45 protein-coding genes and 1 pseudogene (2 of these 46 cut by a window edge) are annotated in these 57,671 nt (G+C 69.4%); 21 read left to right on the forward strand and 25 right to left on the reverse strand.

The window, feature by feature from the left end:
• The 4 genes in view from OEB96_RS13840 to OEB96_RS13855 are tightly spaced (at most 53 nt apart) and all read right to left on the reverse strand, a layout consistent with a single transcriptional unit that may run on beyond the window.
• Positions 1 to 131 carry the start of an RNA ligase family protein gene (locus OEB96_RS13840; RefSeq protein ID WP_266216116.1) on the reverse strand. The gene continues 820 nt to the left of window position 1, outside the view, so only the first 131 of its 951 coding nucleotides appear in the window; its start codon is at positions 129 to 131; its stop codon lies off the left edge, out of view.
• Positions 128 to 1,678 carry a M14 family metallopeptidase gene (locus OEB96_RS13845; RefSeq protein WP_266216118.1) on the reverse strand — a complete coding sequence of 517 codons (1,551 nt, stop codon included), beginning with the start codon at positions 1,676 to 1,678 and terminating at the stop codon, positions 128 to 130. Before OEB96_RS13845 ends, OEB96_RS13840 begins: the two co-directional genes overlap by 4 nt.
• A 53-nt stretch (positions 1,679 to 1,731) precedes the next feature.
• Positions 1,732 to 2,676 (reverse strand): pseudouridine synthase, encoded by a 945-nt coding sequence (locus OEB96_RS13850; RefSeq protein WP_266216120.1) that lies wholly within the window; start codon positions 2,674 to 2,676, stop codon positions 1,732 to 1,734.
• A complete protein-coding gene (locus tag OEB96_RS13855) occupies positions 2,676 to 3,566 on the reverse strand; it encodes an Hsp33 family molecular chaperone HslO (protein WP_266216121.1) in 891 nt (296 codons plus the stop codon). The genes OEB96_RS13850 and OEB96_RS13855 overlap by 1 nt, the downstream gene beginning before the upstream one ends.
• 105 nt (positions 3,567 to 3,671) lie before the next feature.
• On the opposite strand from OEB96_RS13855, the gene OEB96_RS13860 reads away from it, so the two are divergent.
• Positions 3,672 to 4,658 carry a hypothetical protein gene (locus OEB96_RS13860; protein ID WP_266216122.1) on the forward strand — a complete coding sequence of 329 codons (987 nt, stop codon included), beginning with the start codon at positions 3,672 to 3,674 and terminating at the stop codon, positions 4,656 to 4,658.
• On the opposite strand, the gene OEB96_RS13865 is transcribed toward OEB96_RS13860, so the two are convergent.
• Positions 4,628 to 5,044 carry a hypothetical protein gene (locus OEB96_RS13865; protein ID WP_266216123.1) on the reverse strand — a complete coding sequence of 139 codons (417 nt, stop codon included), beginning with the start codon at positions 5,042 to 5,044 and terminating at the stop codon, positions 4,628 to 4,630. The genes OEB96_RS13860 and OEB96_RS13865 overlap by 31 nt on opposite strands.
• On the opposite strand from OEB96_RS13865, the gene OEB96_RS13870 reads away from it, so the two are divergent.
• Positions 5,043 to 5,690 carry a hypothetical protein gene (locus OEB96_RS13870; RefSeq protein WP_266216125.1) on the forward strand — a complete coding sequence of 216 codons (648 nt, stop codon included), beginning with the start codon at positions 5,043 to 5,045 and terminating at the stop codon, positions 5,688 to 5,690. The two genes, OEB96_RS13865 and OEB96_RS13870, sit on opposite strands and share 2 nt — an antisense overlap.
• 89 nt (positions 5,691 to 5,779) lie before the next feature.
• Complete coding sequence (locus OEB96_RS13875) at positions 5,780 to 7,837, forward strand: hypothetical protein (protein WP_266216127.1); 2,058 nt, start codon at positions 5,780 to 5,782, stop codon at positions 7,835 to 7,837.
• Between the two features lie 35 nt (positions 7,838 to 7,872).
• On the opposite strand, the gene OEB96_RS13880 is transcribed toward OEB96_RS13875, so the two are convergent.
• The 3 genes from OEB96_RS13880 to OEB96_RS13890 form a co-directional block, all read right to left on the reverse strand.
• Complete coding sequence (locus OEB96_RS13880; protein ID WP_266216128.1) at positions 7,873 to 9,474, reverse strand: ATP-binding protein; 1,602 nt, start codon at positions 9,472 to 9,474, stop codon at positions 7,873 to 7,875.
• Positions 9,475 to 9,514: 40 nt separating this feature from the next.
• Positions 9,515 to 10,204 carry a hypothetical protein gene (locus OEB96_RS13885; RefSeq protein WP_266216130.1) on the reverse strand — a complete coding sequence of 230 codons (690 nt, stop codon included), beginning with the start codon at positions 10,202 to 10,204 and terminating at the stop codon, positions 9,515 to 9,517.
• A gap of 185 nt (positions 10,205 to 10,389) precedes the next feature.
• The gene (locus OEB96_RS13890) at positions 10,390 to 11,715 is read right to left on the reverse strand and encodes a S1C family serine protease (RefSeq protein ID WP_266216132.1); all 1,326 of its coding nucleotides are present in this window, start codon (positions 11,713 to 11,715) and stop codon (positions 10,390 to 10,392) included.
• Between the two features lie 196 nt (positions 11,716 to 11,911).
• On the opposite strand from OEB96_RS13890, the gene OEB96_RS13895 reads away from it, so the two are divergent.
• The 4 genes from OEB96_RS13895 to OEB96_RS13910 are packed head-to-tail and all read left to right on the forward strand — an operon-like array spanning position 11,912 to position 18,938.
• Positions 11,912 to 14,038, forward strand: a complete 2,127-nt coding sequence (locus OEB96_RS13895) for a serine/threonine protein kinase (RefSeq protein WP_266216134.1) — start codon at positions 11,912 to 11,914, stop codon at positions 14,036 to 14,038.
• A gap of 54 nt (positions 14,039 to 14,092) precedes the next feature.
• A complete protein-coding gene (locus OEB96_RS13900; RefSeq protein ID WP_266216136.1) occupies positions 14,093 to 15,562 on the forward strand; it encodes a PQQ-dependent sugar dehydrogenase in 1,470 nt (489 codons plus the stop codon).
• 31 nt (positions 15,563 to 15,593) lie between these two features.
• The gene (locus OEB96_RS13905; protein ID WP_266216138.1) at positions 15,594 to 16,595 is read left to right on the forward strand and encodes a hypothetical protein; all 1,002 of its coding nucleotides are present in this window, start codon (positions 15,594 to 15,596) and stop codon (positions 16,593 to 16,595) included.
• Positions 16,596 to 16,652: 57 nt separating this feature from the next.
• Entirely contained in the window at positions 16,653 to 18,938 is a 2,286-nt protein-coding gene (locus tag OEB96_RS13910; RefSeq protein WP_266216140.1) for a DUF3160 domain-containing protein, read from the forward strand.
• Here OEB96_RS13910 and OEB96_RS13915 read toward each other — a convergent pair.
• Positions 18,923 to 20,857: a multiheme c-type cytochrome gene (locus OEB96_RS13915; RefSeq protein ID WP_266216142.1), complete on the reverse strand. Its 1,935-nt coding sequence runs from the start codon at positions 20,855 to 20,857 to the stop codon at positions 18,923 to 18,925. The genes OEB96_RS13910 and OEB96_RS13915 overlap by 16 nt on opposite strands.
• A gap of 20 nt (positions 20,858 to 20,877) precedes the next feature.
• Here OEB96_RS13915 and OEB96_RS13920 point away from each other — a divergent pair, with 20 nt between their 5' ends.
• Positions 20,878 to 21,468 carry a hypothetical protein gene (locus OEB96_RS13920; RefSeq protein ID WP_266216144.1) on the forward strand — a complete coding sequence of 197 codons (591 nt, stop codon included), beginning with the start codon at positions 20,878 to 20,880 and terminating at the stop codon, positions 21,466 to 21,468.
• 236 nt (positions 21,469 to 21,704) lie between these two features.
• A pseudogene (locus tag OEB96_RS13925) lies at positions 21,705 to 22,418 on the forward strand (CapA family protein); the annotation flags it as partial.
• A 163-nt stretch (positions 22,419 to 22,581) separates the two neighbouring features.
• On the opposite strand, the gene OEB96_RS13930 reads toward OEB96_RS13925, so the two are convergent.
• Positions 22,582 to 23,694: a tRNA dihydrouridine synthase gene (locus OEB96_RS13930; RefSeq protein ID WP_266216146.1), complete on the reverse strand. Its 1,113-nt coding sequence runs from the start codon at positions 23,692 to 23,694 to the stop codon at positions 22,582 to 22,584.
• Positions 23,691 to 23,999: a hypothetical protein gene (locus tag OEB96_RS13935; protein ID WP_266216148.1), complete on the reverse strand. Its 309-nt coding sequence runs from the start codon at positions 23,997 to 23,999 to the stop codon at positions 23,691 to 23,693. Before OEB96_RS13935 ends, OEB96_RS13930 begins: the two co-directional genes overlap by 4 nt.
• A gap of 131 nt (positions 24,000 to 24,130) precedes the next feature.
• On the opposite strand from OEB96_RS13935, the gene OEB96_RS13940 reads away from it, so the two are divergent.
• The 6 genes from OEB96_RS13940 (at position 24,131) to OEB96_RS13965 (ending at position 32,818) form a co-directional block, all read left to right on the forward strand.
• Positions 24,131 to 25,516: an NHL repeat-containing protein gene (locus OEB96_RS13940; protein ID WP_266216150.1), complete on the forward strand. Its 1,386-nt coding sequence runs from the start codon at positions 24,131 to 24,133 to the stop codon at positions 25,514 to 25,516.
• 65 nt (positions 25,517 to 25,581) lie between these two features.
• Positions 25,582 to 26,847, forward strand: coding sequence for a hypothetical protein (locus tag OEB96_RS13945; RefSeq protein ID WP_266216152.1), 1,266 nt, complete (start codon positions 25,582 to 25,584; stop codon positions 26,845 to 26,847).
• An 82-nt stretch (positions 26,848 to 26,929) separates the two neighbouring features.
• Positions 26,930 to 28,327, forward strand: coding sequence for a hypothetical protein (locus OEB96_RS13950; protein ID WP_266216154.1), 1,398 nt, complete (start codon positions 26,930 to 26,932; stop codon positions 28,325 to 28,327).
• Positions 28,318 to 29,742: a hypothetical protein gene (locus tag OEB96_RS13955; protein WP_266216156.1), complete on the forward strand. Its 1,425-nt coding sequence runs from the start codon at positions 28,318 to 28,320 to the stop codon at positions 29,740 to 29,742. The genes OEB96_RS13950 and OEB96_RS13955 overlap by 10 nt, the downstream gene beginning before the upstream one ends.
• A 54-nt stretch (positions 29,743 to 29,796) precedes the next feature.
• Complete coding sequence (locus OEB96_RS13960; RefSeq protein ID WP_266216158.1) at positions 29,797 to 32,043, forward strand: PEP/pyruvate-binding domain-containing protein; 2,247 nt, start codon at positions 29,797 to 29,799, stop codon at positions 32,041 to 32,043.
• Positions 32,044 to 32,227: 184 nt separating this feature from the next.
• On the forward strand, positions 32,228 to 32,818 hold the full coding sequence (locus OEB96_RS13965) for a hypothetical protein (protein ID WP_266216159.1): 591 nt from the start codon (positions 32,228 to 32,230) through the stop codon (positions 32,816 to 32,818).
• Between the two features lie 2 nt (positions 32,819 to 32,820).
• Here OEB96_RS13965 and OEB96_RS13970 read toward each other — a convergent pair whose 3' ends face one another.
• The 3 genes from OEB96_RS13970 to OEB96_RS13980 all read right to left on the reverse strand — a co-directional run bounded on the left by OEB96_RS13970 (position 32,821) and on the right by OEB96_RS13980 (position 36,597).
• Positions 32,821 to 34,620, reverse strand: a complete 1,800-nt coding sequence (locus OEB96_RS13970) for an alkaline phosphatase family protein (protein WP_266216161.1) — start codon at positions 34,618 to 34,620, stop codon at positions 32,821 to 32,823.
• A gap of 71 nt (positions 34,621 to 34,691) precedes the next feature.
• Positions 34,692 to 35,756 (reverse strand): WD40 repeat domain-containing protein, encoded by a 1,065-nt coding sequence (locus OEB96_RS13975; RefSeq protein ID WP_266216163.1) that lies wholly within the window; start codon positions 35,754 to 35,756, stop codon positions 34,692 to 34,694.
• 16 nt (positions 35,757 to 35,772) lie between these two features.
• Positions 35,773 to 36,597 carry an endonuclease/exonuclease/phosphatase family protein gene (locus OEB96_RS13980; RefSeq protein ID WP_266216165.1) on the reverse strand — a complete coding sequence of 275 codons (825 nt, stop codon included), beginning with the start codon at positions 36,595 to 36,597 and terminating at the stop codon, positions 35,773 to 35,775.
• 218 nt (positions 36,598 to 36,815) lie between these two features.
• Here OEB96_RS13980 and OEB96_RS13985 point away from each other — a divergent pair, with 218 nt between their 5' ends.
• Both OEB96_RS13985 and OEB96_RS13990 read left to right on the forward strand, forming a co-directional pair.
• Positions 36,816 to 37,763 (forward strand): RibD family protein, encoded by a 948-nt coding sequence (locus OEB96_RS13985; protein WP_266216167.1) that lies wholly within the window; start codon positions 36,816 to 36,818, stop codon positions 37,761 to 37,763.
• Positions 37,764 to 37,771: 8 nt separating this feature from the next.
• Complete coding sequence (locus tag OEB96_RS13990) at positions 37,772 to 38,785, forward strand: glycosyltransferase family 4 protein (protein ID WP_266216169.1); 1,014 nt, start codon at positions 37,772 to 37,774, stop codon at positions 38,783 to 38,785.
• On the opposite strand, the gene OEB96_RS13995 is transcribed toward OEB96_RS13990, so the two are convergent.
• From OEB96_RS13995 to OEB96_RS14010, 4 genes are read right to left on the reverse strand one after another with little or no spacing between them, the layout of a single operon-like run.
• Positions 38,744 to 39,379: a CDP-alcohol phosphatidyltransferase family protein gene (locus OEB96_RS13995; RefSeq protein WP_266216170.1), complete on the reverse strand. Its 636-nt coding sequence runs from the start codon at positions 39,377 to 39,379 to the stop codon at positions 38,744 to 38,746. The two genes, OEB96_RS13990 and OEB96_RS13995, sit on opposite strands and share 42 nt — an antisense overlap.
• A 37-nt stretch (positions 39,380 to 39,416) precedes the next feature.
• Positions 39,417 to 40,295: a lysylphosphatidylglycerol synthase transmembrane domain-containing protein gene (locus OEB96_RS14000; RefSeq protein WP_266216171.1), complete on the reverse strand. Its 879-nt coding sequence runs from the start codon at positions 40,293 to 40,295 to the stop codon at positions 39,417 to 39,419.
• 41 nt (positions 40,296 to 40,336) lie between these two features.
• Positions 40,337 to 40,747 (reverse strand): 6-pyruvoyl trahydropterin synthase family protein, encoded by a 411-nt coding sequence (locus tag OEB96_RS14005; RefSeq protein ID WP_266216172.1) that lies wholly within the window; start codon positions 40,745 to 40,747, stop codon positions 40,337 to 40,339.
• Between the two features lie 3 nt (positions 40,748 to 40,750).
• Positions 40,751 to 41,728, reverse strand: coding sequence for a zinc-dependent alcohol dehydrogenase (locus tag OEB96_RS14010; RefSeq protein ID WP_266216173.1), 978 nt, complete (start codon positions 41,726 to 41,728; stop codon positions 40,751 to 40,753).
• A gap of 56 nt (positions 41,729 to 41,784) precedes the next feature.
• On the opposite strand from OEB96_RS14010, the gene OEB96_RS14015 reads away from it, so the two are divergent.
• Entirely contained in the window at positions 41,785 to 43,494 is a 1,710-nt protein-coding gene (locus tag OEB96_RS14015) for a hypothetical protein (RefSeq protein ID WP_266216174.1), read from the forward strand.
• Between the two features lie 25 nt (positions 43,495 to 43,519).
• On the opposite strand, the gene OEB96_RS14020 is transcribed toward OEB96_RS14015, so the two are convergent.
• Together OEB96_RS14020 and OEB96_RS14025 are read right to left on the reverse strand one after the other, a co-directional pair.
• Positions 43,520 to 45,409: a serine/threonine-protein kinase gene (locus OEB96_RS14020; protein WP_266216175.1), complete on the reverse strand. Its 1,890-nt coding sequence runs from the start codon at positions 45,407 to 45,409 to the stop codon at positions 43,520 to 43,522.
• Positions 45,410 to 45,458: 49 nt separating this feature from the next.
• The gene (locus OEB96_RS14025; RefSeq protein WP_266216176.1) at positions 45,459 to 46,421 is read right to left on the reverse strand and encodes a hypothetical protein; all 963 of its coding nucleotides are present in this window, start codon (positions 46,419 to 46,421) and stop codon (positions 45,459 to 45,461) included.
• A gap of 162 nt (positions 46,422 to 46,583) precedes the next feature.
• Between OEB96_RS14025 and OEB96_RS14030 the strand changes: the two genes are divergently transcribed.
• The 3 genes from OEB96_RS14030 to OEB96_RS14040 all read left to right on the forward strand — a co-directional run bounded on the left by OEB96_RS14030 (position 46,584) and on the right by OEB96_RS14040 (position 52,540).
• Complete coding sequence (locus OEB96_RS14030) at positions 46,584 to 48,863, forward strand: FG-GAP repeat protein (protein ID WP_266216177.1); 2,280 nt, start codon at positions 46,584 to 46,586, stop codon at positions 48,861 to 48,863.
• 840 nt (positions 48,864 to 49,703) lie between these two features.
• Entirely contained in the window at positions 49,704 to 51,908 is a 2,205-nt protein-coding gene (locus OEB96_RS14035; RefSeq protein WP_266216178.1) for a hypothetical protein, read from the forward strand.
• A gap of 335 nt (positions 51,909 to 52,243) precedes the next feature.
• Positions 52,244 to 52,540 carry an Rpn family recombination-promoting nuclease/putative transposase gene (locus tag OEB96_RS14040; RefSeq protein ID WP_266216179.1) on the forward strand — a complete coding sequence of 99 codons (297 nt, stop codon included), beginning with the start codon at positions 52,244 to 52,246 and terminating at the stop codon, positions 52,538 to 52,540.
• Positions 52,541 to 52,575: 35 nt separating this feature from the next.
• Here OEB96_RS14040 and OEB96_RS46650 read toward each other — a convergent pair whose 3' ends face one another.
• The 5 genes from OEB96_RS46650 to OEB96_RS14060 form a co-directional block, all read right to left on the reverse strand.
• Complete coding sequence (locus tag OEB96_RS46650; RefSeq protein WP_407674625.1) at positions 52,576 to 52,845, reverse strand: IS66 family transposase; 270 nt, start codon at positions 52,843 to 52,845, stop codon at positions 52,576 to 52,578.
• A gap of 18 nt (positions 52,846 to 52,863) precedes the next feature.
• Positions 52,864 to 55,614, reverse strand: coding sequence for an N-acetylmuramoyl-L-alanine amidase (locus tag OEB96_RS14045; protein ID WP_266216180.1), 2,751 nt, complete (start codon positions 55,612 to 55,614; stop codon positions 52,864 to 52,866).
• A 38-nt stretch (positions 55,615 to 55,652) separates the two neighbouring features.
• On the reverse strand, positions 55,653 to 56,030 hold the full coding sequence (locus OEB96_RS14050) for a peptidoglycan-binding domain-containing protein (protein ID WP_266216181.1): 378 nt from the start codon (positions 56,028 to 56,030) through the stop codon (positions 55,653 to 55,655).
• 498 nt (positions 56,031 to 56,528) lie between these two features.
• Positions 56,529 to 57,086 (reverse strand): hypothetical protein, encoded by a 558-nt coding sequence (locus tag OEB96_RS14055; protein ID WP_266216182.1) that lies wholly within the window; start codon positions 57,084 to 57,086, stop codon positions 56,529 to 56,531.
• 3 nt (positions 57,087 to 57,089) lie between these two features.
• A protein-coding gene (locus OEB96_RS14060) for a serine/threonine protein kinase (protein ID WP_266216183.1) crosses the window boundary here: on the reverse strand, positions 57,090 to 57,671 show its end. 1,611 nt of this gene lie beyond the right edge of the window; 582 of the gene's 2,193 nt are visible here — the last part of the coding sequence; its start codon lies beyond the right edge, outside the window; the stop codon is at positions 57,090 to 57,092.

The raw sequence follows: 57,671 nt of genomic DNA on the forward strand, positions 1-57,671 counted from the left end.
TCGGTTGCCACCACCAGCTGCGCGCCGTGGATCTTCTCGGTCGCCACCCAGCGCGCGCCCCCGGACATGCCATCGTCGAGGGTCGTGGGGATCTTGGGAAAGGGGCGGTGCTCCATCACTCGCTCGCTCACCGCCGGCCTCGACGCCGACGACGACGGAGCCCGAGGCTCACCGCCGCCACGGCCCACCATGCCCTGCCCTCGCCCTCACCCTCGCCCTTGGAGCGACAACCACAGCCCCCGCCCGTGCCTTCGTCGACGGCCTCACCCCCGGTCCCCCCCGGCTCGACGCCATCGTCGGACGACGAAGCCACCGCACCGCTGGACCCTTCGCCACCCGTGCCATCGAGCCCCTCCCCGGTCGTCGTCCCCGTGGTATCGTCGCTCGGTGGAGGAGGCTCGGCGTTGCCGTCGTCCCCGGGCGAGCCCGGCCCCAGCTCGATGGAGGTCTCGGCCAGCACGAGGATCCCCGCCAGCAGCTCCTCCCCCGTGGGCACGATGTGCGCCTCGGAGAGCATGAAGCCCGCCTCCTCGTCGCCCCCGGGCCGCAGCTCCACCCCGAGCGCATGAAGCCCGTGCACGCCATAGGCCCAGTCGACCGAGTTGCCCGCGGCCGGATAGAAGTCGGACGACTGCATCGGCTCGTAGAACCGATCGTAGGGGTCCATCATGGAATCGGCGATGCCCACGGCGAGATCCTCGAATCGAGCATCGTCGTCGGCCACGACTCCCTCGGCAAAGCCCCACGGCCACAGCACCAGCTGCCCGTAGCTGTGCACGTCGAGGAATCCCAGCAGGCGGATCTCGGTCGCCACGAAGTCCCGGACGGCCACCGTCTCCGGCTCGGAGAACGGCGCCTCTCCGCGGAAGTTGCCGTCCTCCGGATCGTCGCTCGAGCCCTCGCCTCCCCACGCCACCGACCAATTGCGGTTGAGATCCACGCCATGCTCGTCGCGCCGGTTCTTGCGCCACAGCCGATCGTCCGTCCACGTGAACACGTAGCCGTCGGGGTTGGCCACGGGCACCATCACCACCGCCACCTCGTCGAGCAAGAGGTCGATCGCGCTGCCCTCGGCCGCGGTGGCGAGCTGCTCGGCGGCAAAGGTGATGGCGGCCGGCGAGATCCACTCGCGCGCGTGCTGTCCCCCCAGCACCAGGATCGACGGGTGGACGGCGCGACTGGGGTTGGTGATGCGCACGCCCCGGATCGGCCGGCCCTCGAGCGAGACGCCGAGCTCCACGATGCTCACCCGCGCGGGCTCGGCCGTGGCGAGGGCATCGAGCCACGCGAGCACCTCCGGCAGCTCGTGGTAGCCGTCGTGGTACGCGGGGTCGAGCCCTCCTCCGTACGCGGAGGCCACGGCGAGCCGGCGCATTCGCTCCTCCGACAGCCGCGACCCGAGATCGGGCTCGATCACCTCGTAGGCGTACCCCGAGGCCTCGAGCGCCGCGCGTAGCGACGGAACCACGCGCGCCACCACACGCGGCACCTTCGCGCGGTGGGTCCATACATCGAGACCCAGTGCCTCCACCTCGTGCGGCCATGCATGCACCCGGACCAGGATCTCGCCATGGTGCTCGACGGGGGCCGCCATCGCGGCGGTGCTGCTTCCCGCGAGCACGAGGCCCATCAGCCACCCCACCACCCAGCCGGAGCATCCGGTTCCGCGACGCGACACGACGCACGCACCGTAGCACGCCCATCGAGCCCTCACGTCCACCCGCTCGGCGTCTACTCGTCCTCGCGGGCGCGCGCCCAGTCGGGCAGCGGCGCGCGCAGGTCGACGCGCTCGCCGGTCGTGGGATGCGCGAACCCCAGGCGGTACGCGTGCAGGAACAGGCGCGAGGGCTCCGACCCTCCCTCGCCTCGATCGTCGGGCTCGCTCGCGGGCGGCCGCTCGCCGTACTTGCGATCGCCCAGCACGGCAAAGCCCTCGCTTTGGCAGTGCACGCGGATCTGATGGGTGCGCCCGGTCTCCAGGCTCGCGTCGAGCAGCGCCGCGGCGCGTCCCTCCACCTCGCCGAGCACCGGCTCCACCCGCCGCAGCTCGGTCACGGCCGGCCGCGCCCGGGGCTCGCCCGACTGCGCCACGCGAACGCGCCCGTGGGGCAGCTCGCACAGCGGAGCCTCGCAGCGCAAGACCGCCGGAGGCTCGCCCACCACCCGCACCCGGTAGCGCCGCTCGATGCGATGCTCGGCGAACTGGCGATGCACGCTCTTGTTGGCCACGCTGCGCACGGTGAACATCACGAGCCCCGAGGCCCCCTGGTCCAGGCGATGCACCACCCCCACGTAGGGCCGCACCACGCCCTCGTCCACGAGCGTGCGGCGTAGGGCCTCCGCGAGCGTTCCACGCGCCGTCTGGCGAGTCTGCGCCACGGGCACCCCGGGAGGCTTGTCGAGCACCACGAAGTCGGGATCGCGATGCACGAAGCGCACGAGCTCGGACGACAAGGGCCTGGCCTCGAGCCCCTCGAGGTGCACCGTCACGCGCTCGCCCGAGGCCACCCGCATGGTGGGCAGCCGCACCCGCAGGTGCCCCAGGTACACGGCGCCCCCCCGAACCAGCTCCTTGGCGTCGGTCAGCGACAGCTCCGGCACCCGTCGTGCGAGCAGCTGGGGCAGCAGGGAGCCGTCCTCGGAATCGACGACGCGAAAGCGCAGCGGACGGCCCATCAGCTGCGCTGCTCCCGAAGCTCGGCGGCGAGCGCTCGCAGATCGGCCTCGCTCAGCTCGTAGGTGTCTCCACAGTAGCTGCAGCGCACCTCGGTGCCCCCTTGCTCGTCGGCGAGGGCGTCGATGTCCTCGGCCCCGAGGGTCGACACCACCGAACGCGCGCGCTCTCGCCCGCAACCGCACGAGAACCGCAGCGCGGTGGGCTCGGCTGCGTGGAACCCCTCGCCGCCGAGGGCAAAGCCCATGAGCGCGTCGACCTCGCGATCCTGTCGCAGCACGTCGGCCAGGCCATCGCCCTCGAGGACGCCGCGGATGCGATCGAGGCGCTCGGGATCCGCGCCAGGAAAGGTCTGGGCCAGCACCCCCGCCGCGCGCACCACCTCGCCGTCCGCCCCCACCATCACGTGGCAGCGCATGACCGAGGGCAGCTGCTCGCTCCCGGTCAGGTAGCGCTCGAGGTCCTCGTCGAGCTCGCCCGTGCGCAGCTCCACCACGCCTTGATAGGTGTTCTCGAGCCCGAGATCGCGCGTCACCGTGATCTGCCCGTTGCCCACCAGCGGCCCGAGCACCGCGCGACCCGCCCCGAGCGGTACGTGGAGTTCCGTCGTGCGCTCGTTGACGAAGCACCCGCGAACCCGGCCATCGCCGTGCGCATCCACGAGCACCCGGCCCAGCGGGCCATCGCCGCGCATCGCGATGCGCACCCGCTCGTCGTCGCGCTTGGTGAGAGTGGCCAGCAAGCAGCCTGCGGTGAGCCCTCGCCCCAGCAGCACCGCCGCCGCGCCACGCAGGCGATGGCGCGTCGCGGCCTCGCGCACCAGCGACGTGGTGACGGCAGCGACCACGCGGACGGCCTTGGCGGAGTCGAGACCTCTCGAGAGGAGATCCATGTGACGGACGATACCGCCGACGCAGGAACGGGAGCCAGGGCGGCGATGGCTGCCGATCGGTCTCCGTCCTTTTCGGTGAGCCGCAGGCGCTCTAAAGTTGGCATCATGCGCTGCTGGACTCGTCTTGCCCTTCCCCTGGTCGTGCTCGCGCTCGGCGCGTGCTCCACCCCGCCCTCGACGATCGCCTCGGGGGACGGGCCGGACGACTCGAGCACGACCGACGAGGCGACCACCACGCCGGGCATGACCACGCCGGGGCAGGACACCACCAACGGGAGCCATAGCGGCTCGGGCACGAACGGCACCACGACCGTCGACCCACCGGTCAGCACCGGCGACACCACGATGGACGATCCCTCGACCAGCGGCGACACGACCGTGGGCGTCGACCCGACGACCAGCGGAAGCAGCGGTCCGATGCCCGAGTGCACCGACCCGGAGGACTGTGGATCCAACCAGACCTGCATCGCGGGCATGTGCGTGGCCGCGTGCAACCCGTGGGGCGATGGTCACTACGGCTACTGCCTCACTCCGCTGGGCACGTTCGACAGCACGGTGCTATGCGGCGAAGCACTGTCCTGCATCAACAGCGGCGACCCCATCGAGGTGGTCGTGTGCGGCCGAACCTGTGCCACCCAGTGCGACTGCCCCGAGCCCCCACCGACCGGAACGGCAACGGTGACCTGCGGCGACCTCGCGGGTACCGATCGTTGCTACCTGAGCTGTGAGAACGGCGAGGCGTGCCCAGACGACATGGTCTGCCGCTTCGGTATGTACTGTGCTCACCCCGTGCAGGATCTGGACATGTACGGCAACTGTGGCGCCGTGGCTTCGGGCTGTGCCAACGGTGGGGTCTGCGCAACGGCCTCCGGCATGAACGACTGGGCGGTCTGCGTCAGCTCCTGCGGTGCGGTCGGCGACTGCGATCCAGCCCCGGCCGGTGCGTCGCAAGGACAAGGCTGCGGACAGGTCTACACCAGCGCTGGCGACGAGTGTCACCTCGACTGCAACAACAACGGCGACTGCCCGGCCGGCATGGGCTGCGTCGACATCGGCGTTGGCTACGGCAACTTCTGCATGTGGCAACAGTAGGCCGCCATGTCCATTCGAAGATACGTGCTGCCGATTGCCCTCGCGCTCGCCTCGAGCGCGTGCTCCACCCCTCCACAAACGGTCAGCTCCGGCTCGGGGGACGAGGTCTCGAGCAGCTCCGGCCCGAGCTCGACGACCTCACCCATCCCGACCACTTCGAGCGAGACCACCATGGGCTCGGAGATGGACACCACGCACGGCGCGGTGGATACGACCGCGAGCAGCGGCATCACCACGGGCTCGTCATCGACCACCGAGGACACGACCGAGGGCACGACCATGGGGGTCGAGCCGACCAGCGGTAGCAGCGGTAGCAGCAGCAGTGGGATGCAGCCCCAGTGTGCAGAACCGAGCGACTGCGGCAGCAACGAGACGTGCGACGACATGGGCCAGTGCGTGGACGTCTGTGGCCGCGTGTGGGGCATGGGCAACTACGACTACTGCCTGGATCAATACGGTCGATTCGCAACCATGAGCCTGTGCGGAGCTGCAAGCGACCTCTGCATCTGGGGCGGAACTCCCATCGAGGTCGCCACGTGCTCGGCCCAGAGCTGCGCCGGTCCATGCGACTGCCCGCCTCCGCCGGGTACGGGCGACGCGGTGGTGAGCTGCGGACCCATCACGGGTGACGCGGTCGACGATTGCTACCTGTCGTGCGGCAACGGAGAGACGTGCCCGGACGGCATGATCTGCCGGCCGAGCCTCGCCGATTCCTACTGTGCCTGGCCCGCGCAGCCGCTGGCGATGTACGGCGACTGTGGGGCCGTAGCGGCTCCCTGTGACGGCGGCACGTGTGCAACGGCCACCAACGGCATGAGCACGTGGTCGGTCTGCGTCGACGCTTGTCCCGGCGGCATCGGAGACTGCGACCCGGCGCCCGCGGGAGCCACCCTGGGTGAGAGCTGCGCCGACGTGATCGATCCGCCCATGGGATCCGAGTGCAACATCGCATGCAACGTCATGGGAGACTGCCCCAGCGGGATGATCTGCATCACCATCATGGACGGCGGAACGTTCTGCATGTGGCCCTAGCGCGCACGAGGTTGCTCGACCGGCCGTCCAACCCGCGCCCTCGTCGACGGACACTACCGCCGTCCTTGGCCCGTGCTAGCATGCGCCTGATGCGTTGGCTTGGCTCGTGCTCGTACGGTTCCTTGCTCCTGCTCTCCGTCCTCACTGCCTGTCGCGACGATCCGCCGACCTCGGCCGACGGTACCGACACCGACGTGGGCACGGGTCCCGGCACGGCCACCGACACCGAGGGCGTGGACGAGACCGCCGACCCCGACACCACCGCGGGCACCGGCGAGCCCACGGGCGAGCCACCGCCCGAGCCCTGCATCCGCAACGACGACTGCGAGGACGGCAACGCCTGCACCGAGGACGTGTGCAACTCGGGGGTCTGCGAGGTGGGCGACGCGGTGATCTCCAACGAGTGCCGCCCCACCATCGACGTCGACTTCCCGCCGCGCGCCGCCACCCTGCAGGACGATTCGCCGGTGGTCACCGTCACCGGCACCGTCCACAGCGGAGCCGGCCCCATCGCCTCGCTCACGCTCAATGGCGAGGACGTGGAGGTCGCAGCCGACGGCAGCTTCAGCCACGACGTCACGGCCCAGGTTGGCGGCAACACCCTCGTGTTCGAGACGCTCGACACCTTCGACCAGCCCCGCAAGCGCGTGCAGTCGTTCCTGTGGTCGCCCAGCTACCGGCTGCCCACCGTGCCCGAGAACGGCATCACCGACGAGGGTCTGGCGATCTACCTCGACCAGCCGACACTCGACGACGGCAACCACAACCCGCCTCCCAACGACGTGGCCACCCTGCTCGGCCTGGCGCTCGAGACCGTCGACCTCCAGCAGTTCATCAACCCCGGGGTGCCGATCACCTCGAGCGCGGGCTACAACGTCTACCTCACCACGATCCAGCACACCGACACCGACGTCGCGCTCGAGGCGATCGACGGCGGCATCGAGCTGCAGGGCTTCGTCTACGGCATCAGCGGCGACCTCGTGTTCGACTGCACGATCCCGGCCTGCCAGCTCGCGGGGGGTGACGGCACCGGCGACATGACGATCGACTCGATCCGCGTCACCTCCGATCTGCTGCTCTCGGTGAACGCCAACAACCAGGTCGTCGTCACCTCGGCCAACACTCAGACCAACGTGGTGAACCTCGACATCACGTCGAACAACGCCTGGACCAACTTCCTCATCACCGTGATCGAGCCGTTCATCATCGGCGGCGTGGTGGCCGACATCGAGGCCGAGCTCACCATGCAGGTCGACTCGCTGCTCGGCCCCGCGCTGTCGCAGGCGTTCAACGGCCTGGCCCCCAACTCGGTGCTGCAGTTCCCCAACCTCGCCGACCCCATGCAGCCCATCGAGGTCGAGCTGGTCACCGACTTCTTCGCGACCGACTTCCACGACGGCGCGTCGCCCCCGGCCGGCTCACCGCCGCAGGGCGGGGTGATCGTGCTGCGCGGAGGCGGCTACGCGGTGGCCCCGGTGGCGCCCTACGAGAACCTGGGCATCCCCGACCGCTACGGCTGTGGCGACGGCAGCACGCTGCAGATGCCACGCGACGGCCTGCTCGAGATCGGCCTGACCGACGATCTGCTGAACCAGCTGCTGCACGGCGCGTGGGAGGGCGGTCTGCTCGAGTTCGACATGCCGCCGGAGCTGCTGCCCGCCAACGGCCTCATCAGCGACGTGGAGATCCACGTCAGCGGCATGCTCGCCCCCACCGCCTCCGATTGCAGCCCCGACGCCCAGGTGCGGGCCCACCTCGGCGACGTGCGCATCGAAGGCAGCCTGATGCTGGGGATGGCCCCGATCACGTTCACCGCCTACTCGACTCTCTTGGCGGGCCTCGAGTTCACGCCCACCAGCAGCGGCGTGGCCATCACCATCAGCGAGGTCGAGCAGGTCGACACCGAGCTGACCGTCAACGAGGACGACTCGATCGAGACCGAGCCGCTGCTCGCCTCCACGCTCGAGACCCAGCTGGTCGACGGGGTGCTGGGAGCCATCGCCAGCGGGGGGCTGGGGGCCATCGATCTGCCGCAGATCGATCTGAGCCCGACCCTGGGACTGCCGCCGGGCACGGCGCAGCTGACCATCACGACGACGCAGGCCACGCGAGCACCGGGGGTGACGGTGATCGTGGGGCACCTGTAGCAGCGAGCCGAAGATGCTGCTGCGGGCGGGTGACCTCAGCAGCCCACGATGTGGATCCGCTTTGCGCGGTGCTCCACCTCGCGGGTGAAGAGCCGCTCGGCCCAGCTCGGCTCCTTGCGCAGGTCGAACATCACCAGCCAGCCCTCGGACAGCCCGAGCCGATCGAGGTACCCCACCAGTTGATCGAGCGCCTCGCCCTCGGTCTCGCTGTCGCGGCGCAGCTTGACCTCGATCGCATGCGCCTGCCCCCGCCACCCCACGAGTAGATCGAGCGCTCCACGCCCAAGGCCATACTCGCGCTCGATGCGGCCGCCTCCGTTGACGACCCGTTGCAAGAACGCCATGAGCATCAGATGCGGCCCCGCCTCGCGGTAGTGGAAGCCGTCGGCCGCCAGGTGTCCGTCCTTGCGCCAGAAGACCTGCCAGTCGGCCATCAGCTTGGCCATGTCGAGCGAGCCATCCGGGTGTACGTACCAGTCCGGCTCGTTGGCGATCTGCCGTTGCTGATGATGGGTGAGCGCCCGCGGCACCACCTCGCGATAGATCGGGTTGGCGATCTCGTAGCGCCCGCCCCGATCGCGGACGAGCCCCAGACCCAGCACGTAGGCGAAGTCGTCGTCGAGCACATCATGTGTGGCACGATTCCCCGCCAGCATCGGCGCGAGCACCCGTCGCACCCGGTCCTCACGCAGCCGAGCGATGAGCGAGTCGATGTGAGTGCGTCGCTGAAGGATGATCGTCTCCTTGGCTTCCTCGACGTGCTCGGTCGTGATCACGATCTGTCGATCGCGCACGTCCTGGCCGACGATCTGATCGGCGAGCGCATTGGTCAGCCACGGATGCCCCTGACCCAGCTCGTAGATCCGCGCGACCGCCTCGGGTGCAAACCGCTGCCCCGTCGCAGCGGTGTGCTGGAACAGCAGCTCGCCCACCTCGGCCTCGGAGAACGGCCCCAGGGTCGTGGCCTCCGCGGTGATGTCGAACGGCGAGGTCGTTCCCAGCCACGTCAGCGCGCGCCGGTCTTCCTCGCGCAGCACGTAGTCCCGCACCTGCCGCTGGCCCACCAGCACCACGCTCGCAGCAAACGGCGCCCGGCTCCGCTCGATGTACCCCTGGAGAAGCTGGGTCAGGAACGAGACCATGGCTTCGCCCACCAAGCCGTCGGCCTCGTCGAGCAGGAGCACCAGCGGGCGCGGGGCGAGGCCAGCAACGCGGGTGAGGTAGGCCAGCAGCGCTCCGTCGGGCTTGAGCAGCATGGCCTCGATCTCATCCGACGTGGGCCGGGCCAGCTCGGGACTGCACAATGCGAGCACGCGATCGAAGGACGCCAAGACCGCCCTCATCGCCCGCGCGACATCGGGCTTCTCGCGCGCGGTCTCGAGATCGACCCACAGCGCCAGGACCTCTCCGGTGGCGTTGAGGTACTCCTCGAGCCACATCGCGCTGGTGGTCTTGCCGGTCTGACGTCCCGCATGCAGCGTGAAGTAGCTACGGCGTTCGATGAGCTCGAGCACGCGTCCGAGCCGCCGCTGCGGCGGGAGCATGTAGTGCTCGCCCGGGATGCACGGGCCGGCGATGTTGAACGACGGGCGCAGGGGAGCGATCAGGAGGGTACGCCATCGCGTCGCCTTGCCCAAAGCACCCGGGCAAGACCGTCGAGGAACGCGAAGTCCCAGCTCAGCGCCAACCGAGGTGGCGATCGAAGCGAACGGCCAGCCCGACCTCGGAGATCATGCCCGTGAGGCCCTCGACCGAGTTGGAGTAGTGGCCCACGCCCGTGCTCCACCATAGATCGGCATACCGCAGGATGTGGACGTGCAGACCGCCCATGGCGCTGGCCCACTGGGTGGCGGGGATGTTGCGCGCACCCGTGATCTGCAGGCGACCGCGCGTGAACAACGAGACCGGCCCCAGCCGCATCGCGGCCCCCGCGCCCATCGCACCGCCGCCCGCAAGGCGGTGGTACCAGCGCACGCCATCGGAGTAGCACCCGGCCGAGTTGGGCTCGTAGATCTCGGGATCTCCGGCGCAGTTGTGACCGCCCACGCCCGCCCCCACGCTCAGCGAGCCGTCGACCGCGAAGCTCAGCCAGCGGTGCGAGGTCCGAATGCGATACGGCGCCCGCACGCCACCCCAGCCCAGCGTCCACCCCTTCTTCGCTCCGTCGACGCCCCCTTCGAGCGCGAGATGGGGTCGCACCGCATGACCGAGGCTACCGCCGCCCCCGGTGCCTCCCGGGACTGCGCCCAAGCCCATCGAGCCCGCGGCGACCTCCATCTGTCCCACGTCGAGCCGACCGGGCGCGCCGCCGTGGATCGTGCGCACCGGAGGCGCATAGGTGGGCGCGCAGGCAACGATCACCACCATCGAGCCGCAAAGCAACGGAGCGATTCTCGGGAAGGCAGTCACTTCCACCAACGATACCCGGCATCACGCCAGCACACACGAAGAACGGTCACATTCGTGACCCCGCCCGTGCTCGCATGACCCGAACGACCCGCCTGTTCCGGTCCTCGGGCCGCCGCCATCGATCGATTTCGGCTCGATCCCGCCTACAGCTCCACCAGCTCCGTCTCGATCGTCAACAGCTCCTCCCCCGGCAACCTCAACACCGACAGCTTCACCCTCTCGCCCGGCGCCTTGCTCTCCACGACCTTGTAGAGGTCGTCGTAGATCTTCACCCGCTCGCCGTCCACGCCCACGATCACGTCGACCTGCCAGCCGGTCGGGGTCTGGGTGATCGCACGCAGCCCCGCCTTGCCCGCGGGCGAGGTCGCGGCGACGCGATCGACCACCACCCCCTGGACTCCCAGCCGCCGGGCGATGGCCTCGTCGAGGATGCTGATGCCCAGGCCCACGCGGGTGGGCCGGCCGTTGGTGATGATCTGCGGCACCACGCGCTCGATCACGGTGTGCGGGACCGCGAAGCCGATGCCGGCCGATGATCCGCTGGCGCTGAAGATCATGGTGTTCATGCCGATGAGCTGACCGCGGCTGTCGAGCAGCGGGCCACCGGAGTTTCCGGGGTTGATCGCGGCGTCGGTCTGGACCATCTCGCTGATCGTGACCCCACCGATGCCCTTGACCTCGCGGCCCATGGCCGAGATGACACCGGTGGTGAGCGTGTGATCGAGCCCGAAGGGATTGCCGATGGCGATGGTCTTCTGGCCCACCACCAGCGCATGCCCCTCGGGCACCCGACGAATGGGGACCAGCTTGTCGCTGGTCTCGATCTTCAAGACCGCGATGTCCTTGAAGGGATCGGCCCCGACCAGCTTGGCGTCGTAGACCTTCTGATCGTAGAGGGTGACCGAGAGCCGAGGCGCGGGCCGCAGAGAAGGACAGTCGGCCAGCGCAACGTGGCAGTTGGTGACGATGTACCCGTCGGCGTTCCAGATGAAGCCGGTGCCGGCGCCGGCCTCCACCTCCTGGGCCCGCATCGCGCGGTCCTGCACGATTGCGGTCTGCTTGACGAACACGGTCGCCGGGGCCGCCGCCTCGAACACGGAGATGGTGTTGGTCTCGTCCTGGGTGCGGGCGCTGGGCGGCGGCTCGGGCACCAGCGGAGTGGCGGGAGGCGTGGCCGCCTGCGGGTCGACCATCGGGGTGGCGCCGTCGGGACCAGTCTTGACCGCGACCGGCTGCACCTTGGCGTCCTCCGGCGCCCCCTTGGCCTCTGCCTTCGTCTCGGTCTTGGTCTCGGTCGTGGCCTCGGTCTTCGCCTCACCCTTGGCCTCGGCCGCGGGCTTGGCCTCGCTCTCGCTGCCCGAGCCCCGATCACAACCGCTCGGGGCGAGACTGGCGATCGCGAGCATGGGGGCAATCGCGATGAGGGCAAGAGAAGCAAGCGAAGGACGCACCACGCTGGATCTGGGCATCTCGAGTCTCCTTGAGGTCCTGGGCTCGGGCGACGACGTACCTCGTCGTCCAGGGGTCTGTTCCCGGTCCTCCCCTGGGTCGGACCCCCACCTCCTGCCGTTTTTCACCAGATCGCGGGCCCCTGCAAGGGTTTGGCGTCCGCGCCCTGCGCGACGCGGCACGGGCGCGGAGCGTGCTGTATCATGCGCGCCAATCATGGCGGCTCTCGGTCCCTGCCCCTTCTGCGGCCAGCCCCACGCGGAGACGGTGCTGCTGTGCCCCAACAGCGAGAAGCTGCTGCCGCTCGAAGGGCGTGTCCTCGACGGCAAGTTTCGCTTCGTGCGGATGCTCGGCGAGGGCGGGATGGGGGCGGTCTGGAAGGCCGAGAACGTCCTCGTCAAGAAGACCGTCGCCATCAAGCTCATGCACGTCCAGTTCTCCAAGGACGAGGGCGTGCTGGCTCGCTTCCGCAACGAGGCCACGGCGGCGGGACGCATCGGCAGCGAGCACATCTGCGACATCCTCGACCTCGGACGCAGCGATCTGGGGCCCTACATCGTGATGGAGATGCTCAAGGGGAGGGACTTCGCGACCTTCCTCCAGCAGCGCCAGGGCAAGGTCGACCCCGGGCTCTCGGTGCTGATCGTTCGCGAGGCGCTCAAGGGCCTCGCCGCCGCGCACCACTCGGGCATCGTCCACCGCGACCTCAAGCCCGAGAACATCTTCCTGCACGAGCCCAAGCCCGGTCAGCTGATGGTCAAGCTGATGGACTTCGGAATCTCGAAGTTCACCGAGGGCTCCGAGGCGGGCAAGACCGGCATGGGCGTGCTGATGGGTACGCCCGAGTACATGTCGCCCGAGCAGACCGAGGGCGCAGCGCAGGTCGATCACCGCACCGACATCTGGGCGATGGGCGTCATCCTCTACTGGGCGCTCTCGGGGCGAAATCCGTTCCTGGGGCCCACGATGGCGGCCACGCTGGTCAACGTGAGCACCCGCGAGCCCCCGCCGCTGCAGGCGCTGGGGGGCCACGTCGCTCCCGGCCTGGTGGAGGTCATCGCTCGATGCCTGCGCAAGAACCCGGCCGAGCGCTGGGCTTCGTGCGAGGAACTCTCAACCGCGCTGGCATCGTACGAGAACCGCAACAACGGGATCTACTCGGTCGGTGGCGTGGCCGCGAGCGCGCCCAGTGGCCCCGGGCGCACGGTGGCCTCGGTCGGCGCCCCGACGCCTCCTCCGGGGATGGGCGTGCCCACGGGGATGGGCGCGCCGGCGGGCATGGGCGCACCGCTTGGCGCGGCTCCAACGGTGATGGGCCTGGGCGCCCCTCCTGGAATCGGAGGCAACCCCGGGGCCGCGCCCACGTTCGTGGGAGGCATCGGCCAGGCAGGTCCCGGACCCTCGCCCACGTGGTCGAACGAGATCCAGGGCGGAGGAGTCTCGGCTCCCACCATCGGCGGGGGCGACTCCTTCGGCCTGGCCGACAGCCGGCTCGAGCAACGTCCCGACTCGTCGCTCGGCGGCGGAGGCAAGGGCGGCCTCATCGTGATGGTGATCGTCCTGCTGGCGCTGCTCGGCGGCGGCGGTTGGTTCGCGATGACCAAGCTCGGCAAGGACGGCAAGTCGGAGGTCGCCGCCACCGACGAGACCAAGGCCGGAGCCGATGCAGGCACTCCCGCCAACGCCGAGGGCGGTGATGGCAAGGCCGAGTCCGAGGGCGGAGGGTCGGGAGGAGCCGACGACGCAGGTGGCAGCGGCGGTACCACGTCGGCGTCGGCCGAGACGGGAACGCCGGCGGCCGAGGGCGGCGCAGCGGCCGAAGGTGGCGCAGCGGCCGAAGGTGGTGCCGCGGCCGAGGGTGGTGCAGCCGACGGCGGTGCAGCGGCCGAGGGTGGCGCAGCCGACGGTGGTGCAGCCGACGGTGGTGCAGCCGACGGTGGCGGTGACGACGGCAAGGCAGACGACGATGGTGGCGATGGCGGCGGCGACGGTGGCAACAACGGAGGGAGCACGCGACCGCCCAAGACCACCAAGCCGGATCTCGGCGTGCTCCAGTCGTCGGGCAAGCTCTACGCGCCCAAGCGCCCCTCGACGGCTTCCTCGCTGGCCGAGGCAAAGTCGACCTGCAATCGGCTCAAGTCCGAGCGCCACGGAAACCTCAAGGGATGGCGTCTGCCGTCGGAGGGCGAGGTGACCAAGTTCGTCCGTCGCAACCCAGGCGCCCGCACGCCGCTCGTCTTTTGGCTCAAGGACGGCAAGGCGTTCAACAACAAGACGGGCAACTCGGTGACTCTGTTCGGCAACTCCGCGCGCAACGGCCGAGTGCTGTGCGTATCGAATTGATCCACCGCCCGGCCGGCCATGCTAGGGTCGGCGCGTAGATCCTACGGACGGCGCATGACCATGAAGATCCGAGCCTCGCTTCTCCCCTGCTTGCTGGCCCTGGCGGGCTGCCCCAGTGACCTTCCGAGCGAAGATGGCACCGAGTCGGCCACGACCACGGGCTCCACGGGACCGACCACCGCCACGGGTCCGAGCACGACGATGGTGGCCGATACCACCGAGGGCATGACGACCACCGTCTCGACCTCCACCGGACCCGGCACCGACACCGACGAGCCCACCGGTACGACGACGGGCGGTCCCATCGTGTGTCCCTACGAGGAGGTGGAGGGCAGGCCGGCGGTGGCCCTCGAGCTGGTGGCCGATGGCTTCGACCGTCCGGTGCACGCGGTGGGTCACCCCACCGAGATCGATCGCCTGTTCGTGGTGGAGCAGGGGGGCGACGTTCGAATCCTCGAGCCGGGGCAGACCTCCGCGCCGGGCTCGTCCTTCCTGCACGTGGACGTGCAGGGGGCGGGCAACACCAGCATCGGGGCCGAGTTCGGCTTGCTCGGGTTCGCCTTCCACCCCGACTTCCCCGCCGATCCTCGGGTCTACGTCAACTACAACCCCGCCGTGCCGCCGATGACCCCCATCCACACGGTGGTCTCGGAATTCACGCTCGATCCCGCCGACTCCAATCAGGTCGACCCGACCAGCGAGCGCGTGATCATCGAGCTGCACCAGCCCGCGAACAACCACAACGGCGGCATGATCCAGTTCGACTCCGAGGGCTACTTGCTCATCGGCATGGGCGACGGTGGCCAGGGCGGCGACGCCTTCGACACGGGCCGCGATCCCTCGATGGTGCACGCCAAGATCCTGCGCATCGGGGTCGAGCCCGACGGGTCCGACGACGATCCCACCGCATGCATGGGCTGCCCGCAGTACGGGCCGTTCGACTACACGATCCCGCCGACCAACCCGTTCGTGGGCGACGCCGCGTTTGCGCCCGAGGTCTACGTGTGGGGAGTGCGCAACCCATGGCGCTTCTCCATCGACCCCGAGACCGACCTGCTCTACGTGGCCGACGTGGGCCAAAACCAGTGGGAGGAGGTCAGCCTGGCCGCCTCCGGAGCCGACCTGGGCTGGAGCGACATGGAGGGCTTCCACTGCTTCGGCGGGGCGCCGTGTGACACCACGGCGGGGCCCAACGAGGTCAACGCCGACGGGCTCACCATGCCGCTGGTCGAGTACAACCACCAAAACGGCCGCTGCTCGATCACGGGCGGCTCGGTGTATCGCTCGTGCGAGGTGCCCGCATGGGATGGCGTGTACTTCTACGGCGACTTCTGCACGGGCGAGCTCTTCGCGCTCTCCTGGGACGGGGCCGTGACCGATCTCGGGGTGGTGCTCGACCAGAACGAGCTGCCGCTGGGCAATGGCTGGAACGCCTACGGAGACGTGTTCATCACCACCGTGGACGCGATCCTGGGCGGCCCGATCTTCGACGGCAAGGTCTATCGAATTGCACCGGGGGCGTGAACCCCACCGGCCTCGTGCGTTACCAACCGATGTGCTGCGCCGTGCCTTCGTCCTGATGGCCCTCGCGGGCTGCCTGCCGCGTTCGAACCGAGGCGAGGGCGACGCCGCGCCCCGCGACCCCTCGAAGGACGACGCGGCCAAGGCCACGCCGGCCCCATCCGAGCCCGCCCGCGCCGACCCGACGGCCGTGGCCCAGGCTCCGAAGGCCCAGGCGCTGCCTGCTCGTCAGACCTACGACACGGCGATCCCCCCGACCCCGGACAACCTCGCAGCCCGGGCCGCTGCGCTGACCGAGCGCTACGGGCCTCACGGGCTGTCGGTGATGGTGGAGCCCCCGTTCGTGCTGGTGGGCAACGAGGGCGCCGAGGCGCTTCGCCACCGAGCCGAGAGCACGGTGCGCTGGGCGGTGCGGCGGCTGTCGCAGGACTACTTCGACGCCCTGCCCCGCGACATCGTGGAGGTGTGGCTGCTCGGCGACGATGCGAGCTATCGCGCTCACGCTCGCGCCGTGTTCGGTGAGGAGCCCGACACCCCCTATGGCTACTTCACCCCCAAGCACCAGGCGCTCATCATGAACATCTCGACGGGGGGAGGCACCTTGGTGCACGAGCTGGTGCATCCCTTCATCGACAGCGACTTTCCCGAGTGTCCGGCGTGGCTCAACGAGGGCCTGGCCTCGCTCTACGAGCAGTGCAGCGATCACGAGGGACGCATCTGGGGGCTGACCAACTGGCGGCTCCACGGGCTGCAGCAGACGATCGAAGCCGGGCGCCTGCCGTCATTCGGATCGCTCTTGTCGACCACGCGCGATCAGTTCTACGGGGAGGACCAGGGCAGCAACTACGCCCAGGCCCGCTACCTGTGCCTCTACCTGCAAGAGGCCGGGCAGCTGCGCGATTTCTACCGCTCGTTTCGCCACGACGTGGGCCACGATCCCACGGGCCTGGCCACCTTGCGCGGCTACGTGGGGCAGGACATGACGGCGTTCCAGCGGCACTGGGAGCAGTGGGTGCTCACGCTGCGCTACGGATGAGAGACTCGGGCCATGAGCTCGGGAACCTTCGAATGCCGCGAGGCGTCGAGGCGGTGCATGTCCGCCACCCTCTCGACCATTGCGCTCCGACGCTGCTGTGCCGCCCTCCTGCTCGTGCTCGCGTGCCAGCGGGAGCCGACCGCAGCGGCCGAGGCCCAGCCCGAATCCCAGCCCGAAGCCCGGCCCGAAGCCGCTGCGCCGAGCGTGGTGGCGCCCGCGGACGTGGCGTCTCGCGAGGAGGCTCGACGCCTGCGCGCCGCGTTCGAGCAGGCCCTGGCCACCGAGGGTGAGCTGTCGGCGCGAGATCTCGAGCAGCGCATGCCCGCGTTTCGCCCGGCCCACGGCCTCGACGTGCCCGCGGCGACCCACTACCAGGGCTTCGTGAAGGCGTTCGCGCTGACCGAGGCCGAGCGCGAGCGCCTCCATGCGCTGGGCTTCGTGGTGGTGCCCCCGCGGGGGCCGGCCGGCGCGGGACCGGTCGACGTGTACTACCGCGTGTTCGCGGCCGACCTCCCGGTGTTCATCAGCGCCGACTCGGTGCTGCACGCGTGGCACCGCAGCTACGACGACGTGCTCGAGCGGACCGAGGAGAGCGCGCTGCTGCCCATGCTCACCACGGTGCTCGACGGCCTCGATGCTGCCCTCGACGAGGCCGACCCGGCGCAGCGCGATGCCAAGCTCCACCTGGCGGTGGCCCGCACCCTGCTGAACGGCCCCTGGCGCGGCCCGACGCCCCCGGCCGAGATCGCGCCGATCCTCGCCGCGGTGGAGGGAAAGCAGCGAGCCATCATCACCATGATGGGCGCCGAGATCGAGCACGACTTCTCGCAGTTCATCCCCCGCGGTCACTACCGCCGCACCGAGGCGCTGCAGCGCTACTTCGAGGCGATGATGTGGCTGGGCCGCATGGACCTGCGGCTTCACGATCCCAAGATCGGTGCACCGCCCAATCCCCGCGAGGAGGCGGCGGCGCGGGCCCTGGCGGCGGCGCTCGCCCGCAGCGGGCAGCAAGAGGCGTTCGAGGCGATCGAGCGGTTCTATCGCCTGCACGTGGGGCGACCCAATGCGCTCACGCCCGCCGATCTCCAGGCGCTGTGCGCCAAGGCGGGGGCGCCCGATTGCGCGGGTCGACCCACGGACATGACCGCGCAGTATGCCGCCCAGGGTGGCCCGGCCTACGTGACCAAGACCATGGCCGGCTCGGACGCGAGCCGCACTCGACCTTCGGCGGTTCCGGTGACGATGCGCCTGTTTCCCCAGCGCTTCGCCTACGACGCGTGGGTCACCGCCCAGACCACCTCGCCCGCGCTGCCGCCCGTCACGGGTCCGGGTGCGCGCACGATGGCCTCGCCCTATGACGTGGCCCATGCGCTGGGCTCCGATCGTGCCGTGGTCGCGCTCGCCGACGAGCTGGCCCTGCCCGAGCGCGCCGCCCTGCCCGGGCGCCTGGCGGCCACCCGCGCCACGTTGCAGGCCATCCAGCCCACGGCCCTCGACGAGACCCTCTACAACCACTGGCTGCAGGCCCTGATGGCGGTGGCGCGAACCGATCTCGATCCGCGCCTGCCGGCCGTGATGCAGACGGCCGCCTGGCACGACCACCGCATGGAGACGGTGCTGGCCTCGTGGGCCGAGCTTCGCCACGACACCGTGCTGTCGGTCGAGCAGTCGGAGGCGTTCTTTGGCTGCCAGTATCCGCAGGGCTACGTCGAGCCGCTGCCCGAGCTCCATCGCGAGCTCGACGAGGCGGCCGCGCACCTCGTGGCGTTCTACGAGGGCGACAGCATGCTCGTGGCCCAGGACCCCTTCCTCGGCTCGGTGCCCGCATGGGCCGCCCACTTCCGCGAGGTGATGCAGCGGCTGGCCCGGCTGAGCGAGCAGGAGCTGCGCGGCGAGCCGATGTCGGCGGAGGACCTGGCGTTCTTGAACCGCACCGTCGACCGCCACGCCGACGACGGCTACGGCGGCACGCGCAGCTACGACGGCTGGTACCCCGCGCTCTACTGGAACCCGATGTGGACGAACGAGCGCAAGCAGAAGCGCGACATGGGCGGAAGCCACCACCACACCGAGGGTGGTGAAGCCGAGCCGATCGTGACCGACGTGCACACCGATGGCGCGCACGACACGGTGCTCGAGATGGGCACGGGCTATCCCGAGCTGATGGTGGTGGTGGTGGATCAGGGCGGCGACGTCGCGGTCTACGGCGGGCCGGTCTCGAGCGTGTACGCGTTCGAGCGGCCGAGCACCGAGCGCATGACCGATCAAGAGTGGGCGCAGGCCATCGTGCACCGCGCCCTACCCGAGCGGCCTGCGTTCGCCCGAACCTACCGGGCCCAGTAGTGGATCCAGTCGCGGGCCCAGTCGCGGGCCTGCGCTCCGACTCGGCGTCGGCGCGCCCTCCATCCGAGCGGTACCAGCAGCCACCACGCAGCACGATCCGATCCAGCGCCGGCGCCGGTCGTGCAGCTGCAACCGCTGCCCCCCTCGTCATCCTGCCCGGGTCCCTCGGTCTCGGTCGCAGAACCGGTGCCCATGCCGGTGGTGCCAGGGTTGGGTCCCGTGCTCTGAGCCCCCCCGCTGGAATCGACCACTCCGGCGGTGTCGTCGACCGCCCCGGTGGACTCCACCGGCGGCTCGCCAAAGCCCACGATCGGCACGCTCAGCGACTGCTCGGCCAGCACCAGCGGGGGCGCCCCGCCGAGGGTGTCGAACAGCATGGCCACCTCGTTGCCCGCATCGTTGCTGGTGTTGTCGTCGGCCAAGCGCTGCACGTACTGCGGCGTATTGACGAGATAGAGCAGCCGCACGCGCACGTCGAGCACGTCGTCGGAGGGATCGCCGGGCGTGGCGTCCTGCACGTCGGTCAGACCGTCGAAGGCGTAGGTGGCCACATCGAAGTGAGGCCAGGTGCCGTCGCCCTGCAGCGGATAGCGGGAGCCGACCGGATCGGTCTCCACGTTGGGCTGGAGCCCCCGCGGAGGGATGCGAGTGTCCTCGACCCAGTGATCGTTGAGCAGCAGGTGCATGGTGGTCCCGGTGGCATACTGCTCGGCCACCCCTTGGTAGTCGCGCAGCTGCGGGTCCTCCTGCGGCCCCATGCCGGGCACGTACAGGCCCGAGGTCCACAGCACCTGCTCCCCGTAGCTCGCCGCGACCTCGAGCCACATGATCCGACCTTCGGAGTAGCCGGTGGGCAGCTTGTGGCCGGTCTCGTTGGTTACGGTGGCCTGCAGATCCGTCAGCCCCTCGCCCAGGTGCACCTGCGCCGGCCCCTGCAGCTCCAGCGTGGCCGCGGTGGCCAACAGCTCGTCCATGCGCTCGAGGGTCTGGTTGAAGAAGAAGTCGTTGACGGCTCCGGTGCCCGAGTTGCCGTACTCGGCCCGCAGCAGCTCCACCATGAAGCGATTGGCCCCCACCAGATCGTGACGGCGCCCGCCCGTGGCATGGGCGCTCTGGTCGACGAATTGGTTGCAGCCGGGCTTGTCGGCCACCGCGGGCATGTGGCAGTCCACGCACGAGCGGAAGTCGTCACCGGGCTGGGCGAAGGCGCTGCCCGCCCACTCCGAGTAGGTGCGCTGCTCGTTGAACATGGTGCCCATGGGCAAGCCATCGTCGTCGAGGCGCTCGCGGGGGGTGGTGACGTCGTGACAGGTACCGCACAGCTGCGCGCTGCCGGTGAAGGGATCCATGATCCAGTCGTGGGGCGGATCGCCTCCGCCCGGGCTTGGATAGGCCCACGGCCCGCGACGCGGCACGAGGCCATCGAGGCCGGGCACGTCGTCGATCGCATACTGGGCGTTGCCCAGCGCGCCCTGGTCGGTCATGCGGTGGCAGGCCTCGCAGGTGACCCCATCGAAGTCCGCCGGATCGAGCGCATCGATCGAGGTGGCGCCCCCGCGTCCCTCGAGGAAGGCGCGCGGCGAGTGGCACCGGATGCACTCGGTGGTCTCGCCGGGGTGGTCTTGGTCGGCGAGCGCAACGCCGGCCCAGAACACCGGGTCGCGGGCCGCGTTGGCCATCATCGAGCCCTGCCAGCCGTAGAACGGGGCATAGCGGGGCTGCCCCTCGTGGCCGGTGGCGTTGTCATAGGTGTGGCACAGCTGGCAGCCGTTGGCCTCGATCAGCGGGTTGGTGAGCTCACCCGGCACGGTCGGGTCGGCCCGAGCGACGCTCGGGTACGGCAGCAGCCAGGGAACGACGAGCAGGACGCCCGCGTGGGCCCTGCGCCAAAAAGGGCCAAAACTCCGCCGCCTGGGCATGATGGGCTATCGTAACGTCGATGCCTCGAGGGCGCGAACCCGCCGCCGGCCTCGTTCCGACCCGGCTGGACCGCGCTCACGGCCGCTTCGCCGGGTCGTGGGCGGGGTCGCTCGTGCTCGGCGCGTCGGTGACCGCCGCCACCTTGCTGTTGGCCAGCGGGTGCCCGGGACGCACGGACGGACCCGCGGGCGACGCTCAGCCGCCCGCGGGCGAGGGCCATGGACTGGTGAGCCCCTGGAAGGACGGAATCGGGAACGTGGGCAACCAGGTGCGGGGGATCGAGGCCATGCCCGACTACGACGCCGAGGCCCGGCACCTGCGCGCGCGGGTGGTCCGGCAGCTGCCCGAGCCGCTGCCCTCCCCCAAGGCGGCGTGCGTGAGCATGCTCGACGGCGCGCGGCAGTACTACGTGGACACCGAAGGCGAGGAGTCCTCGGCGGTCAGGACCATGGAGGCCACGCGAACGGCCGATCTCGCGGCCTGCGTGGACGAGACCAGCCCCGCCGCCGCCGCGTGCGTGGCGGTGCTGATGGGCCGCAACGAAGGAGAGTTTCCGTGGGTGCTCGATCAGTGCAGCCGCGCGTTCCCGCAGCCGGACCGCCCGGGCTGAGCCTCGCCGAGCCCCGGCCCCGCTCGCGCGGCGTGCTGCGGCTGCTGGCGGCCGCGTGTCTGTTCACGTGCGCGCCACCAGGCGACGCGTCCGTGCGGGCCGACCAGGATGATGGACCCCGGCCGAGCGTTGCCCAGCCGCCCATGCATCCCGAGCCCACGCCCGTGCTGGCCGCGGTGGTGCATGCGCCCCGGCCCGAGCCTCCACCGCCTCCCTCGCGCACCGCACCGCTCGAGATGACCTTCGTGGGCGACGTGATCCTCGGGCGCTACCGCGACGACGGCTACGATCCGATCCCCGACGGCGAGCACGAGCCGTTCGCGGAGGTCGGCGAGCTGCTGCGCTCGGACTTCGTGGTGGGCAACCTCGAGACGCCGCTGGTGCGCACGCTGCCCGATGCAAGCCCGGTTGGCACGCGCTACAGCTTCGGGGCCGACGCGGCGCTGGCCGAGCACCTCGTGCCCGCGGGCTTCCACGCGCTGTCGCTGGCCAACAACCATGCGCTCGACCTGCGGGCGGAGGGCGTGGAGCAGACCCCGGAGATCCTCGCCGAGCTGGGCATCGTGGGCGTGGGCGCGGCTCGCTTCGATGCGCCGCGCCTTCGGGTGGAGACGATCGAGCGCGAGGGCTGGCGGGTGGGCCTGCTGGCCGTGACCACCGAGGCCAACATCCCGTCGCTGACCGGAGTGCCGCCCCAGCCCCTGCTGGAGCTGAGCGACATCGAGCACGAGCTGGTGCCGCTGGTGGCAGACGCGCGGGTGGAGCACGACCTGGTGATCGTGCTGGTGCACTGGGGCGTGGAGTATGCCGACGAGCCCGACTGGGCCCAGCGCAAGGCCGCCCACGCGCTGGTGGAGGCCGGCGCCGATCTGGTCATCGGCCATCACCCGCACGTGCTGCAGGGCATCGAGCGCCACGGTCACGGCCTCATCGCCTACTCGCTGGGCAACTTCTTGTTCGAGAACGTCAAGGACGTGCCGCGCCAGACCGGAGTGCTGCGCGTGCGCTACGACGAGCGCGGCTGCATGGAGCGCGTGGTGCTCCACCCGGTGTTCGTCAAGAGCGTGCCCATCAAGCACCCCGCGCCGGCCACCGGGTACATGGGGCAGCAGGTCAAGGAGCGGGTGCGGACGCTCGGTCAACCGCTGGGCTCGAGCTTTCGCGACGAGGGCGACGACCTGGTGCTGGAGGGGGCTGGGTGTCCTCCGGCCGGAGCTGCAGCCGGGCCAGCGCCTGCGGCAGCGATGGCAGGACCTTGATCGCCTGGAACAGGGCATCGATCTCGGCGAACGCGGGCGCCCCCAGGCGCAGCCACTGCTTGAGCCGCCCCAGCGCGGCGCGCTCGCCCGCGCCATGGAGCAGCAGGCGCGCCGCATACTCACCAAGCAGCGCCGAGAAGCGCACGGGCTCGTAGTCGGGCTCGGGCAGGCCTCGCGCCTGGCGAAACAGCCACGGTCGGCCCATCGCGCCGCGGCCGATCATGAAGGCGTGGCAGCCCGACTGCTCGGCGCAGCGACGCAGGTCGGCCTCGGTGCACAGATCGCCGTTGGCGACCACCGGCATGCGCACCGCGAGCCGGGCCTTGGCCAGCGCGTCCCAGGCCACGGGAGGGCGGTAGAGCTGCAGCCGCGTGCGCGCGTGGATGGTGAGCCACTCGGCGCCTCCGGCCTCGGCCGCGGCCGCGATCTCGGCCAGGCGATCGCTGCCGTCCCAGCCCAGGCGAATCTTGACCGTCACCGGCACGCTCGCGGGCACGGCCCGACGCACCGCGCCCACGATCGACTCGATCCGGCACGGGGTCTTGAGGATGGTGGCTCCGCCGTCGTGGTTGTTGACGGTCTTGGCGGGGCACCCGAAGTTGATGTCGATCCCGGGCGCGCCGAGCTCGGCGGCCAGCGCGGCGCTGCCCGCCATGGGCTCGGGCTCGCCGCCCAGCAGCTGCACGAACACGGGCACTCCCGCGCGGGTGCGGCCGCCGCGATCGAGCTCGGGGCAGATGCGGCGCAGCACGTGCGGCTGCACGCGATCGCGGGTGACCCTCACGAACTCCGACACGCACAGGCTGATCCCGCTCTGATCGTCGGCGAGCGAGGTCAGCAGATCGCGGTAGACCCAGTCGGTCACCCCATCCATGGGCGCGAGCGCCAGGAACAGCCCCGGTGCGTCGGGGCGCGGCGCGGCGCGATGACGCAGGCCAAAGGCCGCCTCGACCGCGGCGTCGCTCATCGATCGCCCTCGGCGAGCCGCAGCTCGAGCTGGCGATCGAGATCCTCCGACCAGGGGATGAACAGCAGCTCGTAGCTGCGGGCCTGCTCGAGCTCGCCGACCCCGTCACGGCGGCGAACCTTGCGACACACGTAGCCGCAGGGGGTGAGCTTGCGCAGCGCCAGCAGCCGCCACAGCTCTTGCTCCACCACCTCGGGCGCAAAGCCCTGGCCCTCCAGGGTGTCGACGATGCGACCCATGGTCACGCCACCGGGCGCAGTGCTCTCGGCCAGCTCGAGGATCGCGGTGGCAACCACGGACGACATGAGGCGTGCGAGCATGGCCCCACGCGCGGCGCCGCACAAGCCGCTCCGTGCGCGGCCCCACCACGAGGAGGCACCGGGCGCTGGGCCGCCCTGGACGGAACGGCGCGGGGCCACGATGATCGATGACAGCGATGTCGTCTCCACCTCGAGCTCGGCGAGTCGACCAACGCGACGACGCGCGCCCGGCCGTGCTCGCCGTGCTCGTGCTCGCGCTCGCGTGCAGCAGCGACGCCTCGCTCGACGAGCCCTCGCCCTCGCAGCCCGAGGTCACGACCGGCACCACGGGCGACGGACTGCCCGCGCTCGAGGGCAGCGGCTCGTCGACCTCGGACGCCAGCACGGGGCCGGGGCCCATGCCCGACGATCCTCGCACGTGCCCCGCCGAGTGCTCGTTTCGCCTCGCGCTCGACTGGGTCTACGAGGGCGCGCCCTCCTCGACCCCCTCGCGGCCCGGCACCCACGCGATGGGCACGATGCTGCGCGAGCCCAGCGGTACGCTCACCCTCGGCGAGCTGCGTCAGGGCGGCGCCACCTTGCATCGGCTCGACCGCCACGGCGAGCTGCAATGGAACGTTCCGGTGCCGCTCCCCTGCGACGTGTGCGACCCGAGCCACATGGCAAGGCACCCTTCGGGAGACCTGCTCGTGTCCGCCTCGGGGTGGCTGGTCGACGGCGCCTTCTCCCTGATCGCAATGCGCTACGACCCCGAGCAGCACGAGGAGGTGTGGACCACCACCCGCCCGCTGGCTCCGCTCGGTACGGTCGAGGTGCGCAGCGGTGACATCACCGCGCTCCCCGACGGCAAGGCGGCGCAGCTGTTCATGTCGGCGAAGATCGAGTTCGATCTGCTGCAAGACACGCGGATGGTGGTCTACGACGACGAGGGCCTCGTGGTCGCCGAGGAACACCTGATGCAGGGCGCGCCGACCCAGTCCCGGCCTCCTCTGCTGGCCCGCGCCGACCACGATGGCACGGTGGTGATCGGCGTGTTCGCGGGCTGGGACGCCAACCTCTACGGTCGCATCGACCGGCTCGCCCCCCCGCTGTGGAATCCCACGGCCCATGCCTCGCTGCCCTATCCGCTCGACGACCTGGTGGTGGACGACCGCGGGCACGCCCTCGACGTGGGGCACCTGTTCTCGGGATCGATGACCCATCTGGTGCTGACCGACCGCAGCCCCGTGAGCCACGACCCCGGGTGGGTGGCCACGATGGAGCTTCCCAGCACCACCGCAAGCGCCACCGCGTTGGCGCTGGGGCCCGACGGCGATCCGTATCTGGCCGTCCGTACCACCCAGATCCCCGCCGAGGGCGCGGCGCCGCTGGTGGGGATCGGGGTGCTGCGCTGGTCTCCCGAGGGCGAGCTGCGCTGGTCCACGAGCGAGCTCATGAGCGTGGACGATGGCCTGCGTCCGCTCGCCCTGGCCATCGACGACGACGATGGAGTCTTGCTCGCTGCGATCGTCGACGACCGTCTTCGCGTGGAGCGCCGCACGCAATCCTGTGAGTGTGGGTGAGCACGATGCGATGGCCCTCGACCCGAGCTCGTGGCCCGCGGTGGCCGGCCATCGCGGGACTCGCCTTGCTCGCTGGCTGCGCGGAGCCCACGACCTCGCTCGACACCACCCCCGCCACGGGGTCGTCGACGAGCGCGGGCGACGATTCGACCTCGAGCGAGGGCGAGGGCGACACCACCGACGGCGAGACCCCGCTCGAGCTGTGCCCGGCCGAGTGCACACCGCTGCTCCTCCCCTCGTGGACCTACGAGGGCCCCCCCAATCACTACACGGTGGTGGAGATGCTGCGGAGCCCCGATGGCGCGCTCACCCTGGGCACCCAGCAGCTCCACGGCGTGATCGGCCTGACTCGCCTGAGCGCCGACGGTGGGCTGGAGTGGGCGGTGAACCCGGGGCTGCCCTGCGGCGCCGACTGCCGCCTCGTCGACGTGGTGCTGCACCCCTCGGGCGACGTGCTGCTGTCGGCCAGCGCGCCCGCGAATGGGTTGATCCCTGCACGATCGCTGGTCGCCCGCTGGGATGCGAGTGCACGCACGATCCGCTGGATCCGCGACGTCACGTTCGGCTACGTGCCCTCCGCCAGCTCGCGCGCGGGGGAGCTGGTGGTGCTCGACGACGATCGCATCGTGCAATCGCGGGTCCGAGGAGTCGAGGGTGGCGAGGTGCTCGAGGTGCTCGAGCTGAACGCCGAGGGCGACGTGCGCACCCTCAGGCCCGTGATCGGCCAGTCCCCCACCGACGCGGGCTGGCCGCTGCTCGCCCAGCCCGGCCAGGGCGGCGAGCTGCTGCTGGGGCACGCGTCGCGGGACGAGGACTCCGACCCCATCCGAGCCGCCAGCTCGCGGCTGCTGCCTCCCAACTACGCGCTGCTCACCCAGCAGCCGCTGCCGATCGTGCTCGACGATCTACGGGTGGACTCCGCCGGCCGTCGGCTCGAGCTGGCGCGCAGCGATGGCAACGAGACCATCACCTTGCAGGTGACCAGCCGCCGCAGCTCCGACCCGGAGCGCTGGACGATCTCGCAGCCCATGCTCTCGACCGCCAACACCCGCGCCGCGCTCGCGGTGGGCCCCGACGACGACGTCTACGTGGCCGCCCGCACCACCCCCCGCATCGCACCCGGGGAGACCGAGATCGTCGTCTCGCTCGACGTCGCCCGCTGGACGGCCGACGGCCAGCTTCGCTTTGGCGCCACCCGCCCGTTTCCGATGATGGCCACTCCGGATCCGCTCGAGCTGGTCGTGGACGAGGACGATGGCCTGATCGTGGGCACCGTGGTCGGGGGCGACCTCCGCGTGGAGCGCTTCGAGCAAGCCTGCGCCTGCGATTGACGCGCAGGTACGCCCCGCCCGAGGGGTCTGGACCTGACGAGCGGGGACCCCGATGATCGTGGGGTCCGGATCACGGAGTCGGATGTCGATGCAGCGGGAGGACACGGCAGCGCGTTCGCGCTCCCTCGGCGAGGGACTGCGAACGCTCGTGCGTGCCGTCGCGGCCTCGTGGGTCGGGCTCGCGATCGCGTGCGGCCCCACGGTCTCGCTCGACGCCAGCCCACCACGGGCATCGTCTTCGTCGGGCGACGCTCCCGTGTCGTCGAGTGCGGACACCCAGGGCACGAGCGGCTCGACCGGCTCGACCCAGGCGAGCACCGCCGCCGACGACGACCCGATCGACGACCTCCCCCCGCTGCCGGGCGAGTGCGCTCCCGGCTGCGAGGTGGACCTCCCCATCACCTGGACCTGGGACGACGAGGTCTCCGACCCCGAGCAGTGGCTCTCGACCATGCTCGCGTTGCCCGACGGAGGCTGGGTGGTGGCCACCTCCTTGCTGGGGTTCCCGCAGCTGACCAAGATCACGGCCGAGGGCGAGCTGGCGTGGTCCGTGCCCGCCAGCCTCGACTGCAACTGCGAGATCCTCGACCTGGCCCTCTACCCCTCGGGCAAGCTCGCGGTGCTCGGCCAGGGCTCCTTCGATTCCTTCTATCAGGTGCTGGCGCTCGGCCGCTTCGATCTGCAGACCCAGGACTTCGAGTGGAAGGCGTGGGACACCATCTACGGGACGAACGTGATCCCGCCCACCGTGGGCTCGGTGATCCCCCTCGACGACGTCTACACCGTCATGCTCGTGACCGAGGCCAGCGAGTTCTCGCGCTGGTCGTCCCAGGAGTGGATCGAGATCTTCGTGTACGAGAACGAGTACGCCGCGAACTATGTCGTCCTGGACTCGAAGACCATCGACACCCCCTCGCCGCCCCCGCGCGGCCGCGGCCTGAGCGATGGCAGCGTGGTGATGACGCTGCCCGACCCCAACGAGGCTCAGAGCTACGTCGTGTGGCTCGACCGCGAGGATCTCCTGCCATTCGACGGCGTGCTCGTCCCTGGCGTGCCCGAGGCGATGGCCGAGAGGCTCGATGACGAGCTGGTGATGGCCGGCCACCTCGACTTCTCTTCGCAGCAGGTCATACTTCAAGCCAGCGGTGTCAGCCACGGCGAGCAACCCTGGGTGTTCTCCGATGGCGTGCTCACCACCACCTCGAGCGCGCCCGCGCTGACCGTGGACTCGTCGGGGAGCGCCATCGTGGCCATGCACGCCACTGCGGGGACACCCGAGGATCCACGCGGCGGCACGGTGCAGCTCGTTCGTCTGCGCGACGGCACCGAGGTGTGGTCCACCTCGATTCCGCTCTCGCTACAGACCTCGTCGCATCCCGTGGCGATCGACGCCACCGTCGACGACGGTCTCGTGCTCGCCGGCATCGTCGACGGTCGCCTTCACCTCGAGCGCAGGGAGCAGACGTGCCGATGCGACTGAGCCCGCGCCTCGGAATCCCGCGCCCCTGGCTCGCGACCGCGGGTCCGTCGGGGATGCTCACCGCCGTGCTGGGCGGCGGACTGGGCTGCGGGCCGACCGTCTCGCTCGACGACCCCAGCCCGGTCACCGCCAACCCCACCACCAGCCCCGATTCCTTCGGCCCGACCTCGGGCCAAGACGGCAGCGACGGCGCCAGCGAGGGGCTCGACGAGGGCACGCGCCTCGATCTGGCCCCGCTCAAGCTCGACGTGGCCCCCGACGTTCCCCTGCCCCCGGGCGTGTGCCCGCCCGATTGCCAGTTCGAGCTCAACCTCGCGTGGACCTACGACGGCTTCGATCCCTCGGCCCTGCTCGATCCCGAGGATCAGGTGATCGTGCAGGTCGAGCGCGACGACCACGTGGTGGTGGCCGAGGAGCGCCAAGGGGCCATCACCCTCGCCCGGCTCGATGTCGGAGGCCAGGAGCTGTGGACCCTGCCGCTCTCGCTGCCGTGCGAGCCCTGCCGCCTGGTCGATCTGCGGCTCCATCCCTCGGGCGATCTGCTGCTGTCGGTCCGCGGGGTGGACGGCATGGGATCGCCCGTCACGGTGGCGGCCCGCGTGGAGCTGGGCGCCCCCACGCTCCTGTGGTCGAGCGCCATCGCGCTGGCCAACGGAGCTGGTGTCGCGCCCCGCACGGGGACCTTGCTCGCGCACGACGAATCCCTGCTGCTCCAGCCGGCCATCGAGGGCTCGATGACCCCGGGCCTCGAGCAGCTCGAGCTGCTGGCCTACGATGCCGCCACGGGAGACTCCACCGCGACCACCCCGATCGCGGTGAGCACGGCGACCGGCGACGCCCCGATCCCGCGCGCGGTCTACGATGCAGACGGTCTGCTCGTGCTCACCCATCCCGCGTGGTCCGACGACGGGGGCCTCTCGGGCGAGGTGCGCTGGCTCTCCGCGCCGGATGGCGACGCGGTCGCGACGAGCACGAGGGTCGAGCCCCCGCTTCGCCTCGCCGCCGACTCGGGCGGGCGCGTGGTCACCCTGGGACAGACGATCGGTGCCGACCAGAGCCTGCTGCGTCTGGGCAGCGGCCACGCGGGCGACCCCGAGCAGTGGACGCTCACCTACGCCGTCGACACCGTCACCTCCAGCCTCCCCGACCTGAGGGTCGACTCCTACGGCGACGCGCACGTGGTGATTCGAACGGCCCAGGGCATGCCCGGCCGCGAGAGCGACGTGGAGCTGCTGGTGCTTCGCTGGTCCGACGAGGGCACGCTGGTCTGGAAGCTCGCGCTGCCGCTGCCGTTCGATCGCGTGGACGAGCCGATCTCGTTGCAGCTGACCACCGGCGAGGACCTCGTGCTCGGCGGGTTCATGACCGGGGTGCGGCACGTGGAGCGGCGGGTGCCCAACTGCGACTGCGGGTGAGGTTGGCGGTCGAGTCGGGTCGCAAGGACCGAGCTTCGGGCTATACTCGGGACCTTGGCTTTTCGATCACGACGACACTGGTGGCTCGGCTCGGTCGCGATCGCGCTCCTGGGCCTCTACGGTTGCCGCCCCGACGACCCTGCCCCCGATCCCTGCGCAGGCTCTTGCGCCGAGGGCGCGTACTGTGACCCCGCCACCGCGCGGTGCTTTTGCGAGGTGGGCTCGTTCGGCGACCCCGAGCGGTCCTGCCTGCCGCACGGCGACGTGTGCAGCGAGGCCGAGGCCCGGGTGGGGCACTCGGCCTGCGAGCTCACCATCGACGACGCCGACACCTGGACGGTGCTGTCGATCGGGCACGGCAAGAACGCGGCGCTGTCTCGCGCCGTGAAGTACCTGGTGCCCTCGATCCCCAATGCACGCATCCCCACCGTGCTCGGCGACACCAACTGGTACCGCAGCCATCACTGCCTGATGGCGCAGGCGTTCGAGCCGTACTTCCCGGGCCTGAGCTACGACGGCTACAAGCAGCTGGTCATCGAGGGCGCCACGCGGGAGTACTACGGCGGCACGATCTCCGAGCTGAGCGTGCCCGATCCGAGCGGCATCCAGTACGTGTTCACGGTGGAGACGCTCGCGCTGCCGCAAGAGCTGCTGACCGAGGACCAGATCTACGAGGTCTACCGCCAGCTCCAGGATCGCATCGGCATCGGCCCCATCGCCTACACCACCGACGCCGACATCCACCTCGAGCAGGCCATGTCGTGGGTCGACCCGCCGTTCCCGGTGCTCATCCTCCCCGAGGAGGCCGGGCCTCAGTATGAGGCCTACACCCCCGGGCTGGCCTACGGCCGCGTGCGCCGGTTCACCAGCGAGGCGCTGCTCGCCGCGGGCCCGACCGCGTTCGGCTGGCAGGACATCGTGGTGCTCGACGAGGCACCGCTCTTGATCGAAGGGGTGATGGCCGCCTCGATCACCGAGGAGCGCCAGGACGTGCTCACCCACCTCAACGTGCTGTCCTCGCTGCGGGGCACCCCCAACGCCAAGGTCGACGATGCGCTCGAGGTGTTCGCGCCCTACGAGGGCATGCTGGTGCGGCTCGAGGCGCTGCCCACCTTCTACTCGATTCGCGAGGCCACCGTCGAAGAGGCCCAGGCCCACTGGGCCCAGACCCGCCCCCAGGCCGAGCTCTCCGCCCCGCCCGACTGGACCTTCGCCGAGCTGCTCGACCTCGACGCGATCCCGACCAGCACCCCGGACGAGCGCACCCAGGCCGTCTCGCGCTTCGGCAGCAAGGTCTCGGGCCTCGCCGTGCTGCGCTCGGTCGCCGATCCCGATCGGGTGACGAAGGGCTTTGGGATCCCGATGTCGGCCTACGGCGCGTTCATGGAGGGCAACACCTGGGAGGCCCCGGTCAGCGCAGGCACCGAGGTGCTCACCTACGCCGAGACCATCACGCGGTGGCTCGACGACGACGAGTTTCGCTCCGATGCATCGGTTCGCGGGGCTCGCCTGCAGAGCCTGCGCACCGAGATGATCGAGCGCGGGGTGGTCGACCCGGCCCTGCTCGACGAGATCCGCACCCGCATCGTCGACGTCACCGGCGACGCCAACGTGATGATGCGGTTCCGCTCGTCCTCCAACGCCGAGGACAGCCTCACCTTCAACGGCGCCGGGCTCTACGAGTCGATCAGCGGCTGCGGACCCGACCTGCCCGCCGACCTCGAGTCGGCGTGCGAGCCCGGCCGCAAGTCCAAGCCGGTCGACGTGGCCCTCAAGCGGGTCTGGGCCAGCCTGTGGTCGTTCGGGGCCTACGAGGAGCGCGAGTACTACCAGCTCGATCACTCCGAGGTCGGCATGGGTGTGCTGTCCAACCCGCGCTTTGCCGGGGAGCAGGCCAACGGGGTCGCGTTCACCGGCAACCCCATCGACCTCGAGGACCCACGGCTGACCATCAACGTGCAGGTGGGCGAGGTCGACGTGGTCGGCAACAATCCCGGGGTGGTGGCCGAGCTCGATCGAGTGCTGGTGGAAGGGGGGCAGGTGGTGTCGATCGATCGCGAGGTCGCCTCGTCGCTGGTCCCGCCGGGGCAGGTGGTGCTGAGCGACGATCACGTGCGCGAGCTGGCCCAGCTGCTCGATGCGGTCGCCGCGAGCTACCCGGTGGACGCCACGCCGCCCGAGGGGACCGAGGTGATGCTCGACCTGGAGTTCAAGCTCACCGCCAACGGAGCGCTGATGCTCAAGCAGATCCGGCCGTTCGCGGCGCGGCCCTACCAGGTGCTCGAGGGCTCCTGCCGGTAGCCCCTCGCGGGCGCGAGGCCTCACCTGGAGCAATCGCCGGACGGCCGTGCGCGAGCGCGCCGTCACCCCGCCGAGACACTCGGGACGGCTCTCGAAAAACGGACACTGCGTCTCGGATCCGGGCTCGTGCGCCGTCTCCTTGCAATCGCGTTCGCACGGCGGGCGGGACTGCTATCCTCGACCCGTGCGGATCAAGCAAGTCGTGTCTCCTGCCGCGGCAATGCTGCTCATGCTCGGAGGACTGGCCGGATGGGCCTCACCATCCCAGGCCAGCCCCGACGCGAGCTCGGACGCGAGCGCCACCGTGGCCAACGCCAACGCCGAGCTCGAGCAGAGCTTCCGCTATGCGGGAGGCAACAAGGGTCGCGTCGCGATCGAGCAGGCCGTCGACGAGGCCATCGCCGACATGAGCCCGTTGATCCGGGGCATCGCTCGGACTCGCCTGCTCGAGGTCAACACCGTCATCGAGACCATCGACTTCAGCCTCGGCAGCGACACGCTCCGCACCAGCTACATCGGGGGGCGGATCATCGAGTCTCCCGCGAGCGGAGCGGCCGTCCGCTGGGTCAACCAATTCGGCGACACCGTCAACGTGAGCCAGCGGTGGTCCGACGGCAAGCTCGTGCAGCGCATCTTCGACGGCAACGGCAGCCGCACCAACGTCTATCGCTTCTCCGAGGACGGCCAGAGCATGACGATGTCGGTGACGATCAAGGCGGACCGGCTGCCCAAGCCCATCCGCTACCGCCTGCGGTACGGCAAGAAGGGCTCCTGACCTCAGTTCCCGATCCGAATCCCCGACCGCAAGAGCTCCGGCGGCTCCACCCCCGGCTCTCCGCAGCAGCGCACCAGGCTGCGGACCAGCAGCGAGAACAGCCCCTCGTGGTCGAGCACGGTGTAGGCCTCGCGATCGAGCGCCATGCCGTCGGTGAAGCCGGCCGCGCGAAACTCGGCCAGCAGCGCGGGGTCGCGAGCCATCACGTGCATCGGCACGTCGTAGGTCTCGTCGGAATCGGAGACCAGCGGCGGCTGGTGGTCGCCCATGATGATCACCAGGCTGTCGCCCTCGATCGTCTCGATGTGGCTCACCAGCACGTCCAGATCGTAGTCGACCGCCTCGGTGAACGACTCGAGCTGTAGACCATCGACCTCGCCCATGTAGGCGTAGCGCGGCGCCTGGAACCGGCGATAGTGGAGCAGACGGTCGCGGATCTCCCGGAGGTTCTCGCGCGGCTCGTCGTCGATGTGCTCGGTGACCTCGCCCTCCACCTCGCCCAGCGTGCGCCAGTCCTCGACCATGCGGGGGATCACGCTCCACGGCGCGTGCGAGGACACCATGTGGAAGTTGGTGAACAGCGGCCCCTCGACCCTGGAGAACACGTGCTCGTGGGCATAGCCCAGGCTGTACTGGTCCGGGATGATGCCCCAGCCGACCGCGGGGCCCTCGTACTCCAGGTCGAGCGCAAACACGGTGGAGTCGTAGTCGTAGCGGTTCTCGAGCGTGATCCCGGGCCGCGCCCGATCCTTGGGGGCCAGCAGCGCCGTGTGGTAGCCCTGGGCCTTCAGATAGCGCACGAAGTTGGGCGTGTTGGCGATGTCGTCGATGAGGTGCCGGAACACCGCCTCGTAGCGCACGCGGATTCCCGTGAGCAGGGTGGCCTCGGCCATCCACGAGCCACCGCCGCTGACCGGCGCCTCGGAGAACCCGCTGACCACGTGCCAGCCCGCGCCCCGCAGGCGCCCCTCGTAGTGCGTCATGCGCTGCTGCCAGCGCTCGATCGTGTCGGGGTGCGAGAACAGGATCCGCCCGTAGCTCTCCACCAGGTAGAGGTGCACGTCGGGCTTGCGCGCCAGCCGATAGTCCTCGTCGTAGCGTGCGTAGGGCGAGTCCTCGATGCCGTGCTCGATGTCGCGGTACATCCGGTACGAGAGCTTCAGGTTGTGCATGAACGCGGGCGTGGTCCAGAGCATCTCGCCCTCGACCCTGGCCCCCACCACGTGGCGCTTGTCGTGCAGGGCCGACAGCCCCAGCATCGACAGCAGCACCGCGGCCGCGACGAGGGCGGTGCGGCGAGGCGGTCGCGAGGCCAGGGTGCCGACCACCGCGGCGAACAGGCGGTGCCCCAGCCACGCCACGAGGCCCACCACCACCAGCGCGGCCAGCAGCGCGAGGAAGCGCCAAGGGCTCCACAGGTCCATCACCAGCACCCCGACGTGCTTGGCCAGGAACAAGAGATCGTAGAGCAGCGGGATCTGTCGGAGCACCACCTGGCCGATCAACGCCGGCCACATGTAGAGCCACAGCAGCACGGCCCACAGCACGGCCACGCGGCGGATCCACGCGGCATGCCGCAGACGCGCCGTGAGCACGCACAGCGCCACCACCAACAGGAGGTCGCCGCTGGGCACCAGCACGAGCAGCGGCTGGCGACGCAGCTGCCACACCACCGCGGGCAGCACGAACAGCGCGTTGAGCAGCAAGAGCCCCAGCCAGGGAGCGGCGGCACGCAGGCCACCGACCAGCCGTGGAGAAGCGAGCCGGGCGGGGAGCCAGCGCGGGGTGCTCGGAGAGTCCATGCGGCAGGGGGGAGCATGCCCCAAGCCCGGGGCCGAGGCCAAAGCCGGCCGCGCCGCGGCGCGAGACGGGCTCAGGGGCATCCGCTCATGTCGATCACCTCGAAGCGATCGCGCTGACTGGCGGCACGGATCACCGCCGTACCGTCGGGTGACCAGCTCACGGCGTGGGAGCCGTTGCCGTCCTCGGCAAGCCGCTCGACGAGCGCGATCCCGCTCCCGTCTCGCTCGCGCTCGTACAGCCGCGGCACGCCATCGTGCGCTGCGATCACGAACGTGCTCGCGTCCGGACCTGGCGCGATGACCTTGATCCCGCTGGCGAAGTCGTCGAACGCCTGGAGTTCGTGCAGCGCCCCCGTCTCGAGCCCCAGGCGCAGCACCGCGACCCGGTGCTCGGCGCCGAAGGTCCCGTGCACCACCTCGGCATCGTCGGCCCCGAACGCCACGACGCCGGGCTCCTCCCCCGATTCCAGCGCGGCGATCTCCACCAGATGCTCGTGCTCGGCATCGAGCCGCCAAAACCTCGTGGTCTCGGCTCGGCCCAGCGACGCCGCGTAGCGCCCGCTCGGTGACCAGCGCGCGAGCACGCAGCGCTCGTGGGCCTCCACGCGGTCGACGATCGTCAGCATGGCATCGGCTCGATCGAAGCGCAGCAGCGTGAGGCTCCCCCCGTGGCCGCAACCCAGCACGTGGCGCTCGTCGGGCGAGAGCGCCACGTCGTAGACCGTGGTGGCATCGATGCGCAGCGCGTCCACATGGGTGATCCGTTCCTCCTCCACGTCGACCTCGAACACATGGAGCTGGCCGTCGCCCCCGGCCGCGAGGGCCAGCGTGCCATCGGAGGTCCAGGCCACCGCGAGCTGGCTGGTCTCGCCGCGATACCGGTCGGCCACCCGCAGCACCCGCCCTTCGTCCTCGATGGCCAGCAGCCGCAGCTCGAACGTGGTGCCGCCCAGCGCATGATTGGATGCGGGCGACCACGCAACCCCGTACGACAGCGGGTCGTCCCCGTCGACGGTCGCCAGGGAGCGCAGGCACGCGGGCTCCGGCTCGGGCTCGAGCGTGGGCGCGAGCTCGTCGCCCCCGCAAGCCACGGCGGCCAGGACCCCCCAGGACGCGATGCCGACTCGTACCCGCATGCTGCCCTCGTACCGCTCAGCGCGGCTGGACCTCGACCCACAGCGCCCGGTGATCGCTCGCGTCGTTCTCGATCGTCGTGGCCCCCGTGACCACCAGCGCCGGAGCCGGGCTGACCAGCGCATGGTCGATGCGCCCGTCGCCGTGCGTGGGTCCCGGGTCCCACGGCAACAAGGCATCGACGGCTCCGGTGAGCTCCATCAGCGCCTGCCCGCCCTCGGCCGTGAGCGGGGCATTGAAGTCACCGGCGATGATCGTCGGAGCCTCGAGCGTCGAGCCCACCTCCTCACCCAGCGCGACCAGGCCGGCGGCATTGGCCGAGGGGACGAAGTCGGCGTGCACGTCGACGACCCGCAGCGGTAGCGGGCCTGCGCACAGCGTGGTGTCGAGGGCGATCCGCGGCTCGTAGCCGCTCTCCGAGGGCAGCGAGATCCTTCGCACGTCCGCGAACGGCAGCCACGACAGCACCGCCATGCCAAAGTCTCCGCCGTCGAACTCCAGGCTGGCTGCGAAGGCATACGAGTAGCCCAGCGCGTCCGCGAGGACCCGCGGCTGGTCCACGCTGCCCGTGCGCCGCACCAGCACGTCGAGCTCCTGCAGCACCACCACGTCGGGTCGGTGCTCCAGCAACACGTCGCGGATCTCCTCCAGCGAGCCGACGCGGCCGGCCGACACGTTCCACGACATCACCCGCACGCCGGTCAGCCGCTCGGCTGCGGGGCTACAGGGCTGGAGCGGCGGCAGCACCAGCAGCCGATCGTCCTCCTCGGCCTCGCCCGTGGTCGCCGAGGTCGCCGTGGCCTCGGCCTCGGCCGCGCTGGTCTCCTCGCCAGGTGCCGACATGGCGGTATCGCGCGAGCATCCGCTGCCGAGCCCGAGCACGAGCACCGCGATTGCGGATCGTCGGCGCTCCCAAACCATGGCACAGGATACCAACCCGACCGCGCCGGCGCGACCGAGCCGGGCGCGCCCTTCGATCGCGAGAGTTCGTCGGCCTGGTGCTCGGGCTCACGCTGGGTCTTGCGCTGGATTTCGCGCTAGAGTGCCGCCGGCTCGCACCCTTGTCCCCTCTCGATCCCAACCGCGCGCTCGAGCACGCATGGCTCCTGGTGTTGGCCACGCTCGAGCGCGTGCGCAGCCACGGGCCGTTCCAACGGCCCACGGGAGTGCGGCTCGGAGACGACCGCCGCCTGCTCGAGGTCGAGCTCGAGCGAGCGTGGATCGTGCTCGATCCCCACGCAGAGCGCGGCTGGTCCTGGCCCGGGCACGAGCCTCCGGCCGGCACGGACGCCGCCGCGCTCGCCCGACTGCTCGACCTCTACTTGCCGCTGTGCGTCGATGCCGAGGCCCTGGTCATCGCCCACCTCGCGCAGTCGCTCGACGGGCGCATCGCCACGCACAACGGAGTCTCGCAGTTCATCAGCGGCCACGAGGATCTCCTGCACACGCACCGCCTTCGCGCCTTGTGCGATGCGGTGGTCGTCGGCTCGTCCACCGTCGTGCACGACGATCCGCGGCTCACCACGCGGCTCTGCTCGGGCCATAGCCCCACCCGCGTGGTCATCGATCCGCGCGGTCGCGTGGGCAGCGATCGTCGCATCATGCAGGATGGACCCGCCCCCACCGTGCTGATCCACCGCGAGGGCACCCGAGCGCCCCCAGCCCTCGCGAGCCACGTGCAGGTGGTGACCGTGGTGGCGGCCGAGGGCTCGTGGCTCTCTCCCGTCGCCATCCTCGCGGCCCTGCGAGCACGAGGACTGCGGCGCATCTTCATCGAGGGCGGAGGGGTGACCGTGTCGCGCTTCTTGCAGGCGGGCCTGCTCGATCGGCTCCATGTCTCGGTCTCTCCCGTGATCATCGGCTCGGGACGGCCCGGCTTCACCCTGCCCGAGGTGCTCGACCTCGACGACGCGCTGCGGCTCGAGGCGCGCTGCTTCGAGGTCGGCCGCGACATCCTGTTCGACTGCCGGCTCGGAGCGGCCGAGGCGGAGCCCCAGCCCCCGCAATGATCACCCTCGTGGTTCCTGCGCTCGACGGGCCCACCACCGGAGGTACCCGCTACAACCGCTGCCTGGTCCACGCGCTCGGCCAGCTCGGGGAGCCGTGCGAGGTGCTGTCGTGGGCTCGGGCGTGCGAGGCGATCGCCGAGCCCACGCCACGGCTCTTGTGGGTCGATAGCCTGTGGCTCGAGCGCCTTCCCGAGCTCGCCACGCTCGCGTCACCGGCCGGCACGATCGGCCTGCTCGCCCACTACCTTCCCGCGCTGGTCGCCCACGGCGAGCGACCACCACGCTCGTCGCTGTCGAGCGCCGAACGCAGCGCCCTGCGGCTCGCCCGGGCCTTCGTGGTGCCCAGCGAGTACCTCGCGAGCGAGCTGTGCGGGCTCGGGGTCGAGCGTGAGCGCGTGATCGTGGCCACGCCCGGGGTCGAGCTCCCCTGCCCGTCGCGCCCTGCGAAGCGCTCACACGCGCTGCAGGCGGTGATCGTGGCCAACGTGACCGAGGGCAAGGGCATCCTCCCGCTGCTCGAGGGACTCGCCGAGCGACTGCGACCCGAGGACCGACTCGCGCTGCGCATCGTGGGAGACCTCGCCCTCGAGCCCGCCTACGCCCGGGCGTGCGTGGCCGCCGTGGAGCGCCACGCCGGGCTCTGCGAGCGCGTACGCCTCGATGGTTCGCTCCCCCACGCCGCGTGCATCGAGGCCCTGCTCGACGCCGACGTGATGCTGTCGGCCTCGCGCATGGAGTCGTACGGAATGGCGCTCGCGGAGGCGCGCGCGTGTGGGCGGCCGATCCTCGCGCGCACGGGAGGCAACGTGGCGTACCACGTCGATCCCGCCTGGGGCGGCGAATTGGTGGCCGACGCCTCCGCGCTCGCGCAGGCGTGCGTGGCCCTGGCGCGAGCGCCCGAGGTGCTCGCCGAGCGTCAGCGCCGGGCATGGGCCCACCGCCGCGTTCGTTCGTGGACCGACACTGCCGAGTGCCTCGTCTCAGGCGCCCGTCACTGGGCCCCGCCACGACCACCACAGTGATCGCGCAAACGAGGCCACGATCAGCGCCGCCCCCACGCTCACCGCGACGCGCGTGAGCGGGCACGGGACCAGCATCACCGCGATCAGGGTCACGACCAGCACCCCGAACGCATGGCGGGCCACGAGGCTGCGCGGTGCCTCGCCATGGGTGCGCAGCGCGTGGACCACGAGCACGTAGGCGTAGCGGAGCACCCCCGCCGTCACCACCCAGCCCGGCGCGAGCTCGGCCCTCGTGATCACCACGGTCACCACCGCCACCATGAACGCGTCGGCCTCCTGGTCGAACGCCGCGCCGAACGCCGTGGCAGTGCCGCTGCGGCGCGCCCACCAGCCGTCCACGCCGTCGAGCACGAAGAACAGCAGCAGCAGACCCCCGCCCCATGGCACGACGGCGTCGGAGGGCAAGGTGGCGATTGCAGCCGCGATCACCACCCGCAGCGCCGTGATCGCGTTGGCCAAGCCCACCACGACCGCACCGCGCTGGCGGCCGATCCACCACACCAGCGCGCCCACGCCCACCCACGCCAGCACCCCGGGCTCGCCGAGCCGTAGCGCGCCCGCGATGCCCACCAACATCCACGACGCGTGGATCATGGCGGTACGAGCGTCTCGTGCATCGGGTCGCGTCATGTCACTCCTGCTTCGTTCGCCGCAGCAGCGGCCACAGTCCCGGCAGCACGCTCACCAGGCTCACCGCTCCGAACAGCACCGCGCTCGCGGCTCCCTCGGCCGCGGGCAACCCCGCCAGCGGGAACAGGGCCGCGGCGCTCAGCTCCCGCACGCCAAAGCCGCCCACGGTAATCGGCAGCACCGTCGCGACCAGGATCCATGGCACCAGCACCAGCGCCTGCCCGGGCGACAGCGCCGAGTCGACCGCGACCGCGCACGCCCAGAACATGCCGACCAGCAGCAGCAGGCTCGAGAGCGACGTGCACAGCTGCACCGCCAGCGCCCCCTCGTGCAGCAGCGCCGCGCGCAGCTCCTGCCGCACTCGTACGAGCCAGCGCCACGGTCCCACCGCGAGCGCCAGCACCACCGCCGCCGCCGCGAGCACCGTGATCGCGGCCGCGACGAGCAGATCCCCCAGCCCCCACGCAGCCGCCCCCACCAGCAGCACCAGCCACTGGACCACCTGGCCCGACGTACGCTCCACCACCACCGCACGCGCCACCGGACCCACGGGCTGCTCGCCATCGTGGGCCTGACGCGCCACACGAGCCACGTCGCCCACGACTCCACCGGGCAGCACCGAGTTCAGCAGCGCCGACAGGTAGTACTCGCGCCACGCCACGTTCATGGGCAGTGCCAGTCCCAGTCGTCTGGCCGTGAAGCTCCAGCGCCACGCCACCAGCCCGAGCTGCGGAATCGACAGCAGCAGCGCCACGCCCAGCCACTTGCCGTCGGCCCCTCGCAGCGCCACGCCCAGCGCGTCCACGTCGAGCCACGACAGCGTCACCGCCAGCAGCCCCACGCTCGTCGCCACCCGCAGCCCCGCGATCAACCTTGCCACCGACCGGGGACGCTCCGCGGCGGCGCGCCGCAGGGCGGCGATCACCCCGGGACCCCGAGCTCGGCCTCGTAGGCGGCCCAGGCCACGTGCGACTCGTGCAGCACCACCCGCAGCGAGCACAGCCCGTCGGAGCCCGAGCCCAGCTCGCCCGCGTCGATCTTGGCCTTCATGGCGTCGAACACCTCCTTGGCCAGCACCTCGGTCGTGGTGTTGCGCCCCGCGAACTCCGGCAGCTCGTCGAGGTTGCGATAGGCCCAGCGGGACACGATCGACCGCAGCGCCTCGCTCGCGCGCCCGATGTCCACCACCACCCCGTTGGGATCGAGGTCCTTGCGACGAAGCTCCACGTCGACCACGTAGGTCGCTCCGTGGAGGCGCTGAGCCGGCCCGAACAGCTCGCCCTGGAAGCTGTGGGCGATCATCACGTGATCGCGAACGCAGACGGTGAACATGGATCAACCGTACACGACCCGGTGGCACAGCACGAAGCGCCCGGGCGCGACCACCTCGGGCATGGCCTGGGGCAGCTCCTCGAACGGGCTCTCCCCCGTCAGCAGGCCGTCGAGCGCCTCGTCGGCGAGCAGGCGCAGCGCCAGCTCCAGCCGCCGTCGATGGGTCCATCGCGCGCGCTGGGACGCGGGCAGGGTGCCCACCTGCGACGAGACCAGGTGCAGGCGCTGGGCGTGGAACGCCTCCCCCAGCGGCAGCGTGGCCGGCCGATCGCCCAGCCACGAGAGCACCACGATCGTCGCCTCGCGGCCGGCCAGCGCCAGCGCTCGCTGCAGGCCCGCCGGAGACCCGCTGGCCTCGAGCACGCAGTCCGCCTCGCCGCGCGCGTGCTCGGGATCGCGTAGCGGCACTCCCAGGCGCTGCGCCACCGGGGCCTTGCGCGGATCCACGTCGACCAGCTCCACGTCGCAGCCCACCACCCGGTGCGCGAGGTAGGCCACCAGGCAGCCCACGACCCCCGCTCCGATCACGCACACGCGATCACCGATCCGCAGCCGGGCATCCCACAGGCCATTGATCGCGGTCTCCATGTTGGCTGCCAGCACGGCCCGCCCCGGCGGCACCTCGCTGGGGATCGGCACCACCGCGTCCGCAGGCACCACATAGCGGGTTTGGTGGGGATGCAGGCAGAACACCGACCGCCCCCGCAGCTCGTCCGGCCCCTGCACCACCTCGCCCACGCTGCAGTAGCCGTACTTGACCGGGGCCGGGAAGTCGCCCATCTGGAACGGAGCTCGCATGCGCTCGTGCTCGCTCGGGGGCACGCGTCCGTGGAACACGAGCGACTCCGTACCGCGACTGATCGCGCTCCACCGGGCCTCCACCAGCACCTGGTCCTCCGCGGGCTCGCCGAGCGCCTCGGTGCGCAGCTCCCCGCGTCCAGGACCGGTCACCCAGAATGCGCGTGCGTCGATCGTGCTCACGGCGCACAGGGTCCACGATGGCCGGCCGTCGTGCAATGCTCGCCGTCGCGCCATCCATGAGCACCCGTGCCGACGCCTCGGTCTCCGCTCGCCCCTGGGCCCCCGTGGCCGGGGTCTTGGTGGTGGTGATCGGCTACCTGCTCGTGCGAGACATCGGCGCGCCTGCGTTCGACGATGCCTACTTCTTCAAGCGCTTCGGGCTCAACGCCCTCGAGCACGGCATGTTCGCATGGAACGTGGAGGACGGGCCCGTCTACGGCTGCACCAGCCAGGCGTTCCAGCTCGTCGCCACCGTGTGCGCGGCGCTGTGGGCCACGCACTACGTCGTCGCGATCAAGGTGGTGAGCGCGCTGGGTCTGTGGGCGGCGGGGGTCGTGCTCGCTCGGTGGTGTGTGCGGGCGCTCGGGGAGGACGGTGATCGGGCGTACCGGGGCGCGATGATCGTGCTGTTCGGGCTGGGTTGCCCGCTGGTGCTCACCACCGTGCTCACCGGGATGGAGACCGCCGCCACCCTGCTCGCGCTCGCGCTCGTGCTCACGGCGATGTTCTCGCCGCGGCCGTCGTCCGGGGAAGGCCCGCGGCTCGGGCCCGTGCCGGCGGCGGCACTCACGGTCGTGGTCTACCTGTTTCGACCCGACGTCGCGCTCGTGCCTGCCGTCGGGTACGGGCTGGATGCGCTGCTGTCGCGCCGCGAGCTTCCGTGGCGCTATGTCGCCGCGCTGGCGGCGATGATGCTCGTGCTGCTCGGGGGGTTGTGGGCGTACTACGGCACTGCCCTGCCGCTCTCGTTCTACATGAAGACCGCGGGTCTGCAGCCCTATGGCGAGCACGTGTTTCGCGTGGGTCTGAGCGCGAAGGCGCAATACTTCGCGGTGATGTTGGTCTTCGCCGCGCCGCTATCGTGGATCGCCGGCCATCGACGTGACGCCGGCACCTGGGCCCTGCTCGGCGCCACCGTGGCGCTGTGGGGCTATCACCTGCTGTTCACCAACGAGATCATGGGCTATCGGGCGCGCTTCTATGTGCCGGGAGTGGTGCCATTGATCATGGCGGCCGCGCGTGCGGATCTCCGGTTCCGAGAGACGCGCGCCGCCCGTGGCCACCGCTCGACCCTCATCGCCCTCGCCGTGATGGCCCCGGCGATCGTGGTGGGGTACTGGCAGAAGCTGCTCCCCACCGAGACCAGCGAGCCGCTCGCGGTCGTCCCCTGGCCGAGCTACGTGGGCCTCGGCCTCGGTGCCGCCTGGCTGCTCCTGCCGCCTGCGCGCCCGCGACCGCGGCTCGAGACCGGTGTGCTCGCGGCGATCGTCGTGGCGGCCACGCTCGGATGGAAGCCTCCCGCCATGCCGCGGCTGCGAAGCGATGCGCAGCTCATGCGAGCCCACGCCAACACCGTCACCACCGTCCGCGGCCTGTTCGACGTGGCGCACTGCCTGCCCGATGCCCAAACCGTCTACCACTCCGAGATGGGCGTCACCGGCCTCGTGCTCCTGCGCACTCGCGTGGTCGATCTCGTCGGCATCGTCTCCGACCTCCGCGGCGAGTCGTTCGAGCAGTACTGCAGCCGCGACCGCCCCGACGCGATCTTCCTGCCGCACAAGAGCTACGAGGACCTCAACGCCGAGATCCAGCGCTCGGAATGTCTGCGATCGTATCGGCGAATGGTGAAGCGCTCGTCGTCCCCGCTGCACGTGCGCGAGGACCTCGCCGAGGGGTTTCTGCGCTGCGCCACCGAGGTGCATCGGTGGGGTGTGCCGGCGCCGTGAGATCTGCTCGACCCATCCCGACTCCCTATAGCTCCACCGTGAACCGCGGCATCGGCCGCACGCCTCCCTGCGGGTCGAACTTCGCTCCCTTGACGCGCTTCTCGCAAGATCCCAGCCCGCCTTGTGGGGTCACCAGCAGGTTCTCGACCTTCCCGGAGGCGCTGATGAGCCCCTCCACCTTCACCTTGCCGCTGCTCTGCCCCTTGCACTTGCTGGCGATCTTCGCCGCGAGGCCTGCGACCACCTCCTTGTCGGACTTGGGCTTGGTCGAAGACGGCTTGGTCGAAGACGGCTTGGTCGAAGACGGCTCGAGCGTCGTGGTTGACTTGGTTGGCTTGGGTGGTTCGGGGTCGGCGGCCGGCTTCGGCTCGGCCTTCGATTCCGATCCATCGGCACCGGCGTGGGCGGGCTCCGGCTCGTCGCCTCCGTCATCCGCGGCGGGCTCCGGCTCGTCGTCCCCGTCGTCCGCCGCGGGCTTCGGCTCCGGCCCGAGCGTCTCCGGTGCATCTCCCTGTCTCGCAGGCTCGAGATCCTTGGCGTCCGGCTTTGGCTTGGCCTCCGGAAGGATGCTCGCGACCGCCTGCACCGGCGTCTTGGCTCCGGCACCATCGTCCGACCCGCCCAGCATGGTGAACGCGATCACCCCCGCCGCAACGAGCCCCACGATGGGGAGCACGAACCGCATGGACGATCGCCGAGGCTCATCGCGTGCTTCGAGGTCGGCGGGTTCCGGAAGCACCGCATGGTCCGGCGCGGGCCGACCGATCGAGCCCGAGTCGAACACCACCGTGGGCTCGACCTCGCGCAGTGGCACTCCGATGGATCCGCTCGGATCCACCACGATCGACGTCGACACCACCGTCTGCTCGATCCGCGGGACCGCGGCCGCGTCGGTGAGCGCGGGGGCACCCATCCCCTGCGTCGGCACTGGCGCTCTCTCGTCGATGTCGGGCCTTGGCCGCACCTCCGCCAGGGGCTCCCGCGCGGCCTCGACCAGCCGGGCCGCCAGTGCCACCGCCGGCACCTCGGTCGCCTCGAGCATGCCCCGGCGCAGCGCTCGGTTGAATTCCTCCATCGTCGCGAAGCGGTCGCTCGGCTGCTTGGCCATCGCTCGCTGCACGATCGCCTCGACCACCTCGGAGATCGCCGGGTTCTTCTCGCGCACCGAAGGGATTGGTGCATTGATGTGCTGCGAGAGGATCTGGAACGCGTTGCCCTCGGTGTACGGCAGCGCGCCCGTGAGCATGCGGTACATCATCACGCCCACCGCATACATGTCCGAGCGGGGGTCGTCGTTCTTGCCGACCACCATCTCCGGCGCCATGTAGGCCACCGTTCCGAAGATCTCGTCGGTCGACGTGAGCTTGGCCGTGGCCTCGCCGAGGTTGCCCGACAGCTTTGCGATCCCGAAGTCGAGCACCTTCACGAAGTCTTCGTCGCCCTTGCCCGGCACGTCGACGAGGAACACGTTCGACGGCTTGATGTCGCGGTGGATGATGTCCAGCTGATGGGCCGCCTGCAGGGCCGACGTGACCTGCAGCAGGATCTCGCGCGTGCGAGGCCACGGCAGCGCGCGCTCGGCCTCGAGCACGTCATGGAGATCCTTGCCGTCGAGCAGCTCCATCACGAAGAACACGTGGCCCTCGTCGGTCTCGCCGAAGTCGGAGATCGCCACCACGTGCGGGTGGCTCACGGCCGACGCCGCACGAGCCTCGCGAAGGAAGCGCTTGCGCGAGATCTCGTTGGTCGCCAGCTCGTGGCGCAATAGCTTGACCGCAAAGCGCTTGCGCAGCCGCGTGTGCTCCGCCTCGTAGACCGCCCCCATGCCGCCCACGCCGATGCGGTGCAGGAGATGGTAGCGATCGAGGATGCGATCGCTGAGGTTGGGCTCGGGGATCTTGTCGGGGGCGCTCATGGTGGGAGTCCTTGCTGGCCTGCCTCGGGTCGGGGGGACGGCGGCTGGATCAGAAGCGGTGGCGGAACACGAGGCCGGCGGTGGTGGGACTGGCGATGGGGGCAAGGGTCGAGGCGGTGGCGTCGCTGGGCGTGTGAGGGCGACGGCGGTGGAGCGCGAGGTGAACGGCACCGCCGATGACGACGGCCAGGCCCACGCCGGCCGCGGCGGCGCCGGTGATGAGGAAGATGCGGGCGCGGGCGTACTCCTGGTCGAGGTAGGTCTGGATGGAGTCGGGGTCGTGGGCTGGGTTGCTGCTGCCTGCCGCGACGAGGGCGTCGGCGCCGCTACGGATGGAGAAGTAGCCGATGCTCACGCCGGCACCGGCTGCGAGCGTGGTGGTGCCGCCGATCACGAGGCCGAGGCCGAGCCAGTCGCGAGGGGGCTTGGGAGGCGGAGGAGAGGAGGTGTCCTTGCCATCGTCAGGGCCGGGCAACGCCTCGCTCGTGCGCTGGTCCGCGGGAGGCACGCTGGGAGCCGGGACTTCGGTGTCGTCGGTCTGTGGTTCGGTGAGGGCGTCGTCGATCGAGCGACGCTTTTGCTCGAGCTCGGCGATCACGTCCTCGCCCACTTCGTCGGCGGCGCCGTACTTGTCTGCGACCGCGTCGAGGAACTCGATCAGGAGTAGACGCTGACGCTGCAGCAAGGCGCGCTGCTTGGCTGGATCCTGCTGGTTGGCGATGAGCTGCTCGTAGGTCCGCATGGCCTTGCGGACCGGCAGCGAGCCGAGGTAGGAGGCTTGATCGTCGGGGGAGAGGCCGTAGTAGGAGGCGCGATACTTCGAGATCGCCTCTTCGAGGTGCTCGTTGGCGTAAGCGGCATCGCCCTCGGCGAGCAGTAACTGGCTGCGCTCGCGGGTGGTGGGGGCGAGTGAGGCGGAGGGGAAGGGGTGGGCCGACGCGGTGGTCGGCGGGAGGGTGAGCAGGGCACCGAGCAGAAGGGAGGGGGCGCGGCGGGAGGGCGAGGGGGTCATGGGGGACTGGGTCGAGAGTAGAGCGGTTTGAGGAGAGTGAGGATGGAGATCGAGTGTTGTGACACGTTCAGTCCATGGTGGTTGTGACGGCGAACGGCTCGAACGTGCAAACGGCGAACGCGTTCGTTGACAGCAGCGAGAGGTTGCGTGGATGGTGCCGGCATGCTCGTCGTACGTCTGTTCGTGATGGGGTGGCTGGCGGTGGTGGTACTCGGGGCGGGGTGCGCGAGCCAGTTCGTAGTGGAAGCGAACGGGACTGATGGCTCGAGTGAAGGGACCACGGAGGTCGACGAGTCGGGTACGAGCGAGACCGGGGAGGATGAGCCCGCCTGCGGCAACGGGGTCGTCGAGGCCGGCGAGAGCTGCGATGAGGGGGTCGAGACGGCAACGTGCAATGTCAACTGCACGCCCGCACAATGCGGCGATGGCATCGTCAACGCGACCCGGGGCGAGCAATGCGACGCGGGTGGAGCGACGGCGCTGTGCGATGACGACTGCACGCCCGTGGTCTGTGGAGATGGTTTGGCCAACAACGTGGCCGGGGAGGAGTGCGATGGAGATGATCTCGCGGGTGGAACCTGCGAGGGGCTCGGCTTCGACGTGGGCACGCTCGCGTGCGGTGCGGGGTGCAGCTACGACGTGAGCGAGTGCTACGTGTTGCCCGGGGTGCCGATGCTGCAGCTCGGCTTCTCGCAGGTCAAACTGTTCGACTTCAGCTGGGCCGCGGTGGCTGGGGCGGAGTACTATCGGCTGGAGGAAAGTGTCGCGCCCGGGGAGCCATTCGTGCAGCTTGGGGGGGACATCGTGGGGGAGTCGGTCTCGCACGAGATGCCGCTGCACGTTCGGTGGGAGGCGAGCTATCGGCTGTGGGCATGCAATGTTGGGGGGTGCACGGAGTCGGCGGTGGTAGACGTGATGGGGTCGCTAGTGGATTCGGTGGGGTACGTGAAGGCCTCCAACACTGACTCGAGCGACTACTTCGGCGTCAGCGTGGCGCTGAGCGCTGACGGCAACACACTCGCCGTCGGCGCATACGGAGAAGGCAGCAACGCTACCGGCATCAACCCGGGCCCCGCCGCCGAGGCCGACGACTCTGCCCCCGGCGCCGGAGCCGTCTACGTGTTCACGCGCGACGGCATCGGCACATGGTCTCAGCACGCCTACCTCAAGGCCTCCAACACCGACTCGAGCGACTACTTCGGCTACAGCGTGGCGCTGAGCGCTGACGGCAACACACTTGCCGTCGGCGCTTTCTGGGAAGACTGCAACGCCACCGGCGTCAACCCGGGCCCCGCCGCCGAGGCCAACGACTCCGCCTCCAGCGCTGGAGCCGTCTACGTGTTCACGCGCGACGGCATCGGCACATGGTCTCAGCACGCCTACCTCAAGGCCTCCAACACTGACTCGAGCGACTACTTCGGCCGGAGCGTGGCGCTGAGCGCTGACGGCAATACCCTCGCCGTCGGCGCATACGGAGAAGACAGCAACGCTACCGGCGTCAACCCGGGCCCCGCCGCCGAGGCCGACGACTCTGCCCCCGGCGCCGGAGCCGTCTACGTGTTCACACGCGACGGCATCGGCACATGGTCTCAGCACGCCTACCTCAAGGCCTCCAACACTGACTCGTCCGACAACTTCGGCCAAAGCGTGGCGCTGAGCGCTGACGGCAACACACTCGCTGTCGGCGCACACCTCGAAGGCAGCAACGCTACCGGCGTCGACCCGGGCCCCGCCGCCGAGGCCGACGACTCCGCCTCCAGCGCCGGAACCGTCTACGTGTTCACGCGCGACGGCATCGGCACATGGTCTCAGTACGCCTACCTCAAGGCCTCCAACACTGACTCGAGCGACTACTTCGGCTACAGCGTGGCGCTGAGCGCTGACGGCAACACACTCGCCGTCGGCGCATACGGAGAAGACAGCAACGCTACCGGCATCAACCCGGGCCCCGCCGCCGAGGCCGACGACTCTGCCTCCAACGCCGGAGCCGTCTACGTGTTCACGCGCCACGGCATCGGCACATGGTCTCAGCACGCCTACCTCAAGGCCTCCAACACTGACGCGAGCGACTACTTCGGCCAAAGCGTGGCGCTGAGCGCTGACGGCAATACCCTCGCCGTCGGCGCACGCTACGAAGACAGCAACGCTACCGGCGTCGACCCGGGTCCCGCCGCCGAGGTCAATGACTCCGCCTCCGACGCCGGAGCCGTCTACATGTTCACGCGCCACGGCATCGGCACATGGTCTCAGCACGCCTACCTCAAGGCCTCCAACACTGACTCGTTCGACAACTTCGGCCAAAGCGTGGCGCTGAGCGCTGACGGCCACACCCTCGCCGTCGGCGCACGCTACGAAGACAGCAACGCTACCGGCGTCGACCCGGGTCCCGCCGCCGAGGCCAATGACTCCGCCTCCGACGCCGGAGCCGTCTACCTCTACTGAACCCCGCCCCCAACTCCCAACGATGGGCCCACGAACGTCGCGAGTCGATGGCCGCGGCGCCTCCGACCGAACCAACGCCCGCGACCTGAGTGGCCCGCGCCGCGCACCTGCCACCGAATCGCCTCGGCGTACCGGACGGCGCCGACACGGTGTCCATCCTCCTGAGGCACGTGCTTTCTCCGCGGTACCTGGCCTACCTCGATCTCACCACCCTCGACCTCGCCTCCGCCGGCTACACCAGCCGCAAGCTCGCCTGGTGCAGCTCCGTCTCCTCTTCACGATCGTCCTCCTCCAACGCCGTGCCCGGACGTCGCCGACTCGCCTCCCCGATCTCAACGATCTCCCCGGAGGTCCACACCGCCTTCGACACCCTTCGACACCCCGGTGGAGCTCAAGATGCTCGCCAACGATCTCGCCGAATCCGTGCTCAACGATCCCCACCCGATCGCTCCATCCTCGTCTTCGTCGATCTCGCCCGCGCCCTCTGCTCGATCTCATCTTGTCCCCGAAGATGAGGCTCACACCCAGTCCGGGCTCACGACATCAGCGTAGGACGAACGGCCGCGGGCTCCCGTGATCAGCTCGACTCACTACAGCACAAGGGCCTCACCGAGAGCTTGCCAGAGGTGCGCCCGCTCGCTGCTCGACGTGCTCGAGCTCCGATCCCTTCCGCTGCCTCCTCCCGCCGCGCGCCGGCGCATCCTCTCCACCAAGGACGAACAGCTCCTCGAACGCTGGTTCCGGCGAGCGCTCGCCGCTGCCTCGGTCGAGGAGATCTTCGCACCCAACGAACCCGCACCGATGATTGACAGAGAGCCCCGCCTTGCGTGATCTATTGGAATGCCCGTCCTTCGCTCGCTCATGGTCCTGGGGTCGCTGCTGCTGCTCATACACGGGGCCGGATGTTCGAGCCCGGTGCCGGACGTGGTTGCGACCACCACCGAGGAAACCACGACCACCAGCGAAGGAAACTCGACCGCCACCAGCACCAGCGCGGACGTCGACACCAGCACCAGCACGGACGTCGACTCGAGCACCAGCATGGACGTCGATTCGAGCACCAGCGGCACGGGAGACACTGAACCCACCTGCGGCAATGGGGTCGTCGAGGTCGGCGAGAGCTGCGACGACGCTGGGGAGTCACCCACGTGCAACGACGACTGCACACCCGTCGCGTGTGGGGATGGTGTGATCAACGAAGCCGCGGGGGAGGAGTGTGAGGGCGACGACCTCACGGGCGGCACCTGCGAAGGGCTCGGCTTCGACGTGGGCACGCTCGCGTGTGCGGTCGGGTGCAGCTACGACGTGAGCGAGTGCTACCTGCTGCCCGGCGAGCCCGTGCTGCAGCTGAGCTTCTCGCAGGTCAAGCGCTTCGACTTCAGCTGGGCGGCCGTGCCCGGGGCGGAGTACTACCAGCTGCTCGAGAGCCCCGCGCCCGGGGAGGCGTACGCGTCACTCGGAGGAGACATCGTGGGCGAGTCGGTGTCGTTCGAGATGCCACTGCACTTTCGCTGGCAGGCGAGCTACGTGCTACGAGCATGCAACGCAGGAGGCTGCACGGACTCGGCGACGGTGGACGTGACGGAGGCACTCGTGGATGCGGTGGGGTACGTCAAGGCCTCCAATCCCGGCTCGGACGACTACTTTGGTCGCATGGTGGCCATCAGCGGGGACGGCAATACCCTCGCCGTTGGTGCCTACTTCGAGGACAGCGACGCCACCGGCATCGGCGGCAATCAGGGCAACGACTCCTCTCCCGACTCCGGCGCCGTCTACGTGTTCGTGCGAGATGGCATGGGCACTTGGTCCCAGCAAGCCTACATCAAGGCCTCCAATCCAAGCCCCCACGACATCTTCGGCTATAGCTTGGCCCTCAGCGGAGACGGCAACACCCTCGCCGTCGGTGCTCCCTACGAAGACAGCGACGTCACCGGCATCGGCGCCAACCCGGGCATCGGCTTCGCCAGCGATGCCGGGGCCGTCTACCTGTTCACCCGCGACGGCATGGGTACATGGTCACAGCAGACCTACGTCAAGGCCTCCAACACCGGTTGGGGCGACGAGTTCAGCTGGAGCCTGGCCCTCAGCGGAGACGGCAATACCCTCGCCGTCGGCGCCCGGTACGAGGACAGCAACGCCACCGGTGTCGGCGGCAACCAGGCCGATGACTCCGCATTCAACTCCGGTGCCGTCTACGTGTTCGTCCGCGACGGCAAGGGTGGTTGGTTGCAACAGGCCTACCTCAAGGCCTCCAACACCGGCATGAACGATGGCTTCGGCTTCGACGTGACGCTGAGCGAGGATGGCGACACCCTCGCCGTCGCCGCCCTGGGTGAAGCCAGCAACGCCGTCGGCGTCGGCGGCAACCAGGCCGATGACTCCTCCCCGGTCTCCGGTGCCGTCTACGTGTTCGTGCGAGATGGCATGGGTGCCTGGTCGCAGCAGGCCTACGTCAAGGCCTCCAACACCAGCACGAGCGACTACTTCGGCTTTGCCGTGGCCCTGAGCGGCGACGGCAACACCCTCTCCGTCGGCGCCCGGGGCGAGAGCAGCAGCGCCACCGGCATCGACGGCAACCAGGCCGACGACTCCTCCCCCGAATCCGGCGCCGTCTACGTGCTCACCCGCGATGGCATGGGCACGTGGTCTCATCAAGCCTACGTCAAGGCCTCCAACCCCGACTCGAACGACTGGTTCGGCATCAGCGTAGCGCTGAGCGGCGACGGCAACACCCTCGCCGTCACCGCCCTGAGCGAAGACAGCAACGCCACTGGCATCGGCGGCAACCAAGCCGATGACTCCGCGATCAGCTCCGGCGCCGTCTACCTGCTCACCCGCGATGGCATGGGTACATGGTCTCAGCAGGCCTATGTCAAGGCCTCCAATACCAATGTGGGCGACCACTTCGGCTTCGGCGTAGCCCTGAGCGGAGACGGCAACACCCTCGCCATCGGCGCCAGCCACGAAGACAGCAACGCCACCGGCATCGGCGGGAATCAGGGCGACGACTCCGTCACCAACTCCGGCGCGGTCTACCTGTACTGATCCGGGCATGAGCGCCGCAGGGTGAGTCCGCGAGCGGACCGGGCCTTCCTGGGCCCAAGTCGCCACGAATGGCGTTGCAGCGGTACCCCCTCGCGATCGCATCAGGTGCGAGCCCAGCTACCGCTGTGTTCCGGAGTGCCCGTGCCCCTGGGGCCTCCATGCCCCACGTCGTGAGCCTCCTCCATCACCCCTCGAATTCAACCCCTTCGGGCCACGCCGGCCCACCCATTGGCCACGCCCCGGCCAACGGGCGGGCCACCGTCGAGTCATCGCCGCCAACCCACCGAGATCATTCGACCCACCTCCCGGAACCGAATTCGCATGGCCACTTCGCCATGCGAGTCCGTCGGCACCCACGCAACATCCACGATGCCTTCGTTCGGCGTGTGTTCGCTCGTCCTGACACGGTGTCGATCCTCCTGCGTCACGTGCTTCCTCCTCGCTGCCTCGCCTATCTCGATCTCACCACCCTCGAACTCGCCTCCGCCGACTACACCAGCCGCAAGCTCGCCCGGCGCAGCTCCGATCTCCTCTTCACGATCCGTCTGCGCGGCACCACCCGTCGCATCGCCCTCTACACCGCGCTCGAGCACCAATCCACCCGCGACGGCCTGCTGCCACCGCGATGGTAATCGACGAAGGCACGTAACTCGGCGACCACGGACGCCTAGCTTTCGAGCCGTCGGGCGCGGCGTTGCTCGGCCGTGTCGCCCGCGAAGGTGGCAGCTCGCTCGAGGGCGAACAACCGCGCGATGATGTGCAGGGCGGCATGCGCGACGAGGTCACCCGCGCTCGCGGCTTCGACGAGACGGCGACGTCCGTGAGCCCAGCAGCCGGGGCGCTTGCCACCGGCGCGCTCGATGAAGTGTGTCCTGCCCGGTGAACCCCGGATTGCGGGGCGTGGCGGGGCCGCACCCACGCCTGATACCCTTTTCATCTCGTCGTCGCCTACGGATCATGGCGCCCCGAGGCGGGCCTTGACGCGGATCATGGGCAATTGTTCATAGAGTGTCTCGCCAGGACACGCCGTGTCGTCCCAGTCACGGTGCCCGCCGAGAGTCTTGATGCTTGGAAACAATGCCTTGAGCCACAACGCGAGCGACAACAAACTCGCCATCTGCCGGGTCGTTGGCTCATCGTCATCATCCCACCAATTCGGCTCAAAGTCGCCAAGCACGATGATGCCCACCTTACCGGTGCTCGTGGCGTTGTCCTTGACATGCGCCCCCTGAAGAAACAATCTGCGCCCCTCGTAGATGTGTCCCTCAGGATCAATCAAGAAGTGATAGCCAACGTCAGACCACCCGTTCGAGACCATGTGTTTCTCCTCAATCTCCTGCGGCGTATGGGCACCACTGTCACCTGCGTGGTGGACAGTGATCAGTGTATAGCCCCAGTCCGCGTTGATCTCTGAGTACCTGGGAACGTGCCGGCCCCAGACGTCCCGTCGGGTGATGTCGTGGTCTAAGATGAATTTATCCGTGGCGGCCTCGTGAGGGTCGATGGAACCCACGCGAGTCGTCGCCAACACCAGGCGCGCGGGCAACAGCGCGCACAGCAACTGGATCGGATTGTAGTGCCAGACATGGGCGGACCCGGGCAGATCGACCCCTGCCTTGACCGCGTCCTTCCACCAGAGGTAGGGCTTGATACGCGACTCCAAACCCACGGTCGTCCATCGCCCTACAAGCTTCTTGATCGCCGCGCTCAAGTCTGGGATCCCCCACTCGCTGATGAATTTGCACACGTATCCACGCAACGGGGTGGCGCGCCGTTCGTCGGCATAGAAGTCGGCGAGTTCATCGTCAGTAATCACGCCGTCGGTGAGCACGCCATCAGCGAACAGCTCCCGGATCGCCTCGGTATCGACGTTGTAGTCATTGTCGCCATCCTCGACGAGCGTCCACTTGATCTGCGGACGAGTCGACACTTCCGTCTTCACCGCGATATCGCTCGACGGCGAATTCATATATGGCATTACCCGTACCTCTTGCCCCGCACGCGTCCCGTCTACCTCGAGTTGTAGCACCGGACCATGGTCTTCGAGGACCTCGGAACCCCCAGGCCACTCAACCCGCCAGTTGATCTGCTTCTTCTCCTCGGCCGTGGGATCAGCGACGTTGAGTTTGCTGATACGGTAGACCGCCGTCTCCCCCGGGTCGACGCTGGTTGGGCCCTGGAACTCGCGGATCAGGATCTTGCGCGATGTGGGAGGTGTCTTCGGCTCCGCGTTGGGAAGGAGATCCTTGACGTTTTCCTTCGATGGTTTGCGGCCTTCGAACAGGTGATCTTCCGCAAAGATCTCCCAGTGCAAGAGTCCAGTTCGATGACCTCCTGAGCCGTATTTGCTTGAGGCCCACAACGTATCTCCCGCTGCCACTGGAACGTCCAGCGCAACGACGGCTCCATCGGCAAGTTGCGTAAGGAGATCGCCGCTTCTTCCGCCATGCTTCAGCCACGTCGCTGCCTCCTCCAACCCCTCGGGCGGAGCCTTTTGGCTCGCCAGATGCATGTACAAGGAAAAGAACGTCCGGTCCCTCCAATGATGTTCGATCAAGACGAAATTCCGGCTGCCATAGCTACCGATCGGATCCATAGCCAAACGCGCCGCGACGATACGACCCGGCAAACAGGCATAAACCCGCGAGCCCTCGGTAACGCGCAGATGGACCCCACCGTGCCAAATGGTGTTCGCACCAATCGGAAAGTAGCCACCTCTGCGCTCCTGCTCCACATGGCGATGGAGGAGGCTAAGTGATTCTTGATTCGCCTCCGCGCGTTGTGAGAGCCGGACGGGCAAAGCGACGAGTTTCGCCTGTGGAGCGATGGCCTCCTCCACGCTCTTGACGTATGTGTGCTGCTCGTAAACCGTCGTATCAAGGTGAACCCATGTCGGCGCATGTTTCCTGGGCTCGGTTCTACCGCGGTTCTTCGTATTCTCGTCAAACGTCTCGACGATCCCGAAACTGGCGAGATCATCGCGGATCTGATTGCAGTGCTCCGCCTTGCTCGTACGAGGCGTCAGCGACTTGCCGTTTGGTCGTGCGATGCCGCTACCGGGGATCGTGAAGTCGACCGCATGGCCCGTGTGGTTCTTCATCGAGGCCGGACCGTGGATCTTGTTGATCTGAAAATACTTGAAGTTGCATCGATATCCGTTATTGACTTTGAGCCTGCGTACGCCGTAGATACTCATCACACCCATGACCATCCAAAACAAGGTCTTGTCGATGCCTGGATTCTCGACGAGATCTATGGTCTTGGAGTAGGTCCATGTTTTACCAGACGTCAGCGCGACCTGAGTGAGCTGGCTGCCAAAGCCCTTGCATGTCGACGCGCCACCCGCGGTCCTGGTCGAGCCGACGATCTCGATCTTGCCCTTGACGTGGCCGCTCCACAGCTCATTGCACTTCTTTAGGTAGTCGCCGGTCACGTTCGAGTGATCACAAGCGTAGTCATCGAGGAAGTCCTCCATCGCCGGCTTCATCTCGGCCGCCCAGTTATCGATCGTCCAGTACTCGTCGAAGCTAACGATTCCGTCTTGTTCGAGGCCGAATTGCTTCTGGAAGCGCTCGACCGCAGCCTTGGTGTCGACGTCGAACTTTCCGGTGCATGGGACGGGCTTCCCTTTTGACCCGAAGGCCACGATTCGGCGTTGAAGCTCGAGGACATCATCGCCTTCGAGCTCGGGCGTCTTCAACTTCAAGGTGCGTGAGCCGTATGGGTGTATCATGGCGGATCGTCTCAAACCCCATGCATGTCTGCGAGGGCGGCAGTGGTCTCTTCGTCATGGCCCCCACTCGGGTCGATGTCGTTCGCGGACTGAAAGTGGAGAATCTCGGCGCGAGTCGTACCGTCGAGATCGCCGTTCGAGTTCCCCATGAATAGGGAGAGATTGGTTAGCCGACTCTGGAGACCACGGGTCGTGTTCGCGGGCTCGAGGTCGCCGATCTGTAAGTGAAACTTCATCTCGCGCTCGGGAAGTAGCAAGTCCGCGACTCTCACCGAGGTCGGAATGACAACTTCGAGCAGCCCATTGGAGTCGGTCTTGCCTTCGACGCGCTTACCCGAGAAGACCAGGACGTAGGGCTCGGCGTCAGCCGGCTCGAGGCTGAGGACCAAGCGAAGACGGAGCTTGGTGACCTGGCGTCGGATCTGGTAGCGATGGGACTGGTCCGTCTGGATTGATTCGACCCTCTCTTTCCGTTTGGGGATGTGAACGATGTCACCAGGAACCAATAGGTTGGGTTCTCGACCCAGTTCACGCAGCGCCTGATTATCAGCGTGGTCCCAGATTCGCTCCCACGTGAACCCATGGCTCGCAGCGATCGAGCCAATACAATCTCCTGCCTGGACTTTGTGTATCATATCGAAAAAAGCAGGGGCGGAAGGAGTTCTAGGGTATTGAGATCGTCTCGACCCTCGATCGACCGGGCGACGGAGCGAACGCCCATGTCACGCCATGAGATCTCGTTCGGGGTCGGCGATCTGAACTCATCGTCAGGTTGCGCATCTTCGTTTGGCTCATGCATGATACTACCTTCCAGGAGTGTAGGTTGTACAAATAACGAAGCCAGGGTGGATCCTCAGCGCTTCACTCTCCGTGCATCAACTATGGCACTATGATGCCGGGCTCCACATCTCCTCGTCGTACTCCACCAGCAAAAAATTGCACTCCCCCGCCGGCATCCCATCGTAGTACACCCCCCCGTTCGCATCCGTCTTCCCCTCCCGCACCCGCCCATCCGTCAGCTCGATCCGATACCGCACCCCCGCCATGGGCCGGTCCTCCTCATCCACCACCACCACGTGGAACCAGTGGGTCTCGTCCTCGCTCTCCGCGACCAGCGGCTCGGCCTCCTCGGCCTCCGCCACCTCGAACGCCTCGGCGATCCCCATCCGCGGCAGCCGCCACAGCCTCACCGCCCGCATCTCCAAGAGCGCCAGCACCCGCTCCACCAGCCCGTCGTCGGTTCGCGCCTCTACCCGCAGCTCCGTCGCCGCGAACCTCCGCAGCTCCCCCCGCCCGGGCTCCCGCGTGAACCACTGCGCCAACACCCACCGGGCCTCCCGCTCGGTCAACGCCTCCCCATCGCGCCCCATCGCCGACCCGAGGCAGTACCGCCACAGTCCGTCGTCGAAGCGAACCTCCACTCGCGATGCACTCCCGTGAAACATCCGCTACCCCTCCTTCGCCCTCGAGCCGGGCCGGGCAAACGACTGCCGGAACGCGGCAATCTCCTCGGGCGAGAGCGCCTGTGTCGACTCGTGCGCTGCCGGAGCTCCGAGCGCGGGCTGTGCGTCTTGCCGCGTGATCGACAGATACTGCGTCCGCTCTTCGCATCGTCCCTCCGCCGATTGCAAGGGATTGGGCCCCGAAGCGTGCAGCTCTCCCGAGAGCGCCCCGCTGCGCAGCGCCCGGATCAGCTCGGGTGACACCCGCTGGGTCGCCCCCGTGATCACCGGAGCCGATGTCGGCTGCGAACCCGCAGGCGGCACCGACCCCACATCCGTGCTCGGCGTGCTCGGTTCCACCAGGAACCCCGCCCGCAGAGCACGGAGCTGATCCTTGGTGAGCAACATCGTACTCGGCGAACCCGACGACGGCACCGAGCCGGTCTCGACGTACTCCTCGATGTCCTCCGGGCGCAGCATCATCGTTGCCTCCTCCAGCGACGGCAACCGAGGCGAAGGTAGGGGCAAGCGAGACGACATCGGCGCCGAGTCGGCTTCGACGTACTCCTCGATGTCCTCGGGGCCCAG

The organism is Paraliomyxa miuraensis (assembly GCF_026337845.1).
Classification (GTDB): domain Bacteria; phylum Myxococcota_A; class Polyangia; order Nannocystales; family Nannocystaceae; genus Paraliomyxa; species Paraliomyxa miuraensis.

Bases quoted from the DNA above. Each gene is read 5' to 3' on its own strand.
- OEB96_RS13900 (WP_266216136.1), top strand. From the start codon at position 14,093: ATGACCATGAAGATCCGAGCCTCGCTTCTCCCCTGCTTGCTGGCCCTG.
- OEB96_RS13890 (WP_266216132.1), bottom strand. From the start codon at position 11,715: ATGCCCAGATCCAGCGTGGTGCGTCCTTCGCTTGCTTCTCTTGCCCTC.
- OEB96_RS13935 (WP_266216148.1), bottom strand. From the start codon at position 23,999: ATGTCGTCCGTGGTTGCCACCGCGATCCTCGAGCTGGCCGAGAGCACT.
- OEB96_RS14035 (WP_266216178.1), top strand. From the start codon at position 49,704: ATGCCCGTCCTTCGCTCGCTCATGGTCCTGGGGTCGCTGCTGCTGCTC.
- OEB96_RS13860 (WP_266216122.1), top strand. From the start codon at position 3,672: ATGCGCTGCTGGACTCGTCTTGCCCTTCCCCTGGTCGTGCTCGCGCTC.
- OEB96_RS14005 (WP_266216172.1), bottom strand. From the start codon at position 40,747: ATGTTCACCGTCTGCGTTCGCGATCACGTGATGATCGCCCACAGCTTC.
- OEB96_RS13950 (WP_266216154.1), top strand. From the start codon at position 26,930: ATGTCGATGCAGCGGGAGGACACGGCAGCGCGTTCGCGCTCCCTCGGC.
- OEB96_RS13910 (WP_266216140.1), top strand. From the start codon at position 16,653: ATGTCCGCCACCCTCTCGACCATTGCGCTCCGACGCTGCTGTGCCGCC.
- OEB96_RS13980 (WP_266216165.1), bottom strand. From the start codon at position 36,597: ATGTCGGCACCTGGCGAGGAGACCAGCGCGGCCGAGGCCGAGGCCACG.
- OEB96_RS14020 (WP_266216175.1), bottom strand. From the start codon at position 45,409: ATGAGCGCCCCCGACAAGATCCCCGAGCCCAACCTCAGCGATCGCATC.
- OEB96_RS13975 (WP_266216163.1), bottom strand. From the start codon at position 35,756: ATGCGGGTACGAGTCGGCATCGCGTCCTGGGGGGTCCTGGCCGCCGTG.
- OEB96_RS13855 (WP_266216121.1), bottom strand. From the start codon at position 3,566: ATGGATCTCCTCTCGAGAGGTCTCGACTCCGCCAAGGCCGTCCGCGTG.
- OEB96_RS13865 (WP_266216123.1), bottom strand. From the start codon at position 5,044: ATGTCGTCGCACGTCTCGTTGCTGCCGCAGTCGCTCGGTTCTGCACAC.
- OEB96_RS13875 (WP_266216127.1), top strand. From the start codon at position 5,780: ATGCGTTGGCTTGGCTCGTGCTCGTACGGTTCCTTGCTCCTGCTCTCC.
- OEB96_RS46650 (WP_407674625.1), bottom strand. From the start codon at position 52,845: ATGAAAAGGGTATCAGGCGTGGGTGCGGCCCCGCCACGCCCCGCAATC.
- OEB96_RS13940 (WP_266216150.1), top strand. From the start codon at position 24,131: ATGTCGTCTCCACCTCGAGCTCGGCGAGTCGACCAACGCGACGACGCG.
- OEB96_RS14030 (WP_266216177.1), top strand. From the start codon at position 46,584: ATGCTCGTCGTACGTCTGTTCGTGATGGGGTGGCTGGCGGTGGTGGTA.
- OEB96_RS13995 (WP_266216170.1), bottom strand. From the start codon at position 39,379: ATGATCCACGCGTCGTGGATGTTGGTGGGCATCGCGGGCGCGCTACGG.
- OEB96_RS14025 (WP_266216176.1), bottom strand. From the start codon at position 46,421: ATGACCCCCTCGCCCTCCCGCCGCGCCCCCTCCCTTCTGCTCGGTGCC.
- OEB96_RS13955 (WP_266216156.1), top strand. From the start codon at position 28,318: ATGCGACTGAGCCCGCGCCTCGGAATCCCGCGCCCCTGGCTCGCGACC.
- OEB96_RS13920 (WP_266216144.1), top strand. From the start codon at position 20,878: ATGCCTCGAGGGCGCGAACCCGCCGCCGGCCTCGTTCCGACCCGGCTG.
- OEB96_RS14015 (WP_266216174.1), top strand. From the start codon at position 41,785: ATGAGCACCCGTGCCGACGCCTCGGTCTCCGCTCGCCCCTGGGCCCCC.
- OEB96_RS13895 (WP_266216134.1), top strand. From the start codon at position 11,912: ATGGCGGCTCTCGGTCCCTGCCCCTTCTGCGGCCAGCCCCACGCGGAG.
- OEB96_RS14040 (WP_266216179.1), top strand. From the start codon at position 52,244: ATGCGAGTCCGTCGGCACCCACGCAACATCCACGATGCCTTCGTTCGG.
- OEB96_RS13870 (WP_266216125.1), top strand. From the start codon at position 5,043: ATGGGCCAGTGCGTGGACGTCTGTGGCCGCGTGTGGGGCATGGGCAAC.
- OEB96_RS13885 (WP_266216130.1), bottom strand. From the start codon at position 10,204: ATGGTGGTGATCGTTGCCTGCGCGCCCACCTATGCGCCTCCGGTGCGC.
- OEB96_RS13970 (WP_266216161.1), bottom strand. From the start codon at position 34,620: ATGGACTCTCCGAGCACCCCGCGCTGGCTCCCCGCCCGGCTCGCTTCT.
- OEB96_RS14055 (WP_266216182.1), bottom strand. From the start codon at position 57,086: ATGTTTCACGGGAGTGCATCGCGAGTGGAGGTTCGCTTCGACGACGGA.
- OEB96_RS13930 (WP_266216146.1), bottom strand. From the start codon at position 23,694: ATGAGCGACGCCGCGGTCGAGGCGGCCTTTGGCCTGCGTCATCGCGCC.
- OEB96_RS13915 (WP_266216142.1), bottom strand. From the start codon at position 20,857: ATGCCCAGGCGGCGGAGTTTTGGCCCTTTTTGGCGCAGGGCCCACGCG.
- OEB96_RS13850 (WP_266216120.1), bottom strand. From the start codon at position 2,676: ATGGGCCGTCCGCTGCGCTTTCGCGTCGTCGATTCCGAGGACGGCTCC.